Here is a 56,900-nt window from a genome sequence, read left to right as displayed (position 1 = left end):
CGACCGGGTTTCTTTAACGTTTTCTTCCGGGAAGGAAGAGGTTACGCTCTCGGTGCAGGATGATGGGAAGGGTTTTGTATATGATCCGGAAAAGGATCAAGAAAGTTGTCTGGGACTCACCGGCATGGAGGAGCGGGTTCGATTGTTGGGTGGCACCCTGGAAATTGAGAGCGCACCGGGGGCGGGAACCACGCTGACTGTTGTATTGCCGGTTCGGGGGCAAAAGGGAGGAGACGGGAATGATCCGGTTGCTATTGGTGGATGACCACCCGATGGTGCTGAAGGGACTGCGTCTGTTTCTGCAGACCCGAGAAGATATGGAGATTATCGGAGAAGCATCGAATGGTAGCGAAGCGGTCGCCAAGGTGGAAGAATTGAATCCGGACGTGGTACTGATGGACCTGATGATGCCTGGAATGGACGGCATTGAGGCGACTCGTCGCATCAAGGAAAGCCAGCCCAAGGTGAAAGTGATGGTCCTGACCAGTTTTGCTGATCAGGATCATGTGTTGCCGGCAATCCGTGCTGGCGCGGAGGGGTATCAGTTGAAGGAGATCGAGGCGGACGAGCTGGCTCATACAATTCGGGCCGCTTGCAACGGTAGGACACAGCTCCATCCCCAGGCAGCGGGCCTCCTGGTCCATCAGTTCGCTTCCGCCACTCCGGGACCGGTTGGAGCCGAGGAAGTGGAATCCTTGACGCCACGGGAGAGGGAAGTGATGAAAGAACTCACCGCAGGCAAGAGCAATAAAGAGATTGCAGCCGAGCTGGTGATCGCTGAGAAAACGGTAAAAACGCACGTCAGCAGCATCCTTTCCAAATTGGGTCTCGCCGACCGCACTCAGGCGGCGATTTACGCGATAAAACGGGGTTGGTTTTCGTGAAATAATAAAGAGCCCGGCGACTTCCGGGCTCTTTATCTATCGAATGAAAAGGATTCTACCGACCCGAACGAGAATGGTAGGGGAAAAGGGAAGTAAAGGAAACAGCCCCGGCTTTATCAAGCCAGGGCATGGGAATGATAATCTGTTGAAAACGGAGAGGACGCTTATGGATGAATTGGATCAAAAAATATTAAAACGACTACAAGAAGACGGGCGCATGACCTTCACGCAACTGGCGAAGGAACTTCATATGAGCCATCCCAGTGTGGCGGAACGGATTCGCCGGTTGCAGGATCGGGGGGTCATCGAGCGCTTTACCGTTCAAGTGCCTTACGAGAAGGTGAATCGAAAGGTTTTGGTCATTATCCAAGTGGGAGAGCTCAAAGTGCCCTGCTATGAGTTTGAAAAGAAAATCCAACAGGAGTCTGCTGTCCTGGAATGTCATCGGGTGACGGGTTCCATCAGTTATTTCATCAAAGCAGCCGTTCCATCTATGGAAGAGCTGGAACGGCTGGTCGATCAACTCATTCCTATCAGCCGGGTTTACACCTCTGTCGTGCTCTCTTCCCCGGTGTCCTACCGGATTCTGCTGCCGCTGGAGGGAAAGGAAGAGTCTCAGATTTCCTGATTCAACCGGGCTTCCAAATATCCATCCATGCCGGAAGTTGGATTTTTTAACAGGGCGTGAATCCAAGCTTCCCGCTCAAATCCGAGAACATATAGTTCCCAGATGCAAAACATTCTTCCGGTGGGAGTTACGTTTTTAAATTGGGCAGAGTCCGGTGGAGCGAGGAAGGATTGATGGTTCAACTCATAGGTATTCCACCACCAGTCCACGAACAGAAAGTTTCCGTCGGTCGCCGCATGAACCCCCATAAATCCGACCCCATGCCGTCCCTCTTCCTGTGCACCGCTGGGTAGGATGGAAGCGACCGTCTCTTTGGCCGCTTCCAATAAGGAGGGAGTCAGCTTGCACGAAGGCGCCGTGATCCCATACACTTTGATCTGCCAGTCCCTAGGTTTCCAGAGTTCTTGGAATTGGATGGGCCGCGGCTGATACAGGCTTCCCGTGTCACGTTCTTCCATCGTTAGCGGTACTCCTTCCGTGCAGCGGCATAGGGAGCCTGATCCCTGCGGATTAAATCGGGATTCATCCCTTTGCATACGGTACGATAATAGACAAAGAGATGGGTCGCCGTTGTATGAACCAGCGGAACCAACAGGGGATGACATTCCGGGACCGGAAGCCTCGGTGTTTGATGCAAAAGCCCGGATGGAGCGAGAAAGAGAAGACTCAGCGATATTTTCTCCGCTGCCCGGATCAGTTCTTGGACCCGTTCTTGCTGAGAAGCAAAAGGAGCGGATACGAGGAGCAGGGTCTTTGGGTCGCATCCGGCTAGAAACCCATGAAGCACCTGTTCTAAGTCAAGGGGGATGGCGGGAATATAACTGGTTTCCACCACTTTTAGCGCAGTCTCATGGGCGGTTGCCAAACTGGTTCCAGTTCCGGCGACCAGCCATTTTTCCTTAGAGAGAAAGGCCTTTGCCTGCTCCTGGATCCTTGCAGATTGATCCAGCACCTGCTGAATCTGTTCGGGTCCGGATCGGATCGTTTCCCATGGGACGGTATAACCCCTGGATTCAGCCAGATGGGCGGAGACCACAAGTAAAAGGGCCGCTCCGAGCGTAAAGCTGATCGTATGGGCCCAGGATTTTTCCAAGGCATAACCAGTGGAGAGAACATAAGATGCGTTCCGGGCGGCTTGGCTGTCCGGAAAGCCAGTCAATACCACGGTTAAAGCTCCGCATTTGCGGGCTTTTTTTAGCAGTTCCAAAACCATATGGGTCTCACCGGCATGGGTGACTGCCAAAAGGGCATCTTCCGTCGACAACTCCCAATGATGATATAGCTCCGCTGCTGGAACGGATTGCACGGGATTAGCCTCCTGCAACAGATGGCGGGCAAGAGCCGCCCCTGCCTGGGCCGTGTAATGGGAGGTGCCGCACCCGGTGAAGAAGATGCGTTTTTTGTTTTTCAGCTTCTGAAGGACCTTTTGCAGAACGGGATCCTTATCGGATTGTTGAAATAATCGGTCGACCCACTCCGGCTGGGAGTGGATTTCCTCCAACATGTAATAGGGAGGAGACGTTTTGACTTGGATACTCACATCATTCCTCCTCCGATCATTTTTTGGCGAGGCGTGGAAGGAATTTGCCAACAATCTGTCGGTTCCCTGAGGAGCCGTCGATATGAAGTTCCATTCCCGCTGTCTATTTTCAGGGAAAAAGAGGGGATCGGTGTCGTTGGCGGGAGCTTATTAGAAGGGAGAGTGAATGTGAAAGTCGGATTTTAACCGCGTGTTTGCCTGTTGAAAAAAGTCTCTTTCCTGTCTGAGAACAAGCTGTTCCCTCCGTAAGGCCTCTTCTTTTTCAAGCAAGGGGCTAATCACCTCGGCAAGAAGACGTTCTCCTAAGGACTCCCGATTTCCTTCCTTTTGGAGAATGTCATCCACCTTTCTCTGCCATCGCTGGAGAGACATATTTCTCCTCCTCCCGTTCAAACAGCAACTGATGGATGGAACACAAGACTGACGACAAAAGTACGGATGGAATCCGAATGTCGATGGAACCCTCGCCCTGCCTGATCTCCAAATTGCGGGAGGGGACTGCATCCACGATGGTCCGGATCGTTTCCGCCGACACCGGTTGGGAAGCTCCGTAGACGACTGTCATGGTGGACCAGCCTTTTTCCTCGCGGTAGGTCAGGCCCAACGGGATGAAGCGGGGAGCCCCCTCCATAATCAGTGTTTTGTCTGCCGAGGCGGTTTGCAGCGACATGATATGAAGGGGGATGCTCCGGGAGGCGGCCCATCGGACGGCTTCTGGATGAATCACCTTCGCTCCCCGGCTGGCGAGCCGGTGGGCTTCCTCATAGACAAGAGAGGGTATGATCCGTGCTTGCTGCACTCTCCGAGGGTCTGCCGTCATGATCCCGGGGACGTCGGTATAGATTTCCACACGATCCGCCGCAAGGGCCGCCGCGATCGCTGTTGCCGTAGCGTCACTCCCACCCCTGCTCAAAAGTGTTCGGGTTCCGTATGAATCAGCTCCTTGAAAGCCGGCGATGACGGGGACCCATCCCTCTTGAAGCAGGGTGTTGAGATAGGATGGGTCTACCTGCCGAATCACCGCGTTTTTGCAGGATCCTACGGTTTGAATGCCAGCCTCCTTTCCCGTCAGGGCGATACTTCGGATGCCGTTCTCCCGCAGGGAGCTGGCTACTTGAAGGCTGGAGATAATTTCTCCGAGGGAAGTGCCCAACACATGGTTGGCTTCCGGCAAGTCCCTGTGGATAAATTGAAGCAACGTATCCGTTGCATAGGGGGCTCCCCGCCGCCCCGGAGCGGAAACGACCAACAGGGGATGGATCCGATCCAGCAGGGCTTTCCTGACCAAAGCGGCGATTTGTCTATGTTTTTCTTCCGAGTCCAAGGAGGTTCCACCAAACTTAAGGACCCGTCGCCGAAGCGGTTTCATGCTTTTCCCCCTCACATATGGACATAAGGATAGGTGGGGACAATTGGGCGCTCTTCTGCAAACCGGGACAGCCGAAACGGCTCCAATCCAGCCTCGTCCCCTTCTACCCAGTCTCGTGCGACAGCTTCACCGATCGCCGGGGCGATTTTAAACCCGCCCCCGCTGAAACCTACTGCCAGGTACACCCGTGGAAGTCCCTGAACCGAACCGATGATCGGATGATGATCGGGTGTGTATCCGTCAAAGCTCATGCGCCCACCCATGATTTCACTTTTTTCCAAAGCGGGGTAACGAACCTGGAGGGTTTCCTTTGCGCTGATTAGTTCCTCCCGTATAGGGACGGCTGGTGTTTCCAGGGAGGAGATCGGTTGTCGTACCCGGATTCCGATTAAAAGATGGTGAGGATCCACCGCTCGGAAGTAAACCCCTAAGGTATCATCGATGGTTGTGAGGACCGGGGGAGTTGGATTCGGAGGATCCCAGCGGACGAAACACACCCCGATCCGTTTGGGCTTGACGGGCAGGAAAAGAGAGAATTCCTCCAAGAGGGTCGAAACCCAGCTGTTTCCGCAGAGGATCACACCATCGGCCAGCAGGGCTCCGACATTGGTCTCCACCCCTGTCACCGAACCGTTTTGGGTTAGCAATCGGGTCACTTTCGTTCCTTCCATTACCCGCAATCCCATTCGTTGGCCCTGCTCCAAATAACTCATGGTGGCTTGGATGGGGTCGGCGAACCCCCCATAGGGTTCATAAGCGACCGCGCCGATGCCTTCCGTTGAAATGTCGGGCTGTAATTCCCGGTACTCGTCAGGATCGAGCAAGTAGACGGGTATCCCTTGCTTCTTCAATTCGTCGATATTCTTTTTCATGTGAGGGGTTTGCTCCGGGCCAGCGATTAAGGCGAAGCCGGTTTTTCGAAATCCGCACTCGCCTCCGATGATTTCCTGCCAATGGGCATATTGGTGAGCGCTCTCCCATGCCCATGGAATGGAAGCGGGGTGGGTATGATGCATACGGATCAGTCCGCCGGAAAAGCGAGTCGATCCCGATCCGGGGGGACGACTCTGTTCACAGAGGGTGACCTCGGCGCCTCTTTTGGTCAGCGCATAAGCGATGCTGGCCCCTATGATACCTCCCCCGACTACAATCACCCTGCGATCCGGATTCACGAGGGATCGACATCCATCAGCGCTGATTCGAAGACGGTGAGGGCTTGGGAGAGTTCGGATTGGGATACGGTCAATGGTGGGATCCATCGGATGACGTGATCATAGGTTCCGCAGGTAAGGAGGATCAATCCTTGTTGCAGGCAGGCGAGACGGACTTTAGCGGCCCGATCGCGATCCGGTTTTTGTCGGGTATCACGGAATTCGCACCCCACCATCAAACCCCGGCCTCGGACTTCGTGGATCTCCCCGCTGTCTTTGCAACGATTTAACGAAGCTATCAGCTCTTTCCCTAAAGTCGCAGCCCGTTCCGGCAGCGACTCCTCCTTAAGCACCCGGATGGTTTCCGCAGCAGCAGCACAAGCCAAAGGATTGCCCCCATAGGTACCGCCATGGGAGCCCGTAACCCAGCGCTCCATCACTTCTCGAGGAGCCGCGATCCCACTCAGCGGAAGGCCGGATGCCAGACCCTTGGCCATGATGCAGATATCGGGGATCATGGGTTCATGTTCAAAGGCGAAAAATTGACCCGTCCGCCCAAACCCACTCTGTATTTCATCGAGGATGAGCAGGATACCGTGTTCATCACAAATCCGTCGTAACTCCGGCAGGAACCCTGCCGGTGGGACGATATATCCTCCTTCACCCAAAATCGGTTCAACAATCATGGCCGCTGTTTCAGAGGGAGCGGTTTGGGTAACCAATAACCGTTCCAACTCCTCTAAACAGTACGGCACATCCTCTTTGCGACGGGGATAGGGGGCCACAGCGACTCCCGGCATCAAGGGTTGGTAGTGCAAGCGGTAAACCGTCTTAGCCGTGGTGACCGACATGGCTCCTATGGTCCGTCCGTGATATCCCCCTTGAAAGCAGGTGACATTGGTCCGCCCGGTAGCATGTCGGGCCAGTTTCAGGGCGCTTTCCACGGCTTCGCTACCGCTGTTTGTCAAGAAGAAGCAGTCGAGAGGGTCAGGGATGACGGTACGTAACTCCTTGACTAACTCCTGCATCGGCTCATGGTACAGGATGGTGGCCTGTCCGTGCAGAAGCTTTTCCGCTTGAGCCTGGATGGCTTGGACAATGCGAGGATGGCAGTGTCCGGTGTTTGTTACGCCGATGCCCGAGGTGAAATCCAAGTAGGGGTTTCCTTCCCGGTCAAAGAGAAAGGAGCCTTTTCCCCGGGAGATTTGGAGCTCGGTAAAGTGGGGCCAGACGGGAGCGAGGGCATACTTCCAGTCCCTCTGTGCCATTGTGCTCATGGTGTCACCTCCTGCATGATAGATGAGAGCCGTTCTTCTTTCAGCTTGTCATAGATCCGCTGGGCTTTCAGTGCCATCATGCTGAAGGAGGTGGAGTCACTGATTCCATGGGTTCGTTCAGTTAACCCGTTGATAAAGAGACGGGAGCGGACAAGGTCCCTCGTCTGGATCTGATAATCCCGTGTAATCTCCAAACCGCCTTCTTCATCTTTGATCAAGTACGGTTCCATGGATTTTAAGACACGGGGGACTTTTTCCTCCTGAAATCCGGTGCACAGGATGACGGCATCAGCCGTGATGTTGTGAGTCGATTTCGTGTACAGATCCTCCAGGGTGAGGGAATAGCGGCCTTCCCGTTCATCGAGATCAGCCACTTGCGTGCAACGGGTGACATGGATCCGCTCCTTGCCCTGGACACGATCTTCGTAAACCTTCCAGTAAAGGGCTTGGCTGACGTCGAAGTCTACGACGGAATAGTTGGTCGCCTTCATCTTTTCGAAGAGTTCCTTTCGACTGGCGGCGGGTAGTTGGTAAAAGTAATCCGTGAACGCCGGGAAAAAGACCTCGTTGCTGAAGTGCCCCATATCCACCAAACGGAAGCCGAGATTCCGGTTAATCGAATAGATTTCAGCCTGAGGAAAACGTTCGATCAGGCTGAGAATGACCTCGATCGCGTTTTGCCCGCTGCCGACAACGGCGAAGGTAGGGGAATCTCCGACTTCCAATACCTTCAACCGGCTTAGGAATTGATGGGAATGAAAGATTTGGGAGCCGAGATAAGGACGATATATCTTCGGAACAAAAGGGATCCGCCCTACGTTGACGGCTAGGTGGCGGGTCATCAGCTCTTTCGTCTCCGATGTATGGAGATTCTGTACGGTTACCTGTAAGCGGTCGATGGTTCCTCCCGACCAAAGGGGACGGACGCCCGTTACCTGATGGCGATACCACGTCCGGTCAGCCAATTGTTTCGCACACCACTGCACATAATCCGACCATTCAATCCGTCCTGGAACTCCACCCAAATGACCGAAGGAGAAGAGTCGATCCTTTTCCACCAGGTAGTTGGAGAAGGTGAATCGGCTTCGGGGGTCCCGTGGGGTGGCGAAATCCCGGAGAAAGTGGTGTTGGATATCCGTCCGCGGCAACAGCATGTCCGGCTGCCAAGCAGAGCTTTCCGATTTTTCTATGAATAAACGGCGAACCTGTTCCTCTCCTTGTTTCTCGTCATCATCGCTCATGGCAGTAGCCAGTGCAATACCGGCTGGCCCGAAACCGATTCCGATCAGATCCCAATCATTCATCCGTTCTGTCATGTTGATCCCCTCCGTGTCAAAGTTCAAAACGATCTGATAATAAGATCCTCCCCGGTTCCACCTTCCAGAGTCCAAGGGAAACTGCTCGAAGATTTCCGTCTGCATCAAAGGATTGCTCTCCTAACAGGGTTTCCCATGTTCGAGCTTGGAGCAGCCCATAGCCTTTATCCGCCCAATCGTCCTGAACCAAGGCTTGTAACAAGATCTCCGTGGCTAGATAGGTGGAGGCTGCATAAAACCCCGGATCCGTGCCAACTTCCCGCCGGTATGCATCAAAAAAGGAGGCGGTCCTGCCATTACGGCTGGGGGGGATAGAGCCCACAATCCAAACGTTCCGAGACGCTTCGGCCGTTTGGTCAAGGAATTCGGCATTGAGGACATCATCTCCAAAGACGAGAGGAAGGTTGATCCCCTGTTGCCGAAGCGTGCGGGTCATGTCTGCCGCGGCCCGGCTTCTGCCGCCGAAGAGGATGACTTCAGGATCGGCCTGCTCGATGAGGGAGCAAAGGGAGTCCTTCCCGTTCGCTGTATCCTCTTTTGGCCACTCCAGCCTGATTCCACTGGATATCCCTAATTTCGTCAATGTTTGAAAGGTGTAATCCATCAAGGTTTTTCCGTAGACACTGCCGTCATCCAGCAATCCTACCCGCTGGGGGTGAAAATGCCGAGCGGCCCACTCTCCCATGACCCGGCTTACTTGGTCATCCCGGGCACATAAACGGAAGATATGATCCCACTGGGATAAATCAGGGTGGGTGGACGCCGGGGCAAGCAATGGGATGCCGGCTTCCCGATAGAGTGGGGCAGCTGCGAGAGCGCACCCGCTGCTGAAGTGACCGATTACCCCTTGCACTTGTTCATCAATCAGATGTTTGGCAACGGTAGGAGCCTTCTCTGCTTCCGCCTGTTCATCCCCCACGATCACACGGACAGGGGAAGCGTGCCGAGATTCCCATTCTCGGGTGGCTAACAAAGCGCCCCATTTCATTTGTGCGGTATGGGTGGTGTGAGGACCGGAGAAAGCCCCGGTCAATCCGATGCGGATCGCTTCAACCGACATGGATTTCACCGGTCGAATGGTTCGGAAGCAGCTTGTTGAGCTCTCCTTCCGTCACCTTGGTAAAAAAGGGTTTCTCCGGCACTGAAGGTTTTATCAGGACACGTGCTTGGAAAAGGTCTTTCCACAGCATTTGTCGGGTATACCCGTCTTCTCCCAGCGCTTTCCGCAAAGACAGGGCGAATTCGGGAAGCAAAGGGGCGGCGATGATGGAGAGGGTTCGTGCAGCTGCCAGGTTGGTCGTTAGATCCGATAGGTAATTGGTGTAGGGCTTGCAAACCCGGTAATAATGGCGGAGAGCCTGATTGACGAACCCATTGATTTCCCGGGCCGCTTGCTGTAAAGAGAAATTTTCTTCGCTCAAAGCGCGGGAGACCTCTTTGATGGCATGGAGAGTGGCCTTCTGCAGATGGAGCGATTCCGGGTGGATCCGTTCATTGCTTGCCAGGCTCAAGTCGATGGTATTCAACCGGGCTGCTTGCTGAAGTAGTTGAGTCAGCCAGGCATTCCATTTGTCCACCAGGGTATCGTTGATCAGTTGCAGGAAACGGGTGAGGTCAAAATTGGTTTGCTCCTGTTCCGGAGCGGTCTGACACAAGTAAAACCGAACGGCATCCGGCTGGACGGCTTGCAGGATGTCCGAGCCCCAGATGGCATGGTTTCGGCTGGTGGAGATCTTTTTGTTTTCCAGCCGGTAGAACTCATTGGTAATAACGGTATGAGGGGCTTGATAGCGACCTTGAGCCATCAACATCGCGGGATATAACATGGCATGAGAGAACCCGCAATCAAAACCGAGGAAGGCGACCCAACGGGCATTTTCCGATTCCCAATACGGTTTCCACAAATCCGGATCTCCGACGGAGCGGGCCCAGTCACAAGCGGTACTAAGATAACCCGCTGCCCCACCGTACCAGGTGTCCAGAACTTGTCCTTCCATCCCGTCCAGAGGGACCGGCACCCCCAAAGAGAAACGTCGGCTTATCGGAGCTTCCTTAACGGTCTGCATTAATTGGCGGCACAACGCTTTTAACCGGGGACGCCAGTACTCTCGCTCCCCATAATATTGATGAAGTCGTTCTTTCATTTTCTCGATTTGGAAGAAAGCCCGTTTTTCCGAGCGGATGTCCACCAGCGTATGACACTGGGTACAAAAAGCGTCTGTCGGCTCTCCTGGCTCCTGTGGAATTCCACAGCTTTCACAGGTGGTGGCATCGGACATTTCATGGCAGTGACGGCAATGTCCCCGAGCCAACCCTTCATACAGATAAGTCTTGCACTGGGGGCAGTAAAACGTAGGAACTTCCCGAATTTCCACAACCCCCCCTTGTTCTAAATCGGTGAACAAGCTCTGCATCCACTGCCGATGGATGTCGTTCTTCCGGGGGCTGTAGAAATGATCCGGACTCATCAGACCGAGCTGCAAGGTTTCCTGAATGGATTGCGTAAATTCATCCGCTACGGTCTCTGGGGTCTTTCCTGTTTCCAAGGCGGTCCGCTGGACGTATTCCTGGAAATCGTCGGCGTAGGAAAGGTAGAGAACCTCGTTTCCCAACAGGCGCTGGTATCGGGAAAAGACGTCCGCTCCCAGGAAGGGGCCCGATAAATGCCCGATATGCAATCCTCCATTTGGTGTGGGAGGTGCGGCTGTGACCAGGATTTTTTGTGAACGTGCCATAGGGCATCCCTCCTGTCAAATACTGTAATCCTCGGGGGTCTGGATCGGACGCTTGTTTTCCCACCACCACATGGAGAAGAACTCCAGATCTTCGTCTCCAATATTGACAATGCTATGTCTGGTATGAGGTTCAAAGTAGACGACATCTCCTGCTTGTACCACGTCCTGCTGGTCATCCGATTTTACTTGCCCGCACCCTTTCACGATAATGAAGGTTTCTTTCTCCTCATGGTGGTGTGGCAAGGACTCCTGCCCAGGGGGGAGGACGCACCAGGCTCCTTCGAAGGGAGTGGTCACCCCTTTCCAAGGGAACGTTCGTTGTGCATACAAGTTGTACTCAAAACCCAAGCGATCCCGTTCCAAACGTTGAATCTTCATGATTCATCCTCCTTTATCGACTTCCCCTATAATCTACTAGAGTGAGAAAAAATCTGTATTCCGGATGAGAGACTCTCCTATTGATTGGGGGAGGGAAAAGAGGAGAAACGGGAATATTGGGTGAACGATATACAATAATGTATATCTCAAGGAACGACACTGTATTTCAGCCTACTGTTAATCGTATCTAGCAATTGGATGGTATGTTGCAGATAAGGTTCTCTACTGCGGATATGAAAAAGACTATAAGCTAGGGTTGCATATTCCAAGGCGGCTCCGACCCGATTCATTTGTACTAGGGAGTAGCCCATCTGGTAATATAATTCGCCGAGCAGATATAATGTGTCCAGTTTGATGCAGGTCTGGATCGCTTTCTCCAAGGCCTGGGTCGCCTCAAGGTGCTGCTGGGCCTTATTAAAAGCCAGACTCAAATTATATTGAATACGGATAGCGATGGTGGGGTTTTTTGGCTGGACCAATTGTTTAAACCGCTCTAGGCACCATTGAAACGTTGAGATAGCCTCTTGGATCTGGTTGATTTCCATATGGACATTTCCTCGGGTGATCATAATCTCAATATCTGTTTCCGTAAGAGAAAGGTCTGGAACGGAGATTTCCATGGCTTCCTGGAGAACGTGCAGAGCCTGTTTATAATCTCGGTCCCTGTAGTAAAGGACCATTCCTTTGTGCCACAGGAGAAACTTCTGGTCTTTTGCCTGATGGAAGCAGGGGTTTATCCGCTCCCGCTCCACCAGTATCTGCACTTCATCGTAGCGCTTCTCCCTGACCAGCTCCCGGATGGTCTCTTTTGTGATTTCGACATAATGGTAATCGACGTCATGATACCCGTGGAAAAAATAATCGAGAGTGACTCCGCATTTCAGACTGATGGCGTACAAAATGTCCACACAGGGGATGGTCTTGCCGCTCTCAATCCGGCTGATCTCCGCTTGTGTACAGACCCCATCGGCTAATTCTTTCTGCGTAATCCCAAGCCGAAGCCGGAGTTCCCTAATAATCGGACCGATATTCATATTCTCCAACCTCCTGCAAGGTAGATAGGAAAATAATTATTTGTATAAAAACCGATGATCCGAGAGGAAAGAGGCTTTTTACCGTCAGTCACTTCAATTCGTAGCAAATAAGGGGAAAAACAGACATATTTGAAAACTAATATACTATTATCCAGACAAAAAGAAAAACCATTGAGAGGGGACTGGATATGATTTGTCCAAGCATTCTCTTCTGGAATCTGCCCCTACCCCCTTTTTCCGAAAGTTTCAAAAAGCACGAAGGCCTTAGACCCTTGCCTGCGGAGAATTGAGCCGGAGTATGAAGAAGGTGGATGGAACCGGATACTTGGGAGTGTTGCGGATTGATAAGGATCATACGAGAAGGGTGGGAAACCTTTCTCACGGATTTTCGGGCAGTCAAGGAACAAGATCCAGCTGCCCGCCATTGGGCAGAAATTCTATTTACTTACTCCGGGCTCCATGCGATTTGCTTTCACCGGATCGCCCATTTTCTGTTTAGACGGAAGCAGTTTTTTTTAGCCCGGTTGATTTCCCAGTGGTCACGGTTCTTGACAGGGATTGAGATTCATCCGGGGGCGGTGATCGGAAAAGGTTTCTTTATCGACCACGGCATGGGGGTCGTCATCGGAGAGACCTGCGAAATCGGGGATCATGTTACCCTCTATCAAGGGGTGACTCTGGGGGGAACGGGGAAAGAGAAAGGAAAACGGCACCCCACTCTCGGTAATCATGTGATGGTCTCTTCGGGAGCCAAGGTTCTTGGAGCGATCCAAGTCGGGTCGGGGGCCAAGATTGGAGCGGGTGCCGTCGTTTTACGTAATGTTCCGCCGGACTCCACGGTTGTCGGAGTTCCGGGCAGGGTGGTATCCCAAAACGGCGTGCGAATGGACCCAGCTTGGGATTTTTCCCAAGTACCGGATCCCGTAGCTCAATCGATGAAGCGGATGCAAAATGAACTCTTCTTGCTCTGGATGACGATCAATCGGGCGGATGATCGATTAAAGCAGATGGAACAAGAAAAAGCGAAAGTGCAATGAAAAGGGACCGACTATTGTCGGTCCCTAAGTTTTTATGGGTAGCTTTGGGGGTATGTCAATTGGCTAGAGATTCGGTTTTTATCTTTGGAACGGTACGCAAGTCTGGGAGGAAGAAACTGAATAACACGGCTCCCCCCAAAAGAAGGGCTGAAAAGATAAAAGCGGCGCCATACCCCCCAGTCAAATCATATAACCACCCTGGAATGTAGGCTCCTAAAGCTGAACCGACTTGATGGCCGAAGGACAGCCATCCCAAGACCAATCCGACACTCTTTGCTTGAAAATAACGGGTTGTCTTTAGTGTTGTGGGAGCTACTGTTGAGAAGTCGACCAAACCGAAAAGGATGGCGAACAACCACAGCAAGTAGGCTTGGTGGGTATAGATTAGGCAGAATACCGTTACGGCTCGGATGGCGTACAGAGTCACCAGCATCCAGCGAATGTTCCACCGGTCGGCAAAATGGCCGGAAGCCAAGGTGCCGATGACGTTGAACAGGGCTAACAGGCTGACTGCTGTTCCGGTGACAGCCGCTGAAAATCCGTGCCCGTGGGCGAAGGGGATCAAATGGGTATCCATCAACCCTGTCGTTGTAAACCCGCAGATGGAATAGGGGAGGATTAGGCACCAAAAGCCCCGATGACGCCAAAAAGGAGGGCCCGTCTCCTCCAGATTTTCTTTTGTCTTCGGTGTCTCCTGGGCTGTTGGTTCTCCCCCATAGGGTTGTAGTCCCATGTCAGAGGGACGGTTCTTCAGAAAAATTAACAGAAGGGGAAAAGCGACAAGAACGAGAATCCCCCCCAAAGTCAATGAAGCCGCCTGCCATCCTGTTCTTTCGATTAAACCCAATGCCAGGGGAACGATAAAGAATTGTCCGGCTCCAAATCCTGAGGTGATAATTCCCAGGGCCAGTCCCCTTTTTTCATTAAACCAATGTGTGACGGCCACTGAGGCTGCCACGCTGGAGGCGCCGCCGAATCCGATGGAAGCTAGGATTCCGAACCAAGCCCACAACTCCCAGGTTGTCGAAGCTGTCACAGTCAAAAGAAAGCCGATACCGGCGATAAGGGCACTGTAAGACAGGACACGCCGTACACCCCACCGGTCGATTAGCTTCCCTACGAGGGGCTGGGTTAATCCGTAAACGATAAAACTTAAGGTGCCGATGAAGGAGACGGTCCCTCTGCCCGCTGCGTAAGATTCTTCCCACGGAACGATGAATGCGCCGAATGACAACCGCGCACCTTGAACCGTCAGCAGGGAAAAGAAGGAGAAAAACAACACCCACCAACCGTAATGAATTTTTCGCATGTCGCTCCCCTTTCCCATCCTTTTTTACAGGATAAGGGTTATTAGGGGCATGTGAGAATAGAAAATCCGATAGGTTGGACGGGTCCTACCAACAAATTGTATGGAATTATGCAAAATCACCTGCAAATTTAAATAGCTAGAGAGCCGTTTCCGTCAAAAGATCTAGGGGGAAACGGGCCTTGAGACCGATGAAAGAGGCCAAACTTCCACCGATAATGAGATGGAGAACCGCGAAGGAGGATTGGATATGGACCAGACATCCTACATCTGCATCACCTGCGGCACCCGATTTAGTGAATCAGAGAAAGAGCCTATCAGCTGCCCCATTTGCATGGACGACCGGCAATATATCCGTCCCGGGGGTCAGGCTTGGACTACTTTGGAAGTGATGAAAAATGCAGGATACCGGAATGAACAGCTGCCCTTGGAGCCGAGACTTACGGAAATCGTCACCCGTCCTTCTTTCGCTATCGGGCAACGGGCCCTCTTGTTGAAGACAGAAGACGGCAATTTCTTATGGGACTGCACGACCTACCTGGATGATAAGACAGTGGAATGGATGCGACAGAAAGGGGGATTGAAGGGGATTGTGATCTCCCACCCCCATTTTTATAGTAACTATGCGGGCTGGGGAGAGGCTCTCGATTGTCCGGTGTACCTGCACGAAGCGGATCGTGATTGGGTGATGGGGCCAAAGGACAAGATCCAGTTTTGGTCGGGGGATGAATACCGTCTTACCTCCAACGTAACAGCTGTTCGCCTTGGCGGTCACTTTCCTGGGAGCACCTTTCTTCATTGGAGAGAAGGCGCCGAGGGGAAAGGGTCTATCCTGACCGGGGATACCATTTTTGTGACTCCTGGCCTAGACCGGGTCAGCTTTATGTACAGCTTTCCCAATCACATTCCTCTCCCAGCACAGGAGATGCAGCGGATTCGACTCGTGATAGAAGGTTGGGATTTTGATCACATCCACGGAGCCTGGTCAGGGAGGTCGATCACCGGCGACGGCAAGGCGATCACCCTTCGTTCCATCGACCACTATCTTGGGATGTTAGAAGGATGAGAGATATCGGGCCCTGTTGAAAGGAGGAACTGTTATGTGGGAACCTATGCTCGAGTTGAAGATTGAAGAACACTGGAGACGGGTGGAACGGATTAATCGGAGAGGGTGGATATTCCTTTCAGATCCCAAAAAGATTCGGAGTTAAGAGATGTGCCGATTGCGGCTACTGAGGGTAGCGAAGGGGTAAATGAGAAAAGCCTGCATGACGCAGGCTTTTTTTATCACTGAGCTGCATTTTGGGCTCATCCGCGGGTGGAGACAGGGGTTTTAGCGGGGAGTGGATGTTGCCGCTTTTCGCGGATGAGTTGTACCGTTTTTGCTGCCAGGAAAGCGATTAGGATCGCTGCTAACACATCTCCCGGATAATGATGGCCCACAAAGGGACGGGAAATGCCGATCATGAGTGCCAACACTAACAGGATTCCGCCCAGGAAACGGTTGTGATACCAAAGGGCGAAAGCAATGGCAAATGCGCCGGTGGTATGATCACTTGGAAAGGACGAATCGGCGGCATGGTGAAGGAGCACATTCACTTGATCATGGGTTACGAAGGGGCGTTCCCGAGACCAACATTGACCGATCCCATAACTTATGATAAAAGCTAGCATCAAGGTCACACCGGCATAGAAACCGCCGATCCGTTGGGATTTAGAACGCCAGTTGAGCAGCATAAGGAACAAGAGGATGGCAAATCCATAAGGGCCGTAAGCCGTCATGCCCATCATCAACCCATCCAAAAGTGGATTTTTCCCAGCAAAACTGTTGATCCATTGAAAAATCGTGAAGTCCATCGGTTATTTCCCCTTTACCTTTTCTATATCTATGGACTTCATTGTACTGGGTCCTCCTATCGAGGTAAATAAGCAAATGGCACAAAAAAACACCAACCATCTTTTAAAAAAGGAGGTGGTGTCAAGAGGATTACTCTTTAAGCATCTTTGTGAAGGAATTGATTCACTAGATCAGTGGCCTGTTCTTCCGTGATTTTTTTAACGGATACCAATTCGCTGATAAACATTTGCATCGCATTGTCGAGCATTTTCTTCTCGCCAGCTCCGAGCACGCGGTCTTTATTAATTCGGAGCAAATCACGGATGACCTCGGCTCCTTTATAGATGTCGCCGGTTTTCAGTTTATCCATGTTTTTGCGATACCGTTGGTTCCAGGCGACCGACGAATCGGATTTATGATCATGGAAGGTGTGCAGAACATCGTCCATGGTATCGCGATCGACAATCTCTCGGATACCCAGATTCATAACCTTTTCCATGGGAATCATGATATGAACGTTACCCATCGGCATATTTATCAAGTAGTAGTGTTGTTTTTCTCCCAGGATTTCTTTCTCTTCAATGGCTTCAATGATACCGGCTCCATGCATGGGATACACAATTTTATCGCCAACTTGAAACAGAAAATCACCCCCTGGAGTAGTCCTATTTATGATATCATACATTGGACGATATAGCAAACAAAACAAACAATATTACCACACATGGCCGACGGCAGTCAATGAGCTTGTCGAAAAAAGATATTGCTTTGCAAAAACTGATGACATGTGCTATACTAATTTCTGGTTGTAATATTGAGGTATAATTCACATGTTATAAAGGGTTATAAGGCTGGGGTTGTAATCCTTTATAATGTGTGAATTGTTACCGGATATGTGCAACACATTATATTTTTTGGAGGTTTTACGATGATCGAAGGTACCGTAAAATGGTTCAACGCTGAAAAAGGTTTTGGCTTCATCGAAGTGGAAGGACGCGACGACGTGTTCGTTCATTTCTCCGCCATCAACGCCGAAGGCTTTAAGTCTCTGGATGAAGGCGACAAAGTGCGCTTTGAAATCACCCAAGGCAACCGTGGCGAGCAAGCTCAAAACGTAGAAAAAATCTAAGCACGAACCGATAAAAAAACTACCGGCATCCTATGCCGGTAGTTTTTTTATTTTGCATGGCCCGGTTTCTTCCTGATAGAAACCGGGCCTTTTTGCGTCTTTAGATTCGGACCTTTGGCTTAGGCCTGGACCTATTTCAGGGGGGACTTTGTCTGTAGGAGGATTTCCGTCTTGGTCCGGAGGCTGAAGAAGACGGAATCCCCTACAATGAGAAGCATAACGGATTTCGGGAGGTATCATGAATGAAAAAAGATTGGATCCTTGTCGGTCCCCTCGATGAACTTCAAAAATCGCGTGTCAAACTGGTCAGAGGCGACCGGTATGGAATCGCTGTGTTTTTTTACGAGAATGAGGTATTTGCCGTGGATAATCGCTGCCCTCATATGGGTTTTCCGCTTCACAAGGGAGCCCTGAAAGACGGTATCCTGACGTGTGAATGGCATCATGCCCGTTTTGACATCCGGAGTGGAGGAACGCTGGACCCCTGGGCGGATGATGTTCAAGTTCATGCGGTAGAGGTGAGAGAGGGTCAGGTTTGGGTTGATCCCAGGTCAAAGCCAAGAGTAGTGGGGGCTTCCCGCTCTTCAAGTGGCTCGTGCGGAGGAAACAGGGCTTGCTATTGTCACGACGATCACGACGAGGAGACTCTGGGCCATGATCGGGAAGATCGAGCCGAAAACCGTGAGAACCAACTCCAACAAGTGCAGGAGAGGGAGCGGTACCGCCGCCGTTTGCGGGAGGGTCTGGAACATAACCTCGCTCTTGTCATCGCCAAAGCAGTGGTGGGGTTAGTAGAGGCGGAGGAACCCCCAGAAGCTATTGCAAGGATCGGTATCCAATTTGGAACAACCCACAGGCGGTCCGGCTGGCGCGGCGGATTGACGATCCTGACGGCGATGCTCTATATCCTTCCCCGACTGGATAAGAAAGGGAAGATACTCGCTCTTTATCATGGCATGGTTCATATCGCCTGGGAAAGTGCCGGATCGGGAACCTGGTTTTTGCATGAGGCTTTGCCTGAGGAAGAAGAAGTGGACTTGACCCGCCTCACCCGCTGGTACAGGCAGGCGGTGGAAGTGAGGGATGTGAGGGGGGCGGAACGAATCCTTCTTACGGCCATTCGGGCTGGGGCGGAAACGGGACAGCTTTCTGATATGATGCTGGCCGCCTTGACGGACCATTTCTATATGGATACCGGCCATGTTCTAGATTTTCACAACAAAGCTTTTGAGGTGCTGGAGCATGTAGGGGATGGAGAGCGAGAGCGGGTCCTTACCTCCCTACTCCCTCAGTTGGCAGGGGCGGAACGGAGTGAGGAACGCCATAGCTGGCAGGCACCCGTCGACTTGGTGGCACCGCTCCATACCGCCTTTCGGGAGCTGGAAGGGATGGCATTCGGCGACGGAAAAGGAGAAGACGGAGAAGAAGCGTGGATGGAGCGATTCCTAGGGGATCGCCCCGTCGCCACCGTCGAAAAGATGGTATCTGCCCTGAAGGCAGGGATGGCCCCTGCCCGGTTGGCCCGCCTTGTCACCCTCGCAGCAGCAGAACGGATTGCTCGTTTTCATGTGCAAAATGAATTCAGTGATTGGATCACCGTCCTCCACACCTTTACCCATGCCCATGCCGTTCACAAGAGCCTTCTTCGTTCGCCATCTCCTGCCTTGATGCGGGCTGTGTTTCATGGAGCAATGAGTGTATACCTGGATCGCTTCCTCAACGTGCCTGCTGCCCGCCTCCCGGAGGAGAAGGCCGAGGGAGACCGCTCCCCGTTGAATCCCGATGAGCTCCTCGAGCTGATGGACAAACAACAACAGGTAGCAGAGGCTGCGGAGTGGGTGGCCGACTATCTAGATGCCGGTGGGGATAAAGGTGCTCTCTTCAATACGCTGGGTTACTCTCTGCTCCGCGAGGACGCAGAATTCCATTCTTTCCAGATGATCGAGGCGGCCCTTGACGAACATGACCGCTGGGAGGCAGAAGATACTGCCTTTGCCCGTCGTGCTTCTCGGATACTTATACTAGCGATGACCCGCTATCTGGCTGCCCATGCCCCCACAGCTCGGGAGATACCCCGCACAGCAAACATTGCATGGCGGTTGCACCGGGGTGAACATCTTTTCGACCAGCCCTCTTAGGGAAAAGTCCCCTTTTCCCTAAGGGGGCTTCTTGGTTTACAATGGGGAGGGAAACCCCGTCGTGGTACTCTGTCGCGGCGGGTTGTCATGAAGGAGTGTGAAGGGTGTGTCAGTGTCAAAGGAAATCGAATCAACGGATGGCTATCAAGTTTTGCTATATTACAAGTACGTTCGGATCGATGATCCGAAGGATTTTGCTAAAAGACATCTCGCTTTCTGTCAAGAGTTGGGCCTAAAAGGACGCATTCTGGTAGCTGAAGAGGGGATCAACGGTACGGTTTCCGGCACGATTGCCGCCACGGAGGTTTACATGGAGGCGATGCACCAGGACCCTCGGTTCCGGGAGATGGTATTCAAGGTAGATCCCCATGAAGGACACGCGTTTAAAAAAATGCATGTGCGCCCTAAAGAAGAGCTGGTCACCTTCCGTGTCGACCGGGAATTAGACCCGAATCAGAAAAGCGGAAAACGCCTCTCTCCCAAAGAATTTCATGAGGCGATGCAGGACGAAGAGGTACTGATTCTCGATGGTCGCAACGATTACGAGTATGACCTTGGCCGTTTTAAAAACGCCATCCGTCCCAATGTCCGTTCGTTTCGGGAGTTTCCCGACTGGATCCGAGACCACCTGGCTGATTACAAAGACAAAAAAATCCTTACCTACTGCACGGGGGGGATCCGCTGCGAGAAACTGACCGCCTACATGCTGGAGGAGGGATTCCGGGATGTCGCCCAGCTGGAGGGTGGGATCGTTACCTATGGGAAAGATCCAGAGGTGAAGGGGTTAGATTTCGAAGGCAAATGTTTTGTTTTTGACGAGCGCCTCTCTGTATCGGTTAACCGGGTGGAGGAGATGACGGTGGGTCGATGCCTTCACTGCGGCGAACCGTCAGAACGCTATATCAACTGCCGGAATGATCCATGCCACCGCTTGTATCTTTGCTGTTCCGGTTGTGAAGAAGAGCACGGGGGATTCTGCGGGTCGTCCTGCGAGAAGGAAGCAAAGACCGTCTAATCATGCGTCCTACAAGGGGCGTTTTTTTAAGTCCTAATCTACCCATTGATCCAAAAATCCAACTACCATCTATAGCAAAATTTAACCAACCGAATACAATATTCTTATAAACCGAATCGATAGATTGAAAGAAGGCAGGATCGCTCCTAAAGGAAAAAGACCAATTGAACAATTGGTCTGATCGTTAACCGGTGAATTTCCTTTTTTTCTATTAGCCGTCGGAACCGTCGGGGGATTGATTTTGCCCGGGATTTTGCTGGAGAGATACTGTGCCAGACTGATTGGGCTGGTTCTGTATCGCTGGAGGTTGGCTCGCACCGAGGATCGTTGATGTATTGAGGGAGCCAGCATTGCCGTTGGTGGGTAATCCCGGGGTGCCGTTCGTTTCGCAGCGGTCAGGGTTCAAATCCTGTACGGGTTTGACCCCGGGAAGTTTGGCGATGACGGGTCGGGTGACCGTTATCGTCGTACGGAAGACGACTTTAAACCGAATGGCAGCCACCGTGATTCCCAGTGCGGCGATCCCCTGAACGATCACCGCTTCGACTTGGAAGGGGGTCTCCGTTAAGGTATCTTGCGGGCAAGCCCCTGGGCATTCGGTTTCCTGTTGGAAGGGCAAGTTGACCTGAACAGGGAGCTCGATGCCGGCGATGGTGATGTTGGCCGGGATAAAACCGGTGTTGATCACTTTATCGCGGATCAGGAGGGTGTTGCTTACGGCGCCATTGATATCCGGTGTCAGTGTGACAAGGGGGGTGATGGTGCCGGTTGGATCAATGGTAATGATAGGGTTAATGGTAACGGCAGGCAGGATGAGTTCGGCGACCTTTTGAACGTTTGTGCTGCAAACGAGAGAATTGACAACGAAACAATCCGATGTCAGGGCAGGAGGAGTGGGTGTAGGTTGCAGCGGTATACATGCCTGAGGAATATTATTGCAGCAATCGGCCATCTATTCTTCATCCCTTTCCTTTTTAGGTGATAACACACACACTTTCAGACGGATGATCACTAGCAGCCGGATGCTTCCCCGGGGTAAACTGAAGTCCGGATCGACGAATTGGGTCTTCAGCTGCACGCTCTTCACCTGCACGGCCGTCACGATATCACGTGGGTGAAGGCCGATAAAGCATTGGAAGGGCACCCGGACAAACACGCATGGGCAGTGGGTCCCGGCGTTAATAAGGACCTGAACATTCCCCTGGACGACGTCTCCATGGGTTTGTGTGATGGGGTCGATGGTTAGGTTGCCGGTTCGAATGCTGGAAAATGCCCCATTTCCAAAAGCATCGACCAGCTCTCCATTCTGCACCTGAAGACCACCGAACTGTTGATGGGACAAATCGACTTTAAACTGAGCGGTACAACAGACCGGGAAGCACCTGACAGCGGCAGGTTTTCCAGGTGTAGGAATGGGTTTACACGGATCCACCTTCATATCACCCTGCACCGGCTGGGAAAAGCTTAAGGAGTCACCATCGATAAAATCCAGTTCATCGATCACCTGGGCCATTTGGTTATCATTGAGCTGGATTGAAGAGGTGGACTGACATTTACGACACAAAATACATCCCCCTTTCATCTATTCGGGAAAAATGACATTTCCGGTTTCATCTTATTCAGAGACCGAACCAACGTACAAAGGCAGACAACTAAAGATCCGCCTTTTTTTCTATGGATCGCCCGTCATAGAGATTGTTTGAGCCTAAGCAGGATGTATTCCCATCTCCCATACTCTTGTGATACGCGGCTGGGACAGAAAATGTTCCCCATTTGAAAAAAAGCAGCTCGGCTTTTTTAGAGGCCAGGCTGCCTGTTTGTCAATCGGTGGGATGGTATAAATTTTTTAGATTTCACAACCGGCCTGTTCAAAAATTGGCGAAGTTCTTCACCGGATTGTGAATCCAACGATTTGATTTCCCGTTCCAAGAGGGATTTTGCAAACCGATATAATTCCACATCCAGGGCATTTCTCTCTTGGATCCGTTGTATGATTGAATCGGTCAGCTGGTTTTTCTGGGGACGGTTCGGAGTGATATTCAATTTTTGATAGTGGAGGTCTCCCCAACCGAATTTCCGCTTCATCAGGAAGATGGATTCATCAAATCGCTCCGTGATCCCGACTGCGCGGAAGCGGGTGAGATGATGTTTAGCGGTATCTATATCCAGGCTTCCTCCTGTGATATACAGCGTTTGCGTATCGGCCTGATAGTGGTTGCTTTCGACGAAATCCTCGAAAGTCAGGTTGAAGATGACACTAGCCGGCTCTTGAATAGGGAGATAGATAATTTTCAGGAAATTGTACAGGGAGATCAATCGTTCAACAGGGTCCCTGAGCATGGTGATATAAGAGACGGGCCTGGAACATGGGTTTTCCAAAAGGAGCGATCGATTCCAGTACGGCATCCAGATTCCATATCCGATATGTCCGCCGATACATTTTTTGCACGCCAAGAGGGGCTTCATATCTGGGGGCTGTTCTTTATCGAGATAGAAGGGCTTCATAAGGGGACCGTATTCTTTTTTTAAGATGGAACGCAAGGTTGTACCCGCTGTTTTGGGAATATGAATAAAAATGATCAATTCGTCTTTGATGGAGATTCCTCCTTTTCCCCGACATTCCAGTGTGATTGAGAGTAGCATCCCAAGGCGGGGATGGTGACCCGATGATCGGTTATTTTATGTTATTCCAGGACTGCAGGTCCGGGCTTCGGATATTCGCCGTGGCAGGATCATCCCTAAATTCTTAGGATAAATGGGAGATCCGTGGAGGGTCGTTGTCCCGATACAACAACCGGAGAAAAGTTCAACGAAGAAGGGATGCAACCTTGGGCTCATGGAAGCGGGAACAGAAGATGTGGGATATACGGGTTGCCTATGTCAAATCCGCCTACACGGGTGTTTATTCGGTAATCAACGAGGGGATTATCAGGGCTTTGAAAGAGCTGGTCAACGAGGTCTATGATGTCAGCCCGTCGGAGAATGTCGCCCGTAAAGTGGCGGATAAGGAGCCCGACGTCGTTCTTGTCTTGCTTGGAGACCAAGTTCCCGCCGGGCAGATTGCCGAGTTGAGTGAGCAAGGGATTAAAACGGCTGTATGGCTGACGGATGACCCGTACTATACCGATACGACCGTCACGTATGTAAGAGAGTATGATTATATTTTCACCATGGAATTAAGCTGCATCTCCTTATATCAGCTCATGGGATGCGATGAGGTTCATTACCTACCGTTGGGGGTCAATACCCAGGTGTTTTACCCCCAAAAGGTCCATTCGTCCTATCAACGGGATATTTGTTTTATCGGGACCGGATGGAGGAACCGAGTCGATTTTATCGAAGAAATTTCCGATTATTTAGCCAGTAGGGATTTTATTATTATCGGCCCGCTGTGGAATGCCCTTCCCTCCTATGCTATGTTGTCCCATAACATTCATCTTCTCGGTACTCCGTTTTCCGAGACCAACCGCTATTTTAACGGGTCCAAAATCGTGATCAACCTTCACCGTTCTTATGACGATATGACCTATTTCATCGGGAATTCACGAAGGATCTATGCTCATTCCGTCAATCCCCGGACCTTTGAAATCTGCGCCTGTGGTGCCTTCCAACTGACGGACTTGCGCCCGGATTTGCAGACATTTTATACGCCTGAAGAGGAACTGGCCACCTTCAGAAATCCAAAGGAATTGGTGGATAAACTGGATCACTATCTAAATCGCGAGGATGAACGGAAGCAAATCGCGTCCAAGGGCTTCCACCGGACGATGGAAGAGCATACGTACCAAAAGCGATTGATCCAGTTGCTCCATGTCATCATGGGATCTCCTGATCGGAAGGAGGGGCAGATGCGATGAAGGATCCTTTGGTCAGCGTGGTGATCCCTGCGTATAACCGCCCCTACTTTCTCGAGGTGGCTTTAAGCAGTGTCTTGCGGCAGACCTATTCAAATATCGAAATTGTCATCTGTGACGATAGTACGGATGACCAGGTCCAGTCTATGTTGATCCCTTATTTGGAACGGTTCTCCTGCATACGGTACTACAAGAACGAAAAAAACTTGTTTGTGCAAAATTTTCACAAATGCTTTCAGTTAGCCAAGGGAGAACTGATCAACTACTTGATGGATGATGATTTGTTTCATCCAGAAAAGGTGCAAAAGATGGTGGATGTATTGCAGAGGTTTGAGGATGTTTCCCTCGTCACTTCCTATCGACAGCCCTTTGACCAACATGGGAATCTTCTGCCACCGATCAAGGCTACCGTGAAATTGTTTGAACAAACCGCGGTATTAAACGGAAAAACTTTCGGGAATTATGTCTTATCCCATTGCATCAACGTGATTGGCGAACCGACGACGGTGATGTTCCGCAAAGCAGATCTGACCGAGAATTTTGGCATGTACCGTGGAAAACAATACTCCACCTTGAATGATGTGGCTTCCTGGCTATTGTTGTTATCGAAAGGGAAGGCGGTTTACCTACCGGAGGCATATAGTTATTTCCGGATGCATCCTGAGCAAAACCGGTCTTTCGATGTCCTGTATGCCCCCCTCACGGAATGGTTGGATTTAATGGTGGACTCCAGGAAAGACGGTTTTTTGGAAACCGATCATCTATTCAAAGCAGCTTTGTACACCCACCGTCAATACGTCGAAGAGCTTCAGAAAGTTCAGGATCCCAGGGTTCGGGAAAAAGTGGATACCGTAGAAAAACGGATTGATTCGATTCTCCGGACCTTGAAATAAGGGGGCTTATGTTTATGTGATGAAGATCCCTTTTTTACGTCCTTCCCTGGTAAGGAAAGAGAAGTGGGCCTATTATCTGACCCAGATTGATGAGTCGAGAATTTACAGCAACTATGGGCCCTTAAACAACCGGTTTGAAAGGCGGGTCCTTCAACAGCATTTCGGGGGCCAGGGAGCGGTGACCACTGTCAACAATGCGACAACCGGTTTGATGTTAGCCATTTCCCAAAGTAGACGCCGAGGCGGCAAGTATGCATTGATGCCCAGCTTTACCTTTCCTGCAACCCCTCTAGCGGCGATATGGTGTGGACTGATTCCCTACTTCGTCGATATTCGGCCGGATGACTGGTGCATGGATGAGGAGTTGCTCGAACAGGTATTAAAAAAACTGGGAGACCAGGTAGCCGTGGTGGTTCCCTATGCAGTATTCGGAACCGATCTGAAGCTGGATACGTACCGACAACTTCATCGAAACGGGATTCCCGTGGTGGTTGATGCAGCTTCTAGTTTTGGCACCACAGGGGAAAAGGGTCAGTTCGGCTGTGGTTTTCCCGGCATGGTGGTTTTTAGTTTCCATGCAACCAAATCATTTGGAATCGGTGAGGGAGGTCTCGTGTACAGTGGGAACCCTTCCCTAGTGGACGAAGTGCGTCAAGCTGGAAATTTTGGTTTCTCGCCAGACAGGGAAGTCACGATGCAGGGATTGAACAGCAAAATGTCCGAGTACGTCGCGGCGATCGCTTTAGCCACCCTGGACGCCTTTCCAAAAAAACGCAGCACGATCGAACGGGTTGTCCAATGGTACAAAGAGCAGTTTCAGCAGCACCACCTCTTTCATCAAGGATGGCGCTACCAGGAGACAAAGGGGCGTGTCACTCCCCAGTTTTTGTCCGTTTTATGCCCGGCGGATCAGTCCAACCAGGAGATTGTAAATCAGCTCCATGGACGCGGGATTGAAGCACGTACGTATTTTTCTCCTTCCTGTCATCAGCATCGACAGTTCCAATCCTGTCCTCGGACAGCGCTGTCTGTCACCCATCATATAGCCGGTCGTATTCTCAGTTTGCCTTTATGGGAGGAACTGACCGTGGAACATATCCGCTTCATCGTCGGGGGTGTATCAACGAATGATAGACGTCATCATCTGGGGGTGCGGGGGGCACGGGAGAGAGGTCTGTCTGATCTGTGAGCTGGCGGGAGTCCGAGTCATCGGATTTTTGGATGAAAGGCCGGAAATGAAAGGGCAGGTTGTGGACGGGATTCCAGTCCTGGGCGACATTGGCGATGTTCCTCCCGCTTTTCGGGGCCGGTGTGAGATCCTATGTGCAGGAGTAGCCGATCCCTCGGTGAAAAAGCGATTTGTCGCCAAAACGAGACAAGCGGGCTTTCCCATCGCAGATACGCTGGTCCATCCCTCGGTTCATATCCCCAAGGGAAATACACTCGGAAAAGGCTGTATTGTATCAGCGGGGGCAACGCTAACCCTGAATACCACGCTCGGCGATTTTGTCATTATCAACCGGAATGTGGTGGTGGGGCATGACGCCGTGATCGAGGATTATGCTACCATCGCCCCGATGGTTGTGGTCGGCGGTCATTCAACCATCGGAGAAGGAACGTTTATCGGGATGGGATCGTCGATCCGGGAAAAGATCACCATCGGGTCCTGGTCGTGCATCGGCGGGGGAGCCTTCGTTAAAGATTCTGTGCCGTCCAACGTTCTCTATGCTGGCGTGCCCGCCCGTTTTAAGAAAAACTTGGCATAGAGGTATTGAAAAAATTAGCTGCCGGGTGATCATGGTGGAGACCGCGCCGTGGGCCTGTGGTAAAATGAAACTCCATTGTTTATTTTTCCGTGAGGTGAGTCGATGGCCGTCCCCATACCCGGTGAGAAAGTGAAGGGGATCTTCCTTCACAGACCTAATCGCTTCCAGGCAGTGGTGGAAATCGACGGGAGGCGTGAGGTTGTCCATGTGCCTAATACAGGGCGGATGAACGAGATGCTCCATCCCGGCACGGAGGTGGTTCTGAGCCGATCAGACAACCCGAAACGAAAGCATCCCTTTAGCCTAACCTTCGTCAACAAGAATAACCACTGGATCTGCATTCACTCGGCATTGGCCAACCGGGTTTTTGAAGAGGCAGTGCTCAACGGTCGTGTTGACTGGGTGAGTGGGAAGATGCGCCGGGAAGTTCCTTACGGTGCGAGTCGGATGGATTTTCAGGTAGAAGGGGACCCCGCGACCCTAATCGAGGTGAAATGCGTTACCTATGAAGAGGACGGCATCGCCAAGTTTCCCGATGCTCCCACTCTCCGCGGCCAAAAGCACATCGGGGAGCTGATCCGGGCGGCGGAAGAGGGATACCGGGGTGCTGTGGTGTTGGTCGTGTTCATGGATTTTGTCACCTCGTTCACTCCTCACGACGGAATTGATCCCCTCCTGGGAGCGAAACTGCGGGAAGCAGCTAGCAAAGGGATCCCCGTTCGGGCTTATACGTGTTCCATCCGCTTTGATGCGATTCGTCTTGCGCGGGAAATCCCCGTCGTTTTCTGATTTCATTTGGCCGAATGGCCCTGTTTCCTATGGGGATGCTATGGGCGAAAGGAGGCCATTCATTATGAAACAGACTGACCGTCAACCGAACGAGAGTCTCGAGCAGTATGCCAAACGGACGGATTCCTCCGCGAAGAAGGAAGAGCTGAAGGCCCCGGGCTATGGCAACAAAAAGCTGGAAGGCCCTAATAAACCAAATACGTGATGTCTAACACCTGCCGCGAGACCGGCGGGTGTTCTCTTTATCTACTTCAAGAAAATCATGGATAAAATTGTTTTGTTTCTGTATTTAAGGGTAAGGATATACAAGGGAGGTGGTCCCATGACAGATCGGAATGAAGAGCGAGAAACAGTGGAACGGATAAGAGAGAAACAAGAGGCCAACCCCGACTTGGAATCTCAACCTGGAGCGGTCAGCCAACCAAAAACCCCCGAGTGATCGGGGGATTTTTCTATTCAGGCGCATCAAGAGCCAAAAAACCAGCCCGCCGCTGCATATAGAACAGCACTTATGATACAGACCAGAAGAGAGGATTTCAGTTTCATGCGAGAGTATCCCATCAGCGGAAGCTTCATGACGGTAGCCATAGCTACGGTGTTGTCGCTGAGGGGAGAGGCGAACCCTCCAAAAGTGCCACTCGCGAAGACCACTCCGGCGATCAGGGGAAGCGGGGTTCCTGTGCCCGCGGCGAGGGAAAATCCGAGTGGCATCAGGATCGCCCAGGCTCCGAAGGTCGAGCCGATAATGTAAGCGATCACGCATCCCAACAAAAATAAAACGGGTGCCAGCCACAGAGACGGGATAGCCTCCCCGATAAGGCTTTTGGTGTAGTGGATGAATCCCAGGTCCGTGGAAACGGCTGTCAAAGCCCAGACAAGAGCGAGCAGGACGTTGACCCCCATCATTTCATTGCCTCCCTGCAAAAAACCGAACAGGACCCGGGATAGGGGTTGCCGATAGGCAGCATACCATACCATCGACAAAAGCAGCGTGATAAAAACCGCCCCGAGCATCGCCTTGGCGGCATCGGCCTTTACCAGCGCCCCCAAAAAAGAGGGAGCTTTCGCAGTGCCGTCCCACCAGGTGAGGATAAAGGTAGATAGGATGAGGGTGAGAAGGGGAACGATCAAGTGGATAGTTCGAGGCTTGGCCGAATCGGCCACGATATCCACCGGGTCCGGGAAATCGCTGTCCGGTTCGTGTTCACTGCTGGCGCCGGAGATTTTCTCCTGGCTCTTTTCCCTTTGCTTTCCGTCCATTCTATCCAGATAGGCGACTTGGGGGGACATCCGAAAAGGGGTTTGAATCGCCGGAGGGCAATCGGCGGGGTCGTCACTTTTGCACTCATCGCGATTCCCTGTGAAAAAGGTCCGGTAAAGGGCATAAAGTAACATCAGGATGGCGAAGAAATTGAATGGGAGGCTTTTGAGCAACAGTCCGTAGGCAGATCCACCCAGATCCTGAGGGCGGGCGGCATCACCGATCAGACCGACCATGTATCCGACAAAGCACGTTCCGACCGGGATGAGCGCGATCAACGGTGTGGATGTGGCGTCAATGACAAAAGCTACCTTGGAATCAGGCACTTTCAACCGCTGAAAAACCCGTTGCATGACAGGACCGACAGTAATGATGCGAAAATCGGGGGCCATGAAGGTGGCAGCGGAAGATAGCCAGGTGAGCCCGAAAGCCCCGCGGACCGAACGAATATGGCGGTTCATCCACTGGGAGAAACCGGAGACACCCCCAGTTACGCGGATTAAACCGACGAAGGAGCCGAATCCGTACAGAAATACCAGCAGGCGCAGGTTGTCTGGGGAGGACAGCTCTTTTAACAGGTAGTGAATGGCCGCCTCTACCCCGCCTAGTAACGTCGGCTTCATCATATACGAGCCGACCAGCAAACCGACCAGGAGTCCGGGAAGCACCTGCCGAGTGAGTATGGCTAGAGGAATGACGATCAGAAACGGGAGCAGCGACCAGAATGAACCTTGCATCAAAACCCTCTCCTTCCCTGGGAAACGAGAAAAATCCGTCTCCCATACTTTGCTCCCCGGAAGCCGGATCATACAAGAAGTTATCGATTTTCGGTTTGATAAAATAGCTGAAATATTATGCGATTTATAAGTTATATTTACGATAGCCATAAGTTTGGGGAGTGATAAAGGTTGATAGAATCGATTTTCAAAGGCTTGATGTGGTTTATACTTTAATAGTAGACTCATACCAGAGAGTATTGATGGTTCAAAATAAGGATTCCTGGAGCCTTCCTGGTGGGAAAAGGGAGAAGGGAGAAACTCTTATTGAAGCAGCTATTCGAGAAACCAAAGAAGAGACAGGTTTTAATGCAAAGATTGAAGGCATTGTCAATGTTAATGAATGCCTAGATCGCTTTCATGTCTTTTTTGTTACTTTTAAGGGTTGGATTGTTGATGGAAAAAAAGAATCCGTAAATGATTTGGAGATTCAATGCGTGGATTGGAAGAACATCAATCAAGCCCAACAGTTGATGCCTTGGTATGGTGACTTGCAACAATTATTATTGAACAGGGCCCGATACCATTTGGAAAGTTAAGTGCACAAGGAGGGTGAAAATGGCAGTCTCTCCATCGAAAAAAATCCTCGAGGTGATCCGTAGCCAACAACCCCAACCATCTGATGAGTGGAGTGTGGCTTGGTATGATCAAGGGGACGAGTGGGTGGGATGTTATAAAGGGGAAACACTCGAAGAGGCAGCAGCCCAGTCTTTGTATGAGATTGGCTCATTGACGAAAGTATTTACGGCCTTACTCCTGGCTCATGAAGTAACGAAAGGCGAAGTGAAATTAACGGATTTTGTTCATTCGTTTTTTAAGGAGCCACTGGATGGTAAAGAGGGGAAGATGACCTTGGAACACTTAGCGACCCATACCTCTGGGTTGCCGCGTCTCCCCTTTCGGATGATATGGAGATATTGGTTTCCGGACCCGTTTTTTAAAAAATACAAGCAAAACCCGTACCGTACCTATGGAGCGAGAGAGCTTTTTCAAGACCTTCGATGGTACGTAGACGATCCTCTTTCTGAGACTTCCCATTACTCTAATTTTGGCTATGCCCTGTTGGGCTATATCCTGGCATCGAAACGAAAACAATCTTTTGATGAGTCGATAACCCAAGCCATCTCCGAGCCTTTAGGATTAAAAGAAACGAGATATCCGCTTCCTCAAGAATTAAAATCCAATCTCCTAAAGGGATTTGACCCTCAGGGGAATCCCGTGCCGCATTGGGAATTTCAAGTGTTTGCTGGTGCCGGAGCTCTTCGTTCGTCCATTCACGACCTTCTGTTGTTCTTAAAAGCCAACCTAACTCCGCCTACTACCATGAAGGAAGCCATTCAGTTAACCCATGACGTTCGAATAAGGGAGCCCGGAGGGCTTTCTGTTTGCCTCGGATGGCAAGCCAACGAAAAAACCGGATGGTTTGGCCATAATGGAGAAACCGCTGGATTCAGCAGCTTTATGGCCTTTCATTCGGAAAATCAACAAGCCATCGCCGTTTTATGTAATCGTGCTGGAGCTGGAGTGGATGAAATCGCGAAGCATTTGGTTGAAGAACTGTCGAAAGGTGGATAGCCCTCACGTTTGCACGAAAAAGCCGTATCCTGAAAAAGGATACGGCTTTTTGTTTAAAGCATTCCGCCGTTAGGATGGAGCACCTGGCCGTTCATGTAGCGAGAATCATCGGAAGCGAGATAGACGTAAGCAGGGGCCATTTCGAAGGGTTGGCCAGCTCGCTTCATGGGGACGGAGGTGCCAAAGACACTGACTTCCTCTGGGGATAAACTAGAAACGGTGAGGGGCGTCCAGATGGGACCAGGGGCCACAGCGTTAACCCGAATCCCTTTTTCTACTAAAGAAAGGGAGAGGGAGTGGGTGAAAGAGACGATCGCCCCTTTGGTGGCCGTGTAGTCGATCATGTTTTTTAATCCCTCGTAAGCGGCATCCGAGGCTGTATTGATAATGGCGCTCCCCGCTTTCATATGGGGAACTGCCGCTTTCGTGAGGTAAAAGAAAGCGTAAACATTGGTACGGAAGGTGAGGTCCAACTGTTCTGCCGTGATATCCAGGATGGATTTTTGGGTAAACTGAACCGCGTGATTATTGACGAGGATATCGACCTTCCCGAAGGTGTGCAGAGTCTGCCGGATGATCTCGGTGGATTGGGTTTCTTGTTTCAAGTCGCCAGGGATCAAGAGGCAGCGCCGCCCCAGTTGGAGGATACGTGCTTGCGTCTCTTCCGCATCGCGATGTTCGTCGAGGTAGGAGAGGACGAGATCTGCTCCTTCTTTGGCGAAGGCATAAGCTACCGCACGCCCGATGCCACTGTCCCCGCCGGTAATGATCGCTGTCCGTCCGTGGAGTTTACCGCTTCCCCTGTAAGTAGGATTTTCACTGATCGGCCGAGGCTCCATGAGATACTCCAGGCCAGGCTGCCGGTCCTGACTCTGAGGTGGAAAGGTCAATGGTTGCTCCCTGCATTCCGTTTTACGGCCGTAATAGGGGTAAACCGGATAGTAATCAGGTCCCATGATGAACCTCCGTGACGATTTGGGATGGGGCATATTACCCTATGCTTCCATGGGAGGAATGGGAACCTGATGACTCCTTTCACCGCTACCCCTTATTTTTGCCCCGCGGTCACCGAAGGACATTCGGGCTGTCCGGGCGGGAAGGAGGGATCTGCCATGGGCTCAATAGGGGGACGCTGTTTCCGTTGCTATTGAAGGCGTTTGGCCGTACTCCGGGCCGAAAAGGAGTAGCCATTACATTTTCCATTCCTCCCATTCTAGGGGTATTTCTGGGTTCCTATGTTGACCGATGGAATCGAAAAAAATCATGATTGCTACGGATCTCATTCGCTTCATCATTTGTCTGATGATGTCCTTTTTGTTTTTGTTCAAGAATCTTTTTCTATTCATATTGATCCTACTCTTTATCCTAGAAGCACTAGGGGTCTTATTTAATCTCTCCGCGATCCTTCCCCACCTATTATCGAAAAAACAAGGTTTAACCTGCTTTCATTCGCACTATACTTCGATAACAACTTCTTTTCATTGGCAGTTACTGCTCTTTCTAGTACTTCTGCCGTTTCCTTCTCTTTCCACCGGTGAATCCGGTGTTTTTTTATTCCACCTCTATATGCAATATATCGCATTCTGCCATAATCAGGATACCAATGATTTTGATGGGAGGGTTGCCCCATGCCTATTCCAGAGGATTTGGCCGAACTGGATCGTTCGTCGGCAAAAAAACGGGTGCTTCACTTGTTACAGCAATGAATTGTTAACGGAACGCTGGAGCCGGGAGAAAAGATTCGGGATGCTGAGTTGGCCAAGGCCAAACCCAGGGGTTTATCGAGATGCGCCCGGGCCGCGAAACCCGTGTCACGCTCCTTTCTCGGAGGATGTTTAATGGAAGAACAGCACGGTTATTGTTGAATTTAGAATTGATGAAGAATGGTTACCCACCGGTTGTTTTTGAACTGAAAAGAAAATCAGAATATTACTCAGCGCTTGATAAGGCTCATACAACGGGGGATGCTGATGGTTTTTTGCAATTGGTGCTTGAAGATTTAAATCGAATATTTTATTTATATTTTAGGGTGCTGGGTCTTGACGGAATGTAGTTGACATATAGTGGAGAGAACACTTGATAAGAATCGACTACCAATAGCACTGTTTGTTGCTATAATCATTATGACGTGACCTTTTTATATGGCGAGATTTCGTACGTCAAAACGAGCGCAGCCGATATGCTGAAACAACATAAAAAACAAAGGAGAACAAACAAATGAAGCCTTACAGAATGACTGCAGTGATCGTAGGTGTCCTCTACATCATTGGAACGGTATCGGGGATTTTAAGCCTTGTTGTTACCAGGAATCTACTTGCTGGAGAGGATTTTCTAACCAGAATTGCTGCTAATCCGTCACAGCTTAACCTTGGCGCATTTTTCGTGCTCTTGATGGGGCTTTCGTTAACGGCGATGCCTGTTTTCCTGTACCCACTCTTCAAAAAAAAGAATGAAGCCCTGGCACTAGGGATGGTTGTTTTCCGCGGACCACTAGAGGGAAGCACCTATATCTTAATGGTAGTCAGTTGGCTATTGTTAGGCGTGTTCAGCAAAGAGGTCACTGCCGTTGGGGCAGAGGCGGCTTCTTTACAGGTTATTGGCAATGTCCTGCTTCAGGCCAAGGACATCATGGGCCCCGTTTTGACTATTGTTTTTATCATCGGGGCAATGTTGTTATACACCCTCTTCTATCTCACCAAACTTATCCCTCGTTGGTTGTCCGGCTGGGGCTTGATCGGAGCGGTTTTCTATGTGGCTGTCGACTTATTAAAGTTATTTGGACTAAACCTTCACTTAGATATGTTGTATATACCATTGGCCGTGCAGGAGATGGCAATGGCACTCTGGCTGATCATCAAGGGATTCAACCAAACGGCCCTTGATGAGCTCCTGACTGATAAGCACAGCGTATAATCAAACCGCTTGTACTATTTGGATAAGATCCCCAAGCGTGTCCAAGCCCCCCAGATGATGCACCTCGTGAAACAGGTGATCCAGGCAACTGGGAAGATCGGTGTACCTGAAGGGGCACCGTTCTCTCCGCCAACATCTACCTAAATGAAGTGGATTGGGCGTTTGGTACAATCCGCCGTAAATCGGCTCCATGAACATCTCACACTGTTAGGTGTCGAGCTTAATCAGGAAAAGATCCGAATGGTAAACGTACTTACCGGAGAGGCTTTTGGATTTCTGGGGTTTGACCTGCACCCGAATCGAAAGGAAACCGGATTCTTTATCCTGATGACCTCGAAGAAGAAAGCTCGTAAGGCTATAAAGGCGTGAATTCGCGAAATCATCCATCGTGGAGGTGCGGTCCCGGTCCATGAGATTGTTAAACAGATCAATGCCGCACTCGCGGGGTGGGTGAACTATTTTCGGGTGGGAAATGCCAGTCGTGCATTCAGTTTCATACCATTTCGCAGGTGGTAGGAATCCTGGTAGGTGATGCGCTCCAGAATCGGGGCCGAGGCAGAGGGGACGTCCAGCGGCGATCAGTTGACTGACGTCCGTGTCCGGTCGGCGAACCAGCGGGCGTCCTTCGCCCATTCCGGATCGTTTTTCAGCAGATAGGGGTTACTCCACCAGTGGAATAAAAAAACACCGGATTCACCGGTGGGAAGAGAAGAGGATATGTTTATCCACCCTCAGGTTCTCCGCTATCGGCTGTTGATGCGGAAGCTGGGTGACCGTCCCAGTCGGTTATCCCAGTAGATACAGTGACCACTAAAGCAAATGTGAAGATAAGAATTCTAAAGAAGTTCATCAAGGTAGTCTACCTCCTTGTACTGTAAAATAAATTTCACTTTATACATATTATGCAGGCATTGTTGAAATTCCTTTTTATTGGTATTTTCCCAGCACTGAGCAAGGCGTAAAAGTACTACACTTTCTTTATAAGGTAATTTATGTTGCTGAGCGAGCTTCAAAGCTTCCTGGTAATGGGGAATCGCTTCTTGTTTTTCCTCTCTTACACGATAGTAATCCCCTTGTGTAATAAGTGCATTGGCTAGTCTAGGGATATCATTCAACCTTTTACTTAAAGAAACCGCATTATTAATGGCTTCCCTGCTTTCAGCCCACCTTTTTTGTTTGATATAAAGCACACCGAGTCGAGTATAGGCATCGGTGAATTCCTTTTCAACAACGGGTTTATTTTTTAAACTTAATGCCAGTTGGAAACACTGTTCAGCCTTTGCTAAATCATTTTTGGTCATATAAATGCTTGCTAAAATCACCCATAAACGAAACATACTATTGTATTTGTAATCGAGGCGTGCTTTTTCTAGGCCTTCCAGGCTATATTTTATTGCATTATCGAATTGTTTCGTTCTGTGTAATAGTTCAGCCCTCCAGCAATAGAAGGCAAGAACAACATTCATATGCTGAATTTTTGTTATCGACTCCCAATGGTCTTCAACCACTTTCAATGCCTCTCCGATTCTCCCTAAACGCTCTAAATAAACAATTTTATTCCGTAGCAATACGTACTTGAAATGCAATCGCTCACCATCCTCGACAAAGGCATCGATCCCACTCTCCGTGTATGCCAAGGCCTGTTCCATGTCGTTTTGGTAGTAGCTGTTGAGTCCCAATTCCGTGAAACTGGCTGCTTCGATATTGCTTTGGTTTCCGTAGGCATTCTGGTTGGTAAGACGGATGGCGTTGAAGAGGGCACGCTGGGCTTTGGAGTAGTCGCCGAGGCTGTTTAAGCATTTTCCTGTCAAGTACTGAGCCGTGGCAGCGCAAGGGTGATGGTCGTCCAGATCGAGTTTTTTCAGCTCCTGCAAAGCTTCCTTCGCGTTGCCGGTGTCACGCATCGTCTCAATGGCAAAAAGGTCAAATTTGACGTTTTGTAATTCTTGTTGCTCGGCTATCATCAGGTTAGGAAGCTCGTCCAACTGAATGTCCAACTTTTTCAGCAAATACGTGGCCCGCTGTGGGTTGACATGGGGGACGCCCCGTTCGATATTGCTGATCGTGGCGGGAGAAATGTTTTGATCGGCCAAATCCTCTAAACGTAACCCTCGTTCCTTTCGTACTTTTCGGATGACTTCACCGATTTCATGAATGTCCAGGGAACTCATGGCAAACCACCTTCCAGGATGGAATCCTAACTAGAACAAGAGTATTTTAACCTAGGAGGTTTAATTTGGAAATGGGTAAATAAGTTGGATGGTCTATAAAAATCTGTGTAAGGTCTATTTCAGGCGGTATTACAAGAATTTATTTTTGCGAAGGGTCCATTCCGGAGGATAAAGGGTGGATAGAGTGGTTTTATTGGATGTGTAATAATAATTTTTAATATGGACGGTTTTGCTAAGGGAACAAAGGGATATTTTTCGATGCTTGCTCCAGCAGGTCGACCAGCTCTGAATGATTTTCTTCCTCCCAACCTTCCCAGCAAACGGCCAGACGAAGAGAGATTTTGTTTTCGATATGCTGCAATAAACTCAGGGGGCTTTCCGACGACGGAGAAAGATGAAAGTTATTTTTTAAATACGAAAAACCAGCCACACGGATGGATGATCAATCCATTGAAATGGCTGGTATTGTTTATCTGAAAAGCGACATGAAATAAATAAACTCCAGAAAATAGATGTTACGTTGCGATAAACGGAAGCGATGCTCCTTCTACCCCTACTAAATTGTCATTCCATACGGAATGTTGCTTTACCATTTTTACAAAGGCCTGAAGAGCTGGTGACAGCCATCTTTCTTTGTGATAAGCCATTAACGTTGCCACTGAATGCCGTTCTTTCCATGGCACCCCCACCAATTTCCCTTCTTCGATATCGGATTTAACTACGATATAGGGAAGTAATGATATCCCCAACCCGCACATGACGCACTGTTTAATCGCTTCAACACTCCAAGACTCGACGGACGTTTTGGGGAAGACCCTATTTTCCTGTAAGTAACGCTCAAAGAGCATTCGATAACTGCATCCTTGCTCCGTATAATATAAAAGGGTTTCCTCCACAAGGTCCGGCAGTGTTTCCGCAGAAAGTTCCCGGGCGTGGTAGGCAGGAGAAGTTATCACCATCATGGGTTCGTTCGCCAATTTATTAATAACCAAATCTGGCTCTGTCCACTCCTTATCCAATAAGAACACAAGATCGATATCACCTGTACGCAAGCCATTCAATGATTCCCGATTAGGTGAAGGTTTCAGTACGATTTCTACCTGTGGATATCGTTGTTTATAGTCGTGAATAATCGGGGGGAGTCGATAAACCGTTAAGGATTCAGGTGCTGCGATTGTCAAAGTCCCCGTAGGGAAATCTTCGTTTCCCGGGACCTCTTTAACTTTCTGATAAAGCTGCAAAAATTGAACAGCATAAGGCATAAAACGGCGACCAGTTTCGGTAAGAATTGTTTTCCTTCCCAGTCGGTCAAATAGGGGGGAACCCAACTCCTCTTCCAAGAGTTGAATATGACTGGTGATAGTTGATTGAGCATACCCCAAATGCTCAGCTGCTTTTCTAAACCCCCCTAAATCAACTATTGCCTTAAATGCTTTCAAATGTCGAAGGTCCACGATTAAATCTCCTCCTGTATGATTGATATCACAATAACTGATCAGTCTGTTCGTAATATTCTATTTTACTAAATATAATTGGAGAGTATACAATGATAACAACGCGATAGAAAAGGATCGCTATCACATTTGAGGTGAAGAGATGTTTGGCTACATGTAAGAGATAGCTAGAATTCTCCTCAACGTTTTCGATTTCGCAAGCTCGTAAGAAACGAACACCGATGTGCTGTTTACTTATAGCCGTATTGCCAGGTTCCGGTCCGGCATCGGGTCGTTCTTCCATGAAGCATTTTTTTACCGATTTAATGTATGAACGATCCCGTGGTGTCAAGAAGGTATAATTTTATTTTAATTATTGCAATCAAACAGTAAAGTATTCTCTTGAAGGTTGACAATTTAAATTTTACTATTTTACTATACTGTCATCAAGACAATAATTTGAATTAACGACAAATAAATCAATATATTAAAAATAAAGGGGGTGATGGACAGCGAAAGAGTAAGTGAGAATGCGGGTTTGGTTGCTGTGCTGAAGTTGGTTGGGCTTACAAAATGATTGTACGAGATCATCAAATTTTATGGAGGGATTTAGAATGGAACAATTGGCATGCCTCGTATGCAAGGATGAAGTGAGCGTGGAGCAGGACGCAACAACTGGTGAAATCGTGGAATGCTCTTCCTGTGGACAAGAGCTCGAAGTACATAATGAGGGGAATTTGATTACGCTGGAACTTGCTCCAGAAATCGAAGAAACGTGGGGAGAGTAAGGTGGCCCGAAACATGAGTAACAGTAAAACGGATGTTTTGCTGTGTGTAACCAAACTGAGGGAAGAAGAGAAACGAATCGTCGATTATCTGAATGAGAACGGTCTTCAAACCAAAATCAATCTGGATTCTATGGCATTGCCACTGGAAGGCGGCCAGTCGGAGGTGAAGGTAGAGATCGCCCTGATTCGTTGCCTTTCACAGAAAAATGCCCTCAACCGTTCCACGATGTTGGAGTTAGCAGGAATTGAGACACTTAATTCCGTAAAGGCCATTTCGATCTGCACCAATAAAATTCACCAAGCGATCGTGTTTGAAAAAAACAAGATTCCGCAACCCCAATATAAGGTGGCCTTTTCGACTGCCAATCTGGAGGATTCACTTGAAACATTTGGAGAGGTATTCGTTATTAAGCCTGCAAGTTCATCATGGGGAAGAGGGATTGCCAGAATTATCGGCAAAGATTGTCTAGACGGATGGATTGCTGCTAGAGGATCGCTTGATCCGGGGCAACAATCGTTTCCAGTTCTTGTTCAGGAGTATATAGATAAAGGCGATTTCGATATTCGAGTAGTCATTGTAGGCAAGAAACCCATTGTGGCTTTTCGGAGAATCTCCCCAGATAATTGGAAAACCAACACACACTTGGGTGCAGAAGTGGAACCCGTTGATGTCGATGACCAGATTAAGTCTATATGCAGTCAAGTGATTGATGTATTGGGTGAAGGAATCTTTGGATTGGATCTGTTCTATGATTACCAGAGCCAGCGCTATCTGGTATGCGAAGTGAACCAAAATCCAGAGTTCTCAAAGTCGTTCAAAATCCATGGAGTTGATGTTGCTTACCATATTGCAACGTATATACGGCATCGTATTGATGCTAAACGTAAAGAACGACCAATTCTAAGCTCCTAGACGTAATGGGGATGAAAATATGAAAAAGACACTCATTAAAAAAGACCGTTATTTTTCCGTCTCCTTTGTTTTGGCCCGAGTCCTGACTTCAGGGGTCATTATGAGTATTGAGAAAAACGAGAAAGAGTTAGAAGGATTGAAAAAAAGCATCAGAAAGATCACTAGGGCGAAACACGTGTCTTTGTTCAACAGCTATACAGGAGCTGTTCACGCTGCCCTTTGGGGGCAGGATATTGTGCACGGTTCCTCTGTAAATCTTCCTTATCCAAGCCATCAGGAAAGAAAATTTCTTCATTGGCTGGGTGTGGAAATTTCGTCTGATCAGACGGAACTACCTGGATTCGAACGAATTTCGGTTAACTGGGATAATTTACATGAGATCGATGAACTTGTCTTATCCAAATTAAGTAGTTCACCTGTTCTGGTGATGGATTTTACCGAGTTGGGTTTTGGCCCCTGTGCTGCAATAGCTACCAATGAAATGACGGTGTGGAAGAAAGCTGAACGGCTTAAAATCTTCGGGGCTTTCGATTTGAAGACAATGTGGACTCAGGAGGAAAGCGATTCAGAGCTTCAACCGGCGATTCAGTTTAATTACAGACTGAGCCCTCTAGTTGCCGCATGTGTCAAACTGTCTATTTTGAGGAGGAAACGCGGAAATGAAGACTGATTTTATCCGAAAGCCGCTCGAACTACCGACAGATGACTGGATCACAGAAGCCTTGGCTTACAAAGGTGGTCCCGCGATTATTCCTGAAGATGTCCGAAGAACGACGTTCCCCACCATCACTAAAGAAGACTTAACGCAGATGATGATCTCTATTCAACAAGATGCAAGCAGCACTGTTGACGAATTCACAGAGAATTACCGCAAGTATGTAGGAACCAATCATGCTATATCTACTGCAAGCGGTACTTCAAGTCTCCACCTCGCATTGGTTGGGGTGGGAGTACAGCCGGGGGATGAAGTCATCCTACCTGCTTTTACCTTTATTGCTACAGCTCAGGCCGTTTTGGCTGCTAAAGCCATTCCAGTGTTCGTGGATATTGATCCGAAGACATACTGTATGGATCCAGTGAAGGCGGAGAGGGCGATTACAAGTAATACGAAGGCAATTATGCCCGTCCATGTCCACGGCTTGCCGGCGAATATGCCTGCATTAAGAGAGCTTGCTGATAAGTATTCATTACGCTTGGTGGAAGATGCTTCTCATGCCCATTCTGCTTCCATTGACGGTCAGATGTGTGGGTCCATCGGTGACACGGCAGGTCAGAGTCTCATGGCAGATAAGAACTTTCCTGTCGGAGGAGAAGGTGGAATCGCATTTTTCAAGGAGCAGGAGGATTACGATAGGGCCAAAACGTTCCTCGTGGAATCCGGGATCGATTATCGGATGTCCTGGATCGTAGCAGCCTTTGGAATTAGCCAATTGGAACGCCTCTCGTACTACGATTCAATTCGTGAGAGAAATGCGGATTATTTAACGAAGGCGCTATCAGAGACAAGGTTATTCAGGGGACCTTTCGTGCCTGAAGGATACAAACACAGCTACAACATGTACCGGGTGAAGATCTATCCAGAAGCACTCGGACTCGATGACCTTGAGGATTACAAAGTAAAAACCGCGATACAAGAGCTTATCAATGCTGAGGGGGTATACGCAAGGGAATGGCAGAATATGCCGATTCCAGGTCACCTTCCTTTCAAAAACAGGAAAGGATTTGGTAATGGATATCCTTTTACCCTATCCAAACGCCAGGACTTCAGTTATGATATCCATGAATTCCCAGAAACCCTGAAAATGCTACGCTCTACCCTCACTATCTGTAGGGAACTCCGGTCGCCAATTGAATATGAACGAATCCAGGCATATGCCTGGGCATTTAAGAAAATTGATTCCAATCCTAATATCATCCGCGAAGTTGTCGAAAAAAATACTGAAGTAAAAGAACCCTACGTAAGGGATGCTAGATTAGGATGAGTATGGAAAAAGGCAGAATGACAAAGGCGGCCATTCTAGGTGGTAGCGGGTTTACTGGTGCAGAATTGTATAGGTTGTTAGACCATCACCCTTATATATCAGTGGATTATATATCGTCCGAATCAAAAGCTGGTTACCCCGTTAATCGATACTTCATGTCGTCGAGACATAAGAAAAATATGAGTTCCCTGAGATTTAAGAAGCTATTGGAGCTGGATGGGCAATATGACCTCATCTTTTCTTGCCTACCCACTGGCTATTTACCTCAATATATCGAACGGATTGCACAACACGGGGACTATATCTTTAACATTAGTGGAGACTTTCGGATATCGGATGTAAATCTTTTAAAAAAATATTATCCCGAAACGCTCAAACATGAATTATCAGGAAGCAGTCACTACTACATTCCAGAGTTCAGCGAGATTAAGCAGAACGCCAAAGTTGTCAATCTTCCAGGTTGCATGGCAGTAGCCAGTATTTATTCCTTATACCCTCTTGTTTCACAGAATTTAATTGAAACCAGAATAGTAACGGATGCCAAAACTGGATCAAGCGGAGCGGGAAAATCTAGTAAAGAGACCCATGCCGAAAGGGCATATAATTTCCGGCCTCATAAAGTCCATGGACATAGGCATAAACCGGAAATCGAATTTGCCTTAAGGCAGTTTACGAATCGAACAATTGATCTCCAATTCTCTACTCACAGTCTTGATCTTCCAAGAGGAATTTTGGTGTCATCGTATTCGCGGATAAAGGAAGGCGTTTCAGAAATCGATGTGAAAAAAGCCTTTTATAGTACCTATTCGTCAAAGCCCTTTATTCATTATCTAGGTTCCAAGAATGGGCCCCATTCGTTTCCCATGATCAAAACTGTTGTTGGAACAAACTGTGCGGAAGTCGGTGTTTATGTAGAGGGAAGAAACTGTGTATCCATTGTCAGTATCGATAACCTAATTAAAGGTGCTGCTGGGCAAGCTGTTCAGGCAGCCAATCTATATATGGGTTTCCCAGAGGATGCAGGAATCCAATCTTCAGCTGAAGGAGTATGGCCTTAATGGATAACCTGTACGTGATCAAGCTCGGAAGCAGCACTATTTTAAAACGACCTAAGATTTTCGGTGAAATTTATAACCTTGTCCAAAGAGGAAATAAAGTGTTGCTGGTTGCCGGTGGTGCTGAAGGAATCAAGCAGAAGTATAAGCAGATTGGCCGCAAAATGCCTTTTCTCACCTTGCCGAACGGTGATGAAGTTCGGTACTGCTCTCCCGAGGAAATGCCGATCATTCGCGCTGCTTATCATGAAATTATCATAGCCAAAACGGTTGAAGCTCTGCAAGCGTACAATCTACAGGTCTTTGCCCAAGTAGGTGGAGACAATGAGGTTGTGGTTGGTAAGAAAGCGAAACCATTGAAGGTCGTCAACAACGATCGGACCTTCATTGTTCGTGATTCCTTGTTTGGTAAATACACTGGTAGCCACAATGAGTTCCTGAATTCGGTGTTGGCTACATACGATGTGGTCTGCCTAACCCCTCCGATTCGCGATCCAGAGATCGGAGAGTATATCAATATCGATGCGGATATGCTGGCAGCTTACCTAGCAGTTGAATTGGATGCTCATCACCTTCGGTTTGTCACCAGTACACCCGGGATCCTTCAGGACATTAATGATGGACATTCAACAATTCAGGATGTATACCAGGGGGACGAAATTCCTTCGATTAGAGGAAGAATGAAGCAGAAGGTTCGGGCTGCTCACATGGCCGTTGAACGAGGTGTCTGTGATGTCTACATTTCCGGACAACATACATTAGAGGGTAGTGGGAAAACTAGGTTTTGGGATTTTCCGATAGACCACAGCAGATCTCAATTCAATTTGCTCAACAAAGCGATCCGCATTCCTTCCGTATCCAAAGATGAGCACGAACTTGCAACGTACCTGCTAGAAGCCACCCGTTATTCATCAGTATCCGGATCTATTGATGAAGCTGGAAATGTTGTATTTCGGAAGGGAAATGGAGCCAACCGACTACTGCTCCTTGGACATATTGATACAGTTTCCTACGTTTGGAAAGCGGAGACGGATGAGGAGGGAATCACGGGTCGAGGAGTGGTTGACGCGAAGGGGAGTTTTGTTAATTTCATTCATATGCTTGATGAGGTTGAAGTGCCGGAGAATGGAACTTTGCTTGTGGTTGGAGCAGTGGAGGAAGAAGTTTCGTCTTCTAAAGGGGCTTACTATGTGAGAGACCATTATCCGGCGGATGCTGTCATTATAGGCGAACCCAGTGGGGAGGACCATTTAACGCTTGGGTACTACGGGCTGTATAAGATGCAAATTACAATTAGTAGACCCCAAGAACACACAACGGCCAAGGACAGCAACAGTGTAATCGATGAACTTTATCATATAGTGGAAGAAATGCGGCATCGAGTCAGGGAAATCGACCCAAGCTCCCAGTCATCATTAATTAACATAAAACACCGTAATCATAAAGGTCTGCTCACCGTTGTTGGGACGTTAAACTTTAGAATCTCACCAGATGCCGGAAAAGAGTACAGCAGTAAAATTAGCCTAGAAAATTTAGGAGAAAATGTAACGGTTCAGGTGTTACGTGCTACACCTGGTTATGCATGTCGGAGAAATGAAGGCTTGGTAAAAGCATTTGTACGTAGCTTTTCCAAGAAAGGAAAGTCGGTCCGCTACATCAAAAAACGGGGAACCAGCGATATGAACACACTGGCAACCACATGGGATGGAATCCCAATGGTGGCTTATGGACCGGGTGATTCCAGTCTCGACCATACGGACCAGGAATATCTCCACTTCCAAGAGGTGCAGACAACGCGAAGCATACTGAAGGAAGCTATAACGGAATGGTTTCGGATCCAAGGGGAGGCTTAGATGAATACAGTAATTTCTGAAACAGTACATTCTGCGCTTGCTGACTACCTAACTGTCTTGGCCAAAGAAGCACGAAAACTAATCGTTGATATGGCAGCGACACCAACAGGCTGTCATATTGGTGGAAGTCTCTCGGTTATTGATCTTTTATTAAGTGTGTATGCCAAATACGGAAGTGATCAAAACAACGCCATCGTACTTAGTAAAGGACACTCAGCAGCGGCTTTGTATGCGACCCTTTATTTACACGGTGTAATCGAAGAAAATCCGGCTGTCTCTTATGGACGAGATGGGTCATTGTTTACCGGGCATCCTAACCATAAAATCGCCGGTATACCGTTTGCGACGGGGAGCTTAGGGCATGGAGTATCTTATGCTGCAGGCTGGGCACTAGGGCAGAAAATGAAGGGGGAAAATGGCCTCGGAGTTGCTATTGGAGGAGATGGGGAAATGCAAGAAGGATTGTGCTGGGAAACGGCACAGGTGGTCCAAGCGAAATCTATCTCAAATTTCATCTACATTGTTGATTGCAATGGAGGACAGAATGACGGATTGATCAGCGACATATCACCTTTCCACAACCTAAGAAAAATGTTCGAAGCGTTCGGTTTCCGGGTTAAAGACATTGATGGTCACGACTTCAACCAGATTCTTTCTGCTATAGAGCCTGATCCCGAAAAACCGCTGGCGGTGCTGGCTCGAACAATTAAAGGAAAGGGAATCAAAGCAATTGAGGGAAATCCCAATTGCCACTACGCTAAGATTCCCGAAAGATACTCAAATAAATGGAAAAGGGGTTTAGAATGAACTTTTCCGGAAGAGAAGCATATAAAGCAGAGTTGGCGGAGTTAGCCTGCGACAATGAGAAGATTGTATGTCTTGAAGCGGATCTTGGCGGAAAAAAGCATGTTTTTCAGCAGAAACATCCGGATCGGTTCCTGAATCTGGGTATTGCTGAAGCAGCTGGCATCGATATGGCGGCAGGATTGGCCGAGGGGGGATTTACCCCTTTTTTCTCTACCTTTGCTCCCTTCGCAGCGCTTCGATCCGCTGAAAGCATCAAGTTGGCCATGGGCTATATGGGTAAAAATATTAAAATTGCAGCGGCGTACGGTGGAGTATCTGGAGGATGGTTTGGAACAACTCATCACTGTTTGGAGGATATCGCAGTCCTGCAGTCGTTCCAGAATGTTCGGATTGTTTGCCCTCATGGAGAAGAAGAAACTCGAAAAGTAGTAAGGGAAGCAGCAACATCTCCTGAGCCGTACTATATCCGCTTGTCCCGTAATGAGGTATTCCAAAGTTTGGACCGAAACCCGAATAGTAGTTGCAGAGAAATCGTCTATCAAGGAAACGAGCAAGGAGTTTCACCCTTGTGTGTCATTTCCGTTGGAGAGCAAGCAAGCGAACTGTGTAAACAAATCGTAGAAGAATATCCATCAATTATCCATGCACACGTTGTCTATGTAGATAGCGTTTCATTGAAAAGTTATGTTGAGGAGCTTAGGACGATTTCTGATCGGTTTCTTGTTGTGGAGGAACATCGAGCCACTGGAGGCACTGCATCCTATCTCTCTTTACTACTACCTGAATGTAAAGTGTATTCTCATGATTGTGGTGAGAAGTGGCCATCTTATGGAGGTAACCATACCGATGTCTTGCGTTATTTGGGGTTTGGGCTCCAAGAACTAAAGCAGCAGATTACTGACATAATAGGAGAAAAAAATGATTTTTAACGTGCTTAAAGAACGGAGATTCCGAAACTACTTCTTTTCTGACATTATTTCTGGATTTGGAGTGGGTATGAGTACGATCGGGGCCAACTGGTTTATAATGGACCAGACGGGCTCCCTTAGCAAAGTTGGGCTCATGCTCACTCTCAATGTTCTTGCTAGCTTTGCCATTTCACCCCTGTTCGGTATCATGACTGACCGGTTTAACCGGAAGACCATTATTCATGGAACAAACTGGAGCCGGGTATTTGCACTACTAGCAATTGCCTCTGCTCTTCTTTTTTCCGACTTTAACGTGATCTACCTTTATCTATTCACGGTTGTCAACGGTATGGGCTGGTCGATCTATTTGTCAGCGTCGCGAAGTTTGGTACAAGAACTACTATCCGAGAAGGATCTCCTCAATGGAAACTCCTTGATCGAGATCAGCCTACAAGTAGGCATGTTTGTAGCTGGTGGTGTATCAGGGGTTTTGTACAAATTATATGGATTTGAAATAATCTTGGTTCTGAACGCCATTGCTTTTGTTATCAGCTCCCTTTTCTTACACAGGATCAAATATACACCGACCGCAGTAGAGAATAATAAGGAAAAAACTTTATATATTAATTTTAAAGAAGGTATAGATTACTTAAGAAAAAGACCGTCTGTTTTTATTCTTGGGGTGGCGTCCATCATCCCCATCGTTTCGGTTATGGTCTTTAATGTGGTTCTGCCTGGTTATGTGAGTGGTCCTGTAAATGGAGATTCTGTCGTGTTTGGATTATCCGATATGTTTTACGGGATTGGAGGACTTCTGTCCGGTTTTGTTGCAGCCCCGTTGGCGAAAAAACTCTCAAACATTCGAGCGATTTTGATATTTTTTTTCATGGCCATTAGCATCCAGTTTGCTTGGGTTTTCAATCATTACGTCTGGTTTTTGTATGTAGGGTGCGTGTTGTTCGGCCTAAGCAACTCTTCCTTACGAATAGTCATGAATACAGTAGTAATGAAAGTTGTGTCCAAATCGTTTATGGGAAGAGCCATGTCTGTGTGGTTGGCCATTTCGTTTTTGCTTCAGTGCGTTTCTGCAATTGGATTGGGGGCTTTAATGGACCATTTTTCACCCAGTGTCGGATTTATTGGGATCGGAAGTCTCATGATTTTTGGTCTTGTAATTGCCTTCTATGCTGGTCTAGGAAAGGAAGCCGAAACATCGAAGGTTCCTTGGAAGGATCAAAACATAAAGGAGGAAACATCGTGACCACACAAAAAATCGTGGCGTTTACAGAACCCAGTTTCTATGGGGTTAGTTTCGCCAGAGCGGCATATGAACAGGGACACAAGGTTGTATCGATTGTGTCCTCCAAGGAAAACCCGGTAAAGTACGGGTACGAGGGAATATACCATGATCTGCTGGTGGCAGATATTCGGAATGAAGAATCCATATATAACACAATTCGAAATTCGGAGTATAACGGAAAGCTGGATGCACTGGTTCCTGCAACTGATTACGCATCCCATCTCACAGCCAAAGTAGCAGAGAGGCTTGGACTTCGTGGGATCCCTTATGAAGCGGCCCTTCGTGCCAGGAATAAGGATTTAGCACGGGAAGCATACAAAGAGCACAATGTTCCTGGTGCGCGGTTTAAGAAAGTTAAAACCTTCGAGGAAGCTAAAGAGGCTGCTAAGAACATTGGATATCCAGTTGTTCTGAAACCAACCAACTGCGCGAGTTCCCAAGGCGTTTATTTTATTAACAATTCCTTCGAGCTCGAAGAGGCTTTTACTAACCTGATTGATTTTAAGGTAACATATATGAACTTTAAAGTACGAGAGGAATACTTGATTGAAGAATATATTGATGGAGAAGAGTTTAGTGTAGAGATTTTTCTGAAAGATAAAGAACCCCTTTTTGCCGTTGTAACTGAGAAAGTCACTTCACCGCTGCCTTACTTCGTCGAAGTGTTGCACACGATCCCAGCTTCTACTAACAAGGATAAAGAGAAAGAGATTATTGATACAGCGGTGAGTGCTCTTAAAGCAATCGGGATCTTTGATGGACCTAGCCATGTAGAAGTAAAATTGTCGGCTTCAGGGCCTCGAATTATTGAAGTAAACGGCAGGCCGGGTGGAGACCTGATTTCGTCAGATCTATTAGTGCAGGCTTTTGGAATCGATATCTTCGAAGCCACTGTTAACTATTACTTGGATACACCCATTAACCTTAAACCAAGGTGGAATCGAGCGGCCGCCATCGGTTACTTGACGGCAGAAAGAAATGGCATTGTAGCCGAAGTTACAGGGTTGGAAGACCTGCATCACAGCGAAGCAATAGTTCGTTCTCATATAACTGTGCAACCCGGAAATCAGGTCACCGTAGCTCGAAATTCGGATGATCGCCTTGGTTATATCATCACTTCTGGGAACACATCGCAAGAAGCGAAAGAAACTGCACTTCAATTATTAAAAAGTATAAAGATCACCTATAAATGATGCGACTTGTCCAAATGAAATTCCAACTCGATAGGAGAGATTTTTGATGGGAATCGCAGTGCTTTATGGAAGCTCCCGCAAAAACGGAAATTCGGAATGGTTAACGAAATTATTCGTTAATGGATTTGATGCAGATGAAATTTATTTGAGCGATTACCGGATTGAACCCATTATCGATTATAGGCATGCTGAGCCTGGTCCTTATCCGAATGATGATTATCGAAAACTTATTGACCGTGTATTGGAACAGGACACCATTGTAATTGCAACCCCGATCTACTGGTATGGTTTGCCGGCACAACTAAAACTCTTCATTGATCGATGGTCTCAATCATTGCGGGAAAATCGGACAGATTTTCTTGCCAATATGGCTAATAAACGGGCTTACGTTATCGCTATAGGTGATGACGAACCACACGTGAAGGGGCAGCCATTAATACAGCAGTTAGAATATATTTTCGATTTTGTCGGAGTCAACTTTGCGGGCCATGTGATTGGCAAAGGGAGAAGACCCGAAGATATTGAGCAGGATTCCAAGGCACTCACGGCCATTAAGAACCTAAGGTCCAAGCTCAAGGCTAACAAATAAAATCTGTGCTAAGAAAGATATCTTAAAGGAGTGTACGATGTGTATATTTTTGGATTCAGGCCGCAAATGTGATGAAAACCTATTACAAATAAAAAGAGAGCCGCACCGTCAACAAATAACACGCCCACTAGAGGGGCGTGTTTTATCGTTTGTTCATCTCCATCGATTCTGCCAACAGATCCACCAGATGGACGGCGCGCATGTGGTCTTGCAGGTTGGCGCGCTGGATGCCCAGTTTCATCTGGAGGAGACAGCCGGGGTTGGAGGTGACGAGGGTGTCTGCTTGGGTGTCCGTTACATATTCCATCTTGGCATCCAGGATACTCATGGAGGTTTCCGGTTGGGTGAGGTTGTAGATCCCGGCAGAGCCGCAACAGCGCTCCCCTTCGAAAAATTCTGTAAAGGTGGTACCGGGGATGGCGGAGAGAAGGGCTCGGGGCTCTGCTGTCACTTTCATGCCGTTTCGCAGGTGGCAGGAATCCTGGTAGGTGATCCGTTCTGGGATGGGGTCAAGGCGGAGGGGGCGTCCAGCGGTGATCAGTTGGCTGACATCCTTGGTCTGGTCGGCGAACCAGCGGGCGTCCTCCGCCCATTCTGGATCGCTTTTCAGCATATAGGGGTACTCCACCAATTGAGCCCCGCAGCCACCCGCATTGGAAGCGATCCAGTCGACGCCGGCTTCCTTAAAGGCACGGATGTTTTCCTTCGCCAGCCGATGGGCTGCTTTCTCTTCGCCCCCATGGGCGTGGAGAGCCCCACAGCAGGTTTGCGACCGGGGGATGACCACCTCATAACCGGCGGCTTGAAGGAGTTTTGCGGTGTTGTGGTTGGTCTCGGCGAATATCACGTCCATAATGCAGCCTCGGAACAGTCCGACCCGACCGAGTGATTCCCCTTCGGCGGAGAGCCGGGTTGCTCCGGCTCGTTCCACTACGCCTTGGGTGCTGGCGGCAGGCATTACGGCGTCCATTTCGCGCAGGTGGTCCGGCATAATCAGCCGGGCGAGCCCCGTTTTGTGGAGCAGTTTTTTGAGGCCGCTTTTTTGGTAGAGGGCGATCAGGGCACCAACGATACGCAGCCGCCTCCGAGAGGGGAAGAGGCCGTGAAAAAAGAACCTTCGTATTCCTTTCACCCATCTCGACTTAGGAGCGTGGGTGGTGACCGCGGCTCGGGATTGCTCCAGCAGGCGACCGAAGCGAACATCCGCCGGGCAGGCGGTTTCGCAAGCTCGGCACCCGAGACAGAAGTTCATCTGGTCGCTAAAGGATTTATCGGGGATCATCAGGTCGTCATGGACCGCTTTCATCAGGGCGATGCGTCCTCTCGGGGAAGCGGCTTCCCGTCCAGTTTCCCGATAGGTGGGACAGGCCGGCAGACAGAAACCGCAGCGCATACAATGGGTCAGTTCCTCTTCGTCCAGGGTACGCTTCAGTTGCTCACCCATTTGGTTCCATGGAGAGTTTTGTGGAGTCGGGTTGACCGTCAATTAGGTTCGCTCCTTTTGCGGGCGGGGTTGGTCGGTGAAGATTTTGCCCGGGTTTAGAATTCCTTTTGGGTCGAAAGCTTGCTTGATTCCCCGCAAGACGTCCATCCCGCTTTTTCCCACCTTCCATTCTAGAAACGGAGCCTTGGCCATGCCGACCCCGTGTTCGCCGGTGATCGTTCCGCCGAGGCGGATGGCGGCGTCGAAAATATCGTCAAAAGCGGCTTCGATCCGGCTGATCTCCTCCTTGTCCCGGGCGTCGGTCAGAAAGGTGGGATGGAGGTTTCCGTCTCCGGCGTGACCGAAGGTGCAGATCTTCAGGTGGTGTTTGTCGGCGATGTGATTGATTTCCCGTACCATGGGAGCGATCTGCGAACGGGGAACGGTGGCATCTTCCAGGATCAGGGTGGGACGGAGACGTGCCAGAGCAGCCAGGGCATTTCGCCGGGCAGCCATCACCTTGGCCCCCTCTTCAGGGGTCTGGGCAACCTCCACATGGGCGGCACCCGTATGGCGGCAGATTTCATGGATCTTCTCGATGTCCTGATCGACAACGGAGGCCGGGCCGTCCTGCTCGATCAGCAAAATGGCGGCCATGTCTTTGGGAAGGCCGATGTTGGCGTAGTCTTCAACGACTTGGATCGTTCCCTGATCCATGAATTCCAAGGTGCAAGGAATGATGCGCGCAGCGATGATTTCGGAGACGGTCCGAGCGGCTGTATCCAAGTCTTTAAAGTGGGCGACCATCGCCCGGCGTGTCTCCGGTAACGGGATCAATTTCAATGTCGCTTCGGTGATGAGAGCCAAGGTCCCCTCAGAACCGACCAGCAGTCGGTTCAGGTCATAACCGGCTACATCTTTGTAAAGCTTGCCGCCGGTCCGGATCACCTCCCCGTTAGCCAGGACGGCTTCCAAGCCGAGGACGTAATCCCGAGTTGTCCCGTATTTGAGCCCCCGAAGCCCGCCGGAGCCTTCCGCGATATTGCCCCCGATCGTGGAGATCTTCATACTGCTGGGGTCCGGTGGATAAAAGAGCCCTTTTGCTTCAACGGCGTCATGGATCGTTTGCGTGAAGACGCCGGGTTGAACGGTGATGGTCAAGTTGTCGGGATCGATCTCTAAAATCTGATTGAGCCGGGTCATCACCATCACGATTCCACCTGCTTGCGGAACCGTATCGGCGGCGAGGTTGCTCCCCGATCCCCGGCCCACGATAGGAATTCCGTCTCGGTGGGCGATACGGAGAATAGCCTGAACTTCAGCGGTGTCGGCAGGGTAGACCACCCCGTCGGGCATCGCTTGATAGAGCGGAGTGGCGTCATAGGAGTAACTGACGCGGGTTTCGGTGTCATCTCGGAAGTATCCATTTCCGACGACAGCCGTCAGCTCCGCTTTGGCTTCCGGTGTAAGCATGGTCGAACCCTCCCTGGAAAATGTTATCGCTTACATAAATGGCCGGAAAGCATTGACAAGTCGCGGAATTCTGTGTTTTACTGTCAGTCAACTAGGGTGTACAGGTCATCTGATGACCTGATTTAATCCTAGCACAGATGGAAAAAAGGAAAAAGAAGCAAAAACAAAAGGAGGGGCATGTGGATGTGGACGCAGGTGTATCAACCGGTCTCCGACAGTCTGTGGCTGTCCGCTCTCGTTAGTGTGATCCCCATTATTTATTTTTTCTGGGCTCTCGCATACAGACGAACTAAGGGTCATATCGCGGGGCCGGTCACCGTCGGGCTGGCTCTCTTGATCGCCGTCCTGGTGTATCAGATGCCGGTTGCTCTCGCTGGTACGTCTTTGGGGTATGGATTTCTAACGGGTCTATTCCCCATTGGCTGGATTATTGTAACCGCTGTCTTTTTGTACAAAATTACGGTGAAAACCGGTCAGTTTGACATCATCCGTTCATCCATCGTCTCCATCACCGATGACCACCGGTTGCAGGCTCTTCTGATCGCCTTCTGTTTCGGAGCGTTTCTGGAAGGAGCTGCTGGTTTCGGGACCCCGGTTGCCATATCCGCCGCTCTGCTCGCCGGTCTCGGGTTCCGCCCGCTGTATGCGGCGGGGATCTGCCTGATCGCCAACACGGCACCCGTCGCTTTCGGCGCCATCGGGATTCCGATTATTGTGGCGGGCAAGACGACGGGGTTGGATACGATGGCGATCAGCGAAATGACCGGGCGGCAATTGCCCTTTTTGACCCTGTTCGTCCCATTGTGGTTGATCATCATTATGGCCGGTTGGAAAGGGGCGCGGGAAGTGATGCCCGCCATTTTGGTGACAGGAGGAACCTTTGCTCTTGTCCAGTATCTTTCTTCCAACTATCTCGGTCCGGAATTACCTGATGTTCTCTCTTCCCTTCTCAGTATTCTGGCCCTAGTGATGTTGTTGAAGGTATGGAAGCCGAAGACTCTCTTTCGTTTTGACCGGGAGACCTACCAGGCGGAAAGAGGGCATTTCACTCATTCCCCGGCCCAGGTGTTCCGTGCCTGGTCCCCCTTTATCATCCTGACGCTTCTGATTATTTTATGGACCATTCCCACCCTGAAAGAACAATTGAACAAGGTCACCCTAGAAATTCCGTTTCCGGTGCTCCATGAAGCGGTGATCCAGGCGAAGCCCATCGTACCGAAAGCCTCCCCCTATGCAGCCGTGTTTAAGCTGGATTGGCTAGCCGCCGCCGGTACGGCCATTTTCTTCGCTTCTCTGGTCAGCCTTCCTTTCATTGGGATGAAACTTAGCGACTGGCTGAAAACACTTGGCGAGACGGTAAAGGAACTGCGGTTTCCCCTCCTCACCATCGTTTCCGTCCTGGGGCTCGCCTATATCTACAACTATGCGGGCATGAGTGCAACCTTGGGATTGGCGATGGCCGGAACGGGCGTCTTGTTTCCCTTTTTCGCGCCGGTGCTCGGCTGGCTGGGCGTCTTTCTAACAGGGAGCGATACCTCCTCGAATGCTCTGTTTGGCAACCTGCAAAAGATTACTGCGGGCCAGATTGGCGTCGATCCTACCCTTACTGTGGCGGCTAACTCCACGGGGGGCGTGACCGGGAAGATGATCTCTCCCCAGTCCATTGCGGTAGCGACAGCATCTACCGGTATGGTCGGCAAGGAAGGGGACCTGTTCCGATTCACATTGAAACACAGCCTCCTCTTCCTGCTGATCGTTTCCATTATCACGATGCTTCAAGCCTATGTTTTCCCTTGGATGATCCCATAAGAGCAACTGGGCTTTTCGACGATTGAGCACTCGCTTTCAAACAGCATCCGGAAACTGGTACAATAAGGATCAAACCCTTGTCAGACAAGGAGTCTGAGATCCTTGAGGTGAACCGGTTGGAGTTCAAACAGATTCGGAGACGAAAAATTTACGAAGAAGTGGCGGAACAGATTAAAGGAATGATCGAGCAAGGGAAGCTTCTTCCCGGCGATAAGTTGGCTTCTGTGCGGGAGTTGGCGGAGCAGTTCGATGTGGGGCGATCAGCAATCCGGGAGGCTTTGTCCGCCCTGCGGGCGATGGGGCTTCTGGAGATGCGGCAGGGGGAGGGGACCTACGTAAGGGAGTTTGATGTCTCCATCCTCTCCCGGCCCCTCGCATCAGCCCTCTTGATGAGTCCGAAGCAAATTCTCCAATTCCTAGAAATGCGCAAAGTACTTGAAGTTGGGACGGCGGGGATCTGCGCCGACCGGCGGAATGATGAAGACTTAGCCGAGATGAAGGCTGCTCTCGTGCAGATGGAGAAAAGCACCGGCCATTCCGAGGAACTGGGAGAACAAGCGGATGTCCGCTTCCACCTCGCTGTGGCCGCCGGGACGAAAAATGATTTGCTGATTGAAATGATGCATACGGTCTCTGGAACCATGGTGGAGGCGATGAGGGAAAGCCGCCGTCTTTGGCTTTATTCGGAGGAAGCTACCCTGGAACGCCTTCACCGGGAACACCAATCCATCTATGAAGCGATCCGGGATCAAAATGCCCAATTGGCCCAGGAGCGGATGCTAGTTCACCTGGCCAAAGTGGAGGATGTCGTCCGTCGGTTCATCCGAGAAGAACCCGAACGGAATCTATAAACACCGGGCACGGGCTCCATCCGCCCGGTGCGGAAAGGAGCTTATTTCGTGCAAGTCGGTCTGTTTATCACGTGTTTGTCGGATGTCTTTTTCCCGGAAGTCGGAATCAGTATGGTGCGGGTACTTCGCCGTCTGGGTGTCGATGTCGGTTTTCCGGAAGCCCAGACATGCTGTGGTCAGCCCGCTTTTAACAGCGGTTACCGAGAGGATGCAAAAAAGGCAGCTCGGCAAATGATCCGCGCCTTTGAAGATGATGAGGCTGTCATTACCCCCTCCGGCTCCTGTGCCGCGATGATCCGCCATTATTACCCCAAACTGTTTGCCGGGGAGGAAGAGTGGGAGGAAAGAGCGCGTTCCTTGGCGGACCGATGTACCGAGTTTTCCGAGTTTGTCGCAGCACATCAAGGGACCACCCCGATCCGGGCCCGTTTGGAAGGGACGGCCACCTATCATCACTCTTGTCATATGTACCGAGGTCTGGGGCTGGTTGAACCGCCCCTCGCCCTCCTTTCCCAGGTAGAGGGGCTGTCATTGAAGGAGCTACCTTTTCATGATGACTGTTGCGGATTCGGAGGGACCTTCGCCGTCAAGATGGCTGGGATCTCTACGGCGATGGCCGACGAGAAGATCGGCCATATCGAAGAGACAGGTGCCGATTATCTGGTGGGCTCCGATATGAGTTGCTTGATGCACCTGGGGGGAAGGATTCGACGAGAGGGAAAACCGGTGGAAATTCTTCACGTTGCCCAAGTGTTGGATCGGGGGTGGATCGAATGAGTTCTCATCAGAGTAAAGCGCCATTTCCTCAACGTGTGGATAAAGCGCTGGAGGATTCCTTTCTCCGGGAGGCTGTACGTAAGACACAGAATAAGCTTCGTACGGGAAAAGCGACTGCCGAGACGGAGATGGAAAACTGGGAGGACTGGCGTCTACGGGCAGAGGAAATCCGCCGTCACACGGTCGAGAATTTAGATTACTACCTGGATCAGTTCACCATCCATGTGGAACAGGCGGGAGGCCAGGTTCACTTTGCAGATACTTCCGGAGATGTGCTGGATGTGATCACCGGAGTGATCCGGGAAAAAGAGGCCAAGTCCATCATCAAATCCAAATCCATGGTTTCCGAGGAAGTGGATCTGAACCGCGTGGTGGAGGAGATGGGACTGGAGGCTGTGGAATCGGACCTGGGTGAATATATCGTCCAGTTGGCTGAAGAAGCGCCCTCCCACATCATCATTCCGGCGATTCATAAAAGTCGTAAACAGGTGGCGGAACTATTCAGCCGGGAAGCCGGGGAGGAGCTTCCGGAAGAGACCGCCGCTCTCACCCGCTTTGCCCGGGAGCGGATGCGGCAGAAGTTTCTGGAGGCGGATATTGGGGTTACGGGCTGCAACTTCGGTGTCGCGGAATCCGGTTCCGTTGTCCTAGTCAGCAATGAGGGGAATGCCCGCCTCACCACCACGCTCCCCAAAACGCATATCGTTGTGATGGGAATGGAACGGATCGCCCCCCGCTGGACGGATCTGGATGTCCTGTTGACCATGCTGACCCGGAGTGCGACGGGGCAGAAGATCACCAGTTATGTGACGGCGATCACAGGTCCGCGTCGAGAGTATGACGCGGACGGCCCTGAGGAACTCCATGTAATCGTCGTGGACAACGGGCGTTCTGACATCTTGGGCGGGGAGTATCAGGATGTTCTCCACTGCATCCGCTGTGGTGCTTGCATCAATGTCTGTCCTGTCTATCGG

General features: G+C 49.8%; 57 protein-coding genes and 1 pseudogene (2 of these 58 cut by a window edge). 35 read left to right on the top strand and 23 right to left on the bottom strand.

Features of this window, described 5'->3' with window-relative positions; genetic code table 11:
- From ACFOUO_RS04605 to ACFOUO_RS04595, 3 genes are all read left to right on the top strand, one after another.
- Positions 1-265, top strand: the 3' end of a protein-coding gene (locus ACFOUO_RS04605) for a sensor histidine kinase (protein WP_380702619.1). The gene continues 1,394 nt to the left of window position 1, outside the view; 265 of the gene's 1,659 nt are visible here — the last part of the coding sequence; its start codon lies off the left edge, out of view; its stop codon occupies positions 263-265.
- Positions 240-884: a response regulator gene (locus tag ACFOUO_RS04600; RefSeq protein ID WP_380702617.1), complete on the top strand. Its 645-nt coding sequence runs from the start codon at positions 240-242 to the stop codon at positions 882-884. Before ACFOUO_RS04605 ends, ACFOUO_RS04600 begins: the two co-directional genes overlap by 26 nt.
- Positions 885-1,050: 166 nt before the next feature.
- The gene (locus tag ACFOUO_RS04595) at positions 1,051-1,512 is read left to right on the top strand and encodes an Lrp/AsnC family transcriptional regulator (protein WP_380702614.1); all 462 of its coding nucleotides are present in this window, start codon (positions 1,051-1,053) and stop codon (positions 1,510-1,512) included.
- Here the strand turns inward: ACFOUO_RS04595 and ACFOUO_RS04590 are convergent.
- The 11 genes from ACFOUO_RS04590 to ACFOUO_RS04540 all read right to left on the bottom strand — a co-directional run bounded on the left by ACFOUO_RS04590 (position 1,500) and on the right by ACFOUO_RS04540 (position 12,312).
- Positions 1,500-1,970 (bottom strand): isochorismatase, encoded by a 471-nt coding sequence (locus ACFOUO_RS04590; protein ID WP_380702612.1) that lies wholly within the window; start codon positions 1,968-1,970, stop codon positions 1,500-1,502. The two genes, ACFOUO_RS04595 and ACFOUO_RS04590, sit on opposite strands and share 13 nt — an antisense overlap.
- 2 nt (positions 1,971-1,972) lie before the next feature.
- On the bottom strand, positions 1,973-3,052 hold the full coding sequence (locus ACFOUO_RS04585; protein WP_380702610.1) for an SIS domain-containing protein: 1,080 nt from the start codon (positions 3,050-3,052) through the stop codon (positions 1,973-1,975).
- A gap of 150 nt (positions 3,053-3,202) precedes the next feature.
- Entirely contained in the window at positions 3,203-3,424 is a 222-nt protein-coding gene (locus tag ACFOUO_RS04580) for a hypothetical protein (RefSeq protein ID WP_380702608.1), read from the bottom strand.
- The gene (locus tag ACFOUO_RS04575) at positions 3,390-4,421 is read right to left on the bottom strand and encodes an amino acid kinase family protein (RefSeq protein WP_380702606.1); all 1,032 of its coding nucleotides are present in this window, start codon (positions 4,419-4,421) and stop codon (positions 3,390-3,392) included. The genes ACFOUO_RS04580 and ACFOUO_RS04575 overlap by 35 nt, the downstream gene beginning before the upstream one ends.
- A gap of 11 nt (positions 4,422-4,432) precedes the next feature.
- Positions 4,433-5,593, bottom strand: coding sequence for an NAD(P)/FAD-dependent oxidoreductase (locus tag ACFOUO_RS04570; protein WP_380702604.1), 1,161 nt, complete (start codon positions 5,591-5,593; stop codon positions 4,433-4,435).
- Entirely contained in the window at positions 5,590-6,849 is a 1,260-nt protein-coding gene (locus tag ACFOUO_RS04565) for an aspartate aminotransferase family protein (protein ID WP_380702602.1), read from the bottom strand. The genes ACFOUO_RS04570 and ACFOUO_RS04565 overlap by 4 nt, the downstream gene beginning before the upstream one ends.
- On the bottom strand, positions 6,846-8,270 hold the full coding sequence (locus ACFOUO_RS04560) for a SidA/IucD/PvdA family monooxygenase (RefSeq protein WP_380702600.1): 1,425 nt from the start codon (positions 8,268-8,270) through the stop codon (positions 6,846-6,848). The genes ACFOUO_RS04565 and ACFOUO_RS04560 overlap by 4 nt, the downstream gene beginning before the upstream one ends.
- The gene (locus ACFOUO_RS04555; RefSeq protein ID WP_380702598.1) at positions 8,182-9,225 is read right to left on the bottom strand and encodes a branched-chain amino acid ABC transporter substrate-binding protein; all 1,044 of its coding nucleotides are present in this window, start codon (positions 9,223-9,225) and stop codon (positions 8,182-8,184) included. Before ACFOUO_RS04555 ends, ACFOUO_RS04560 begins: the two co-directional genes overlap by 89 nt.
- Positions 9,215-10,900: a methionine--tRNA ligase gene (locus ACFOUO_RS04550; protein WP_380702596.1), complete on the bottom strand. Its 1,686-nt coding sequence runs from the start codon at positions 10,898-10,900 to the stop codon at positions 9,215-9,217. Before ACFOUO_RS04550 ends, ACFOUO_RS04555 begins: the two co-directional genes overlap by 11 nt.
- Positions 10,901-10,915: 15 nt before the next feature.
- Positions 10,916-11,278: a cupin domain-containing protein gene (locus tag ACFOUO_RS04545; RefSeq protein WP_380702594.1), complete on the bottom strand. Its 363-nt coding sequence runs from the start codon at positions 11,276-11,278 to the stop codon at positions 10,916-10,918.
- Between the two features lie 146 nt (positions 11,279-11,424).
- A complete protein-coding gene (locus tag ACFOUO_RS04540; RefSeq protein ID WP_380702592.1) occupies positions 11,425-12,312 on the bottom strand; it encodes a helix-turn-helix domain-containing protein in 888 nt (295 codons plus the stop codon).
- Positions 12,313-12,653: 341 nt separating this feature from the next.
- Between ACFOUO_RS04540 and epsC the strand changes: the two genes are divergently transcribed.
- A complete protein-coding gene (epsC, locus tag ACFOUO_RS04535; protein ID WP_380702590.1) occupies positions 12,654-13,349 on the top strand; it encodes a serine O-acetyltransferase in 696 nt (231 codons plus the stop codon).
- 55 nt (positions 13,350-13,404) lie between these two features.
- Here the strand turns inward: epsC and ACFOUO_RS04530 are convergent, their stop codons facing one another.
- Positions 13,405-14,658, bottom strand: a complete 1,254-nt coding sequence (locus ACFOUO_RS04530) for an MFS transporter (RefSeq protein WP_380702588.1) — start codon at positions 14,656-14,658, stop codon at positions 13,405-13,407.
- Positions 14,659-14,905: 247 nt separating this feature from the next.
- Between ACFOUO_RS04530 and ACFOUO_RS04525 the strand changes: the two genes are divergently transcribed.
- A complete protein-coding gene (locus tag ACFOUO_RS04525; protein ID WP_380702586.1) occupies positions 14,906-15,721 on the top strand; it encodes a hypothetical protein in 816 nt (271 codons plus the stop codon).
- A 242-nt stretch (positions 15,722-15,963) separates the two neighbouring features.
- On the opposite strand, the gene ACFOUO_RS04520 is transcribed toward ACFOUO_RS04525, so the two are convergent.
- Both ACFOUO_RS04520 and ACFOUO_RS04515 read right to left on the bottom strand, forming a co-directional pair.
- Positions 15,964-16,512: an undecaprenyl-diphosphatase gene (locus ACFOUO_RS04520; RefSeq protein WP_380702584.1), complete on the bottom strand. Its 549-nt coding sequence runs from the start codon at positions 16,510-16,512 to the stop codon at positions 15,964-15,966.
- A gap of 137 nt (positions 16,513-16,649) precedes the next feature.
- Complete coding sequence (locus ACFOUO_RS04515) at positions 16,650-17,135, bottom strand: CarD family transcriptional regulator (RefSeq protein ID WP_380703255.1); 486 nt, start codon at positions 17,133-17,135, stop codon at positions 16,650-16,652.
- 285 nt (positions 17,136-17,420) lie between these two features.
- Between ACFOUO_RS04515 and ACFOUO_RS04510 the strand changes: the two genes are divergently transcribed.
- The 3 genes from ACFOUO_RS04510 to trhO all read left to right on the top strand — a co-directional run bounded on the left by ACFOUO_RS04510 (position 17,421) and on the right by trhO (position 20,774).
- Positions 17,421-17,621 (top strand): cold-shock protein, encoded by a 201-nt coding sequence (locus ACFOUO_RS04510; RefSeq protein ID WP_380702582.1) that lies wholly within the window; start codon positions 17,421-17,423, stop codon positions 17,619-17,621.
- Between the two features lie 242 nt (positions 17,622-17,863).
- Entirely contained in the window at positions 17,864-19,759 is a 1,896-nt protein-coding gene (locus tag ACFOUO_RS04505) for a Rieske (2Fe-2S) protein (RefSeq protein WP_380702580.1), read from the top strand.
- A gap of 124 nt (positions 19,760-19,883) precedes the next feature.
- Positions 19,884-20,774, top strand: a complete 891-nt coding sequence (gene trhO / locus ACFOUO_RS04500) for an oxygen-dependent tRNA uridine(34) hydroxylase TrhO (RefSeq protein WP_380703253.1) — start codon at positions 19,884-19,886, stop codon at positions 20,772-20,774.
- Between the two features lie 211 nt (positions 20,775-20,985).
- Here trhO and ACFOUO_RS04495 read toward each other — a convergent pair whose 3' ends face one another.
- The 3 genes from ACFOUO_RS04495 to ACFOUO_RS04485 form a co-directional block, all read right to left on the bottom strand.
- Positions 20,986-21,726 carry a hypothetical protein gene (locus ACFOUO_RS04495; protein ID WP_380702579.1) on the bottom strand — a complete coding sequence of 247 codons (741 nt, stop codon included), beginning with the start codon at positions 21,724-21,726 and terminating at the stop codon, positions 20,986-20,988.
- Positions 21,727-22,338, bottom strand: a complete 612-nt coding sequence (locus ACFOUO_RS04490; protein ID WP_380702577.1) for a hypothetical protein — start codon at positions 22,336-22,338, stop codon at positions 21,727-21,729. It abuts the gene before it with no gap.
- 233 nt (positions 22,339-22,571) lie between these two features.
- Complete coding sequence (locus ACFOUO_RS04485; RefSeq protein WP_380702575.1) at positions 22,572-23,417, bottom strand: sulfotransferase family 2 domain-containing protein; 846 nt, start codon at positions 23,415-23,417, stop codon at positions 22,572-22,574.
- A gap of 185 nt (positions 23,418-23,602) precedes the next feature.
- On the opposite strand from ACFOUO_RS04485, the gene ACFOUO_RS04480 reads away from it, so the two are divergent.
- The 6 genes from ACFOUO_RS04480 (at position 23,603) to ACFOUO_RS04455 (ending at position 28,281) form a co-directional block, all read left to right on the top strand.
- Positions 23,603-24,631 carry a CgeB family protein gene (locus tag ACFOUO_RS04480; RefSeq protein ID WP_380702573.1) on the top strand — a complete coding sequence of 343 codons (1,029 nt, stop codon included), beginning with the start codon at positions 23,603-23,605 and terminating at the stop codon, positions 24,629-24,631.
- Entirely contained in the window at positions 24,628-25,521 is an 894-nt protein-coding gene (locus ACFOUO_RS04475) for a glycosyltransferase family 2 protein (RefSeq protein WP_380702571.1), read from the top strand. Before ACFOUO_RS04480 ends, ACFOUO_RS04475 begins: the two co-directional genes overlap by 4 nt.
- Before the next feature lie 16 nt (positions 25,522-25,537).
- Complete coding sequence (locus ACFOUO_RS04470; RefSeq protein WP_380702569.1) at positions 25,538-26,710, top strand: aminotransferase class I/II-fold pyridoxal phosphate-dependent enzyme; 1,173 nt, start codon at positions 25,538-25,540, stop codon at positions 26,708-26,710.
- A complete protein-coding gene (locus ACFOUO_RS04465) occupies positions 26,649-27,287 on the top strand; it encodes an acetyltransferase (RefSeq protein ID WP_380702567.1) in 639 nt (212 codons plus the stop codon). The genes ACFOUO_RS04470 and ACFOUO_RS04465 overlap by 62 nt, the downstream gene beginning before the upstream one ends.
- A gap of 102 nt (positions 27,288-27,389) precedes the next feature.
- The gene (gene sfsA / locus ACFOUO_RS04460; RefSeq protein WP_380702565.1) at positions 27,390-28,076 is read left to right on the top strand and encodes a DNA/RNA nuclease SfsA; all 687 of its coding nucleotides are present in this window, start codon (positions 27,390-27,392) and stop codon (positions 28,074-28,076) included.
- A 64-nt stretch (positions 28,077-28,140) separates the two neighbouring features.
- Entirely contained in the window at positions 28,141-28,281 is a 141-nt protein-coding gene (locus ACFOUO_RS04455; protein ID WP_380702563.1) for a hypothetical protein, read from the top strand.
- Positions 28,282-28,541: 260 nt separating this feature from the next.
- Here the strand turns inward: ACFOUO_RS04455 and ACFOUO_RS04450 are convergent, their stop codons facing one another.
- Positions 28,542-30,074 (bottom strand): Na+/H+ antiporter NhaC family protein, encoded by a 1,533-nt coding sequence (locus ACFOUO_RS04450; RefSeq protein WP_380702561.1) that lies wholly within the window; start codon positions 30,072-30,074, stop codon positions 28,542-28,544.
- A 161-nt stretch (positions 30,075-30,235) separates the two neighbouring features.
- On the opposite strand from ACFOUO_RS04450, the gene ACFOUO_RS04445 reads away from it, so the two are divergent.
- On the top strand, positions 30,236-30,652 hold the full coding sequence (locus ACFOUO_RS04445) for an NUDIX hydrolase (protein WP_380702559.1): 417 nt from the start codon (positions 30,236-30,238) through the stop codon (positions 30,650-30,652).
- 19 nt (positions 30,653-30,671) lie between these two features.
- Entirely contained in the window at positions 30,672-31,688 is a 1,017-nt protein-coding gene (locus tag ACFOUO_RS04440) for a serine hydrolase domain-containing protein (protein ID WP_380702557.1), read from the top strand.
- Positions 31,689-31,741: 53 nt separating this feature from the next.
- Here the strand turns inward: ACFOUO_RS04440 and ACFOUO_RS04435 are convergent, their stop codons facing one another.
- Positions 31,742-32,644 carry an SDR family oxidoreductase gene (locus ACFOUO_RS04435; RefSeq protein ID WP_380702555.1) on the bottom strand — a complete coding sequence of 301 codons (903 nt, stop codon included), beginning with the start codon at positions 32,642-32,644 and terminating at the stop codon, positions 31,742-31,744.
- 830 nt (positions 32,645-33,474) lie between these two features.
- On the opposite strand from ACFOUO_RS04435, the gene ACFOUO_RS04430 reads away from it, so the two are divergent.
- The 4 genes and pseudogenes from ACFOUO_RS04430 to ACFOUO_RS04415 all read left to right on the top strand — a co-directional run bounded on the left by ACFOUO_RS04430 (position 33,475) and on the right by ACFOUO_RS04415 (position 35,258).
- A complete protein-coding gene (locus ACFOUO_RS04430) occupies positions 33,475-33,741 on the top strand; it encodes a hypothetical protein (protein WP_380702553.1) in 267 nt (88 codons plus the stop codon).
- Positions 33,742-33,905: 164 nt separating this feature from the next.
- Positions 33,906-34,601, top strand: coding sequence for a DUF4386 domain-containing protein (locus tag ACFOUO_RS04425; RefSeq protein ID WP_380702551.1), 696 nt, complete (start codon positions 33,906-33,908; stop codon positions 34,599-34,601).
- A gap of 18 nt (positions 34,602-34,619) precedes the next feature.
- Positions 34,620-35,117 (top strand): annotated as a pseudogene (locus ACFOUO_RS04420) (group II intron maturase-specific domain-containing protein); the annotation flags it as partial.
- 12 nt (positions 35,118-35,129) lie between these two features.
- Entirely contained in the window at positions 35,130-35,258 is a 129-nt protein-coding gene (locus ACFOUO_RS04415) for a hypothetical protein (protein ID WP_380702549.1), read from the top strand.
- A gap of 179 nt (positions 35,259-35,437) precedes the next feature.
- Here the strand turns inward: ACFOUO_RS04415 and ACFOUO_RS04410 are convergent, their stop codons facing one another.
- Entirely contained in the window at positions 35,438-36,772 is a 1,335-nt protein-coding gene (locus ACFOUO_RS04410; RefSeq protein ID WP_380702547.1) for a helix-turn-helix domain-containing protein, read from the bottom strand.
- Between the two features lie 515 nt (positions 36,773-37,287).
- Positions 37,288-38,226 carry a LysR family transcriptional regulator gene (locus tag ACFOUO_RS04405; RefSeq protein ID WP_380702545.1) on the bottom strand — a complete coding sequence of 313 codons (939 nt, stop codon included), beginning with the start codon at positions 38,224-38,226 and terminating at the stop codon, positions 37,288-37,290.
- A gap of 593 nt (positions 38,227-38,819) precedes the next feature.
- On the opposite strand from ACFOUO_RS04405, the gene ACFOUO_RS04400 reads away from it, so the two are divergent.
- The 11 genes from ACFOUO_RS04400 to ACFOUO_RS04350 are packed head-to-tail and all read left to right on the top strand — an operon-like array spanning position 38,820 to position 49,593.
- Complete coding sequence (locus ACFOUO_RS04400; RefSeq protein ID WP_380702542.1) at positions 38,820-38,993, top strand: lysine biosynthesis protein LysW; 174 nt, start codon at positions 38,820-38,822, stop codon at positions 38,991-38,993.
- Between the two features lie 13 nt (positions 38,994-39,006).
- Positions 39,007-39,906 (top strand): RimK family alpha-L-glutamate ligase, encoded by a 900-nt coding sequence (locus tag ACFOUO_RS04395; protein WP_380702540.1) that lies wholly within the window; start codon positions 39,007-39,009, stop codon positions 39,904-39,906.
- Between the two features lie 19 nt (positions 39,907-39,925).
- Positions 39,926-40,576 (top strand): degT/DnrJ/EryC1/StrS aminotransferase, encoded by a 651-nt coding sequence (locus tag ACFOUO_RS04390; protein ID WP_380702538.1) that lies wholly within the window; start codon positions 39,926-39,928, stop codon positions 40,574-40,576.
- Positions 40,566-41,888 (top strand): DegT/DnrJ/EryC1/StrS aminotransferase family protein, encoded by a 1,323-nt coding sequence (locus ACFOUO_RS04385; RefSeq protein WP_380702536.1) that lies wholly within the window; start codon positions 40,566-40,568, stop codon positions 41,886-41,888. Before ACFOUO_RS04390 ends, ACFOUO_RS04385 begins: the two co-directional genes overlap by 11 nt.
- Positions 41,885-42,946, top strand: a complete 1,062-nt coding sequence (gene argC, locus ACFOUO_RS04380; protein WP_380702534.1) for an N-acetyl-gamma-glutamyl-phosphate reductase — start codon at positions 41,885-41,887, stop codon at positions 42,944-42,946. The genes ACFOUO_RS04385 and argC overlap by 4 nt, the downstream gene beginning before the upstream one ends.
- Positions 42,946-44,796, top strand: coding sequence for a M20/M25/M40 family metallo-hydrolase (locus ACFOUO_RS04375; protein ID WP_380702531.1), 1,851 nt, complete (start codon positions 42,946-42,948; stop codon positions 44,794-44,796). The genes argC and ACFOUO_RS04375 overlap by 1 nt, the downstream gene beginning before the upstream one ends.
- Positions 44,797-45,603 (top strand): 1-deoxy-D-xylulose-5-phosphate synthase N-terminal domain-containing protein, encoded by an 807-nt coding sequence (locus tag ACFOUO_RS04370; RefSeq protein WP_380702529.1) that lies wholly within the window; start codon positions 44,797-44,799, stop codon positions 45,601-45,603.
- On the top strand, positions 45,600-46,532 hold the full coding sequence (locus tag ACFOUO_RS04365; RefSeq protein ID WP_380702527.1) for a transketolase: 933 nt from the start codon (positions 45,600-45,602) through the stop codon (positions 46,530-46,532). The genes ACFOUO_RS04370 and ACFOUO_RS04365 overlap by 4 nt, the downstream gene beginning before the upstream one ends.
- Positions 46,522-47,772: an MFS transporter gene (locus tag ACFOUO_RS04360; RefSeq protein ID WP_380702525.1), complete on the top strand. Its 1,251-nt coding sequence runs from the start codon at positions 46,522-46,524 to the stop codon at positions 47,770-47,772. The genes ACFOUO_RS04365 and ACFOUO_RS04360 overlap by 11 nt, the downstream gene beginning before the upstream one ends.
- On the top strand, positions 47,769-49,004 hold the full coding sequence (locus tag ACFOUO_RS04355) for an ATP-grasp domain-containing protein (protein ID WP_380702523.1): 1,236 nt from the start codon (positions 47,769-47,771) through the stop codon (positions 49,002-49,004). Before ACFOUO_RS04360 ends, ACFOUO_RS04355 begins: the two co-directional genes overlap by 4 nt.
- Positions 49,005-49,050: 46 nt before the next feature.
- Positions 49,051-49,593 carry a flavodoxin family protein gene (locus ACFOUO_RS04350; protein ID WP_380702521.1) on the top strand — a complete coding sequence of 181 codons (543 nt, stop codon included), beginning with the start codon at positions 49,051-49,053 and terminating at the stop codon, positions 49,591-49,593.
- Positions 49,594-49,735: 142 nt separating this feature from the next.
- Here the strand turns inward: ACFOUO_RS04350 and ACFOUO_RS04345 are convergent, their stop codons facing one another.
- Positions 49,736-51,079, bottom strand: coding sequence for a (Fe-S)-binding protein (locus tag ACFOUO_RS04345; RefSeq protein ID WP_380702519.1), 1,344 nt, complete (start codon positions 51,077-51,079; stop codon positions 49,736-49,738).
- Positions 51,080-52,489, bottom strand: a complete 1,410-nt coding sequence (locus ACFOUO_RS04340) for an FAD-binding oxidoreductase (protein WP_380702517.1) — start codon at positions 52,487-52,489, stop codon at positions 51,080-51,082.
- Between the two features lie 183 nt (positions 52,490-52,672).
- Between ACFOUO_RS04340 and ACFOUO_RS04335 the strand changes: the two genes are divergently transcribed.
- The 4 genes from ACFOUO_RS04335 to ACFOUO_RS04320 form a co-directional block, all read left to right on the top strand.
- Positions 52,673-54,298, top strand: a complete 1,626-nt coding sequence (locus ACFOUO_RS04335) for a lactate permease LctP family transporter (protein WP_380702515.1) — start codon at positions 52,673-52,675, stop codon at positions 54,296-54,298.
- Positions 54,299-54,414: 116 nt separating this feature from the next.
- Positions 54,415-55,149 (top strand): FadR/GntR family transcriptional regulator, encoded by a 735-nt coding sequence (locus ACFOUO_RS04330; protein WP_380703251.1) that lies wholly within the window; start codon positions 54,415-54,417, stop codon positions 55,147-55,149.
- 48 nt (positions 55,150-55,197) lie between these two features.
- Positions 55,198-55,926 (top strand): (Fe-S)-binding protein, encoded by a 729-nt coding sequence (locus ACFOUO_RS04325; protein ID WP_380702513.1) that lies wholly within the window; start codon positions 55,198-55,200, stop codon positions 55,924-55,926.
- Positions 55,923-56,900: the 5' portion of a LutB/LldF family L-lactate oxidation iron-sulfur protein gene (locus tag ACFOUO_RS04320; protein ID WP_380702511.1), read on the top strand. 447 nt of this gene lie beyond the right edge of the window; the window shows 978 of its 1,425 coding nt (coding positions 1-978); it begins with the start codon at positions 55,923-55,925; its stop codon lies off the right edge, out of view. The genes ACFOUO_RS04325 and ACFOUO_RS04320 overlap by 4 nt, the downstream gene beginning before the upstream one ends.

Origin of the sequence: Salinithrix halophila (assembly GCF_042650125.1) — a bacterium.
GTDB lineage: Bacteria > Bacillota > Bacilli > Thermoactinomycetales > DSM-45169 > Salinithrix > Salinithrix halophila.
This window is presented reverse-complemented; position numbering and strand designations above follow the sequence as displayed.

Bases quoted from the DNA above. Each gene is read 5' to 3' on its own strand.
- ACFOUO_RS04600 (WP_380702617.1), top strand. From the start codon at position 240: ATGATCCGGTTGCTATTGGTGGATGACCACCCGATGGTGCTGAAGGGA.
- ACFOUO_RS04595 (WP_380702614.1), top strand. From the start codon at position 1,051: ATGGATGAATTGGATCAAAAAATATTAAAACGACTACAAGAAGACGGG.
- ACFOUO_RS04590 (WP_380702612.1), bottom strand. From the start codon at position 1,970: ATGGAAGAACGTGACACGGGAAGCCTGTATCAGCCGCGGCCCATCCAA.
- ACFOUO_RS04580 (WP_380702608.1), bottom strand. From the start codon at position 3,424: ATGTCTCTCCAGCGATGGCAGAGAAAGGTGGATGACATTCTCCAAAAG.
- ACFOUO_RS04575 (WP_380702606.1), bottom strand. From the start codon at position 4,421: ATGAAACCGCTTCGGCGACGGGTCCTTAAGTTTGGTGGAACCTCCTTG.
- ACFOUO_RS04565 (WP_380702602.1), bottom strand. From the start codon at position 6,849: ATGAGCACAATGGCACAGAGGGACTGGAAGTATGCCCTCGCTCCCGTC.
- ACFOUO_RS04560 (WP_380702600.1), bottom strand. From the start codon at position 8,270: ATGCAGACGGAAATCTTCGAGCAGTTTCCCTTGGACTCTGGAAGGTGG.
- ACFOUO_RS04555 (WP_380702598.1), bottom strand. From the start codon at position 9,225: ATGTCGGTTGAAGCGATCCGCATCGGATTGACCGGGGCTTTCTCCGGT.
- ACFOUO_RS04550 (WP_380702596.1), bottom strand. From the start codon at position 10,900: ATGGCACGTTCACAAAAAATCCTGGTCACAGCCGCACCTCCCACACCA.
- ACFOUO_RS04545 (WP_380702594.1), bottom strand. From the start codon at position 11,278: ATGAAGATTCAACGTTTGGAACGGGATCGCTTGGGTTTTGAGTACAAC.
- ACFOUO_RS04540 (WP_380702592.1), bottom strand. From the start codon at position 12,312: ATGAATATCGGTCCGATTATTAGGGAACTCCGGCTTCGGCTTGGGATT.
- ACFOUO_RS04530 (WP_380702588.1), bottom strand. From the start codon at position 14,658: ATGCGAAAAATTCATTACGGTTGGTGGGTGTTGTTTTTCTCCTTCTTT.
- ACFOUO_RS04525 (WP_380702586.1), top strand. From the start codon at position 14,906: ATGGACCAGACATCCTACATCTGCATCACCTGCGGCACCCGATTTAGT.
- ACFOUO_RS04520 (WP_380702584.1), bottom strand. From the start codon at position 16,512: ATGGACTTCACGATTTTTCAATGGATCAACAGTTTTGCTGGGAAAAAT.
- ACFOUO_RS04510 (WP_380702582.1), top strand. From the start codon at position 17,421: ATGATCGAAGGTACCGTAAAATGGTTCAACGCTGAAAAAGGTTTTGGC.
- ACFOUO_RS04505 (WP_380702580.1), top strand. From the start codon at position 17,864: ATGAAAAAAGATTGGATCCTTGTCGGTCCCCTCGATGAACTTCAAAAA.
- ACFOUO_RS04495 (WP_380702579.1), bottom strand. From the start codon at position 21,726: ATGGCCGATTGCTGCAATAATATTCCTCAGGCATGTATACCGCTGCAA.
- ACFOUO_RS04485 (WP_380702575.1), bottom strand. From the start codon at position 23,417: ATGCTACTCTCAATCACACTGGAATGTCGGGGAAAAGGAGGAATCTCC.
- ACFOUO_RS04475 (WP_380702571.1), top strand. From the start codon at position 24,628: ATGAAGGATCCTTTGGTCAGCGTGGTGATCCCTGCGTATAACCGCCCC.
- ACFOUO_RS04465 (WP_380702567.1), top strand. From the start codon at position 26,649: ATGATAGACGTCATCATCTGGGGGTGCGGGGGGCACGGGAGAGAGGTC.
- sfsA (WP_380702565.1), top strand. From the start codon at position 27,390: ATGGCCGTCCCCATACCCGGTGAGAAAGTGAAGGGGATCTTCCTTCAC.
- ACFOUO_RS04455 (WP_380702563.1), top strand. From the start codon at position 28,141: ATGAAACAGACTGACCGTCAACCGAACGAGAGTCTCGAGCAGTATGCC.
- ACFOUO_RS04450 (WP_380702561.1), bottom strand. From the start codon at position 30,074: ATGCAAGGTTCATTCTGGTCGCTGCTCCCGTTTCTGATCGTCATTCCT.
- ACFOUO_RS04440 (WP_380702557.1), top strand. From the start codon at position 30,672: ATGGCAGTCTCTCCATCGAAAAAAATCCTCGAGGTGATCCGTAGCCAA.
- ACFOUO_RS04435 (WP_380702555.1), bottom strand. From the start codon at position 32,644: ATGGGACCTGATTACTATCCGGTTTACCCCTATTACGGCCGTAAAACG.
- ACFOUO_RS04430 (WP_380702553.1), top strand. From the start codon at position 33,475: ATGCGCCCGGGCCGCGAAACCCGTGTCACGCTCCTTTCTCGGAGGATG.
- ACFOUO_RS04425 (WP_380702551.1), top strand. From the start codon at position 33,906: ATGAAGCCTTACAGAATGACTGCAGTGATCGTAGGTGTCCTCTACATC.
- ACFOUO_RS04410 (WP_380702547.1), bottom strand. From the start codon at position 36,772: ATGAGTTCCCTGGACATTCATGAAATCGGTGAAGTCATCCGAAAAGTA.
- ACFOUO_RS04400 (WP_380702542.1), top strand. From the start codon at position 38,820: ATGGAACAATTGGCATGCCTCGTATGCAAGGATGAAGTGAGCGTGGAG.
- ACFOUO_RS04395 (WP_380702540.1), top strand. From the start codon at position 39,007: ATGAGTAACAGTAAAACGGATGTTTTGCTGTGTGTAACCAAACTGAGG.
- ACFOUO_RS04390 (WP_380702538.1), top strand. From the start codon at position 39,926: ATGAAAAAGACACTCATTAAAAAAGACCGTTATTTTTCCGTCTCCTTT.
- ACFOUO_RS04385 (WP_380702536.1), top strand. From the start codon at position 40,566: ATGAAGACTGATTTTATCCGAAAGCCGCTCGAACTACCGACAGATGAC.
- argC (WP_380702534.1), top strand. From the start codon at position 41,885: ATGAGTATGGAAAAAGGCAGAATGACAAAGGCGGCCATTCTAGGTGGT.
- ACFOUO_RS04375 (WP_380702531.1), top strand. From the start codon at position 42,946: ATGGATAACCTGTACGTGATCAAGCTCGGAAGCAGCACTATTTTAAAA.
- ACFOUO_RS04370 (WP_380702529.1), top strand. From the start codon at position 44,797: ATGAATACAGTAATTTCTGAAACAGTACATTCTGCGCTTGCTGACTAC.
- ACFOUO_RS04365 (WP_380702527.1), top strand. From the start codon at position 45,600: ATGAACTTTTCCGGAAGAGAAGCATATAAAGCAGAGTTGGCGGAGTTA.
- ACFOUO_RS04360 (WP_380702525.1), top strand. From the start codon at position 46,522: ATGATTTTTAACGTGCTTAAAGAACGGAGATTCCGAAACTACTTCTTT.
- ACFOUO_RS04350 (WP_380702521.1), top strand. From the start codon at position 49,051: ATGGGAATCGCAGTGCTTTATGGAAGCTCCCGCAAAAACGGAAATTCG.
- ACFOUO_RS04340 (WP_380702517.1), bottom strand. From the start codon at position 52,489: ATGCTTACACCGGAAGCCAAAGCGGAGCTGACGGCTGTCGTCGGAAAT.
- ACFOUO_RS04335 (WP_380702515.1), top strand. From the start codon at position 52,673: ATGTGGACGCAGGTGTATCAACCGGTCTCCGACAGTCTGTGGCTGTCC.